Source organism: Rhodococcus sp. YH3-3, from assembly GCF_001653035.1.
Classification (GTDB): domain Bacteria; phylum Actinomycetota; class Actinomycetes; order Mycobacteriales; family Mycobacteriaceae; genus Rhodococcus_F; species Rhodococcus_F qingshengii.
In genome coordinates this window covers 2,132,940-2,173,798 of the sequence record NZ_BCWH01000001.1, presented here as the reverse complement: position 1 = coordinate 2,173,798, position 40,859 = coordinate 2,132,940, and the positions used below count along the sequence as shown (strand labels likewise).

44 protein-coding genes and 1 pseudogene are annotated in these 40,859 nt (G+C 63.0%); 10 read left to right on the top strand and 35 right to left on the bottom strand.

The features are described 5' to 3' along the window. Window positions 1-120 precede the first annotated feature (120 nt). A complete protein-coding gene (locus YH3_RS10210) occupies window positions 121-1,014 on the bottom strand; it encodes a type IV toxin-antitoxin system AbiEi family antitoxin domain-containing protein (RefSeq protein WP_050768582.1) in 894 nt (297 codons plus the stop codon). A gap of 154 nt (window positions 1,015-1,168) precedes the next feature. Here YH3_RS10210 and YH3_RS10205 point away from each other — a divergent pair, with 154 nt between their 5' ends. Both YH3_RS10205 and YH3_RS10200 read left to right on the top strand, forming a co-directional pair. Next, on the top strand, window positions 1,169-2,176 hold the full coding sequence (locus YH3_RS10205) for a daunorubicin resistance protein DrrA family ABC transporter ATP-binding protein (protein ID WP_003941960.1): 1,008 nt from the start codon (window positions 1,169-1,171) through the stop codon (window positions 2,174-2,176). Further along, window positions 2,173-3,000, top strand: coding sequence for an ABC transporter permease (locus YH3_RS10200; protein WP_003941848.1), 828 nt, complete (start codon window positions 2,173-2,175; stop codon window positions 2,998-3,000). Before YH3_RS10205 ends, YH3_RS10200 begins: the two co-directional genes overlap by 4 nt. A gap of 21 nt (window positions 3,001-3,021) precedes the next feature. On the opposite strand, the gene YH3_RS10195 is transcribed toward YH3_RS10200, so the two are convergent. After that, window positions 3,022-6,270, bottom strand: coding sequence for a BTAD domain-containing putative transcriptional regulator (locus tag YH3_RS10195; RefSeq protein ID WP_042453055.1), 3,249 nt, complete (start codon window positions 6,268-6,270; stop codon window positions 3,022-3,024). A 49-nt stretch (window positions 6,271-6,319) separates the two neighbouring features. On the opposite strand from YH3_RS10195, the gene YH3_RS10190 reads away from it, so the two are divergent. Beyond that, complete coding sequence (locus YH3_RS10190; protein WP_007728497.1) at window positions 6,320-7,189, top strand: 1,4-dihydroxy-2-naphthoate polyprenyltransferase; 870 nt, start codon at window positions 6,320-6,322, stop codon at window positions 7,187-7,189. A gap of 12 nt (window positions 7,190-7,201) precedes the next feature. Here YH3_RS10190 and YH3_RS10185 read toward each other — a convergent pair whose 3' ends face one another. Genes YH3_RS10185 through YH3_RS10170 form a run of 4 tightly spaced genes read right to left on the bottom strand, consistent with a single transcriptional unit; the run spans window position 7,202 to window position 9,247 of the window. Further along, entirely contained in the window at window positions 7,202-7,582 is a 381-nt protein-coding gene (locus tag YH3_RS10185) for a phage holin family protein (RefSeq protein WP_003941998.1), read from the bottom strand. A 49-nt stretch (window positions 7,583-7,631) separates the two neighbouring features. Continuing rightward, window positions 7,632-8,198 carry a Clp protease N-terminal domain-containing protein gene (locus YH3_RS10180; RefSeq protein WP_042453051.1) on the bottom strand — a complete coding sequence of 189 codons (567 nt, stop codon included), beginning with the start codon at window positions 8,196-8,198 and terminating at the stop codon, window positions 7,632-7,634. A 5-nt stretch (window positions 8,199-8,203) separates the two neighbouring features. Continuing rightward, window positions 8,204-8,455, bottom strand: coding sequence for an HTH domain-containing protein (locus YH3_RS10175; RefSeq protein WP_003941869.1), 252 nt, complete (start codon window positions 8,453-8,455; stop codon window positions 8,204-8,206). Between the two features lie 54 nt (window positions 8,456-8,509). Further along, window positions 8,510-9,247: a 1-acyl-sn-glycerol-3-phosphate acyltransferase gene (locus YH3_RS10170; RefSeq protein ID WP_042453048.1), complete on the bottom strand. Its 738-nt coding sequence runs from the start codon at window positions 9,245-9,247 to the stop codon at window positions 8,510-8,512. Between the two features lie 122 nt (window positions 9,248-9,369). On the opposite strand from YH3_RS10170, the gene YH3_RS34920 reads away from it, so the two are divergent. Continuing rightward, window positions 9,370-9,993 (top strand): GNAT family N-acetyltransferase, encoded by a 624-nt coding sequence (locus YH3_RS34920; protein WP_054187825.1) that lies wholly within the window; start codon window positions 9,370-9,372, stop codon window positions 9,991-9,993. Here the strand turns inward: YH3_RS34920 and YH3_RS10160 are convergent. Next, complete coding sequence (locus YH3_RS10160) at window positions 9,891-10,994, bottom strand: PLP-dependent cysteine synthase family protein (RefSeq protein WP_042453042.1); 1,104 nt, start codon at window positions 10,992-10,994, stop codon at window positions 9,891-9,893. The genes YH3_RS34920 and YH3_RS10160 overlap by 103 nt on opposite strands. Next, on the bottom strand, window positions 10,991-11,377 hold the full coding sequence (locus YH3_RS10155) for a DUF4229 domain-containing protein (protein ID WP_030535490.1): 387 nt from the start codon (window positions 11,375-11,377) through the stop codon (window positions 10,991-10,993). Before YH3_RS10155 ends, YH3_RS10160 begins: the two co-directional genes overlap by 4 nt. 291 nt (window positions 11,378-11,668) lie before the next feature. On the opposite strand from YH3_RS10155, the gene YH3_RS10150 reads away from it, so the two are divergent. Then, entirely contained in the window at window positions 11,669-11,881 is a 213-nt protein-coding gene (locus tag YH3_RS10150; RefSeq protein WP_003942029.1) for a BldC family transcriptional regulator, read from the top strand. 165 nt (window positions 11,882-12,046) lie between these two features. Then, window positions 12,047-12,253 carry a hypothetical protein gene (locus YH3_RS10145; RefSeq protein ID WP_003941996.1) on the top strand — a complete coding sequence of 69 codons (207 nt, stop codon included), beginning with the start codon at window positions 12,047-12,049 and terminating at the stop codon, window positions 12,251-12,253. 25 nt (window positions 12,254-12,278) lie between these two features. On the opposite strand, the gene YH3_RS10140 is transcribed toward YH3_RS10145, so the two are convergent. From YH3_RS10140 to YH3_RS10110, 7 genes are all read right to left on the bottom strand, one after another. Further along, window positions 12,279-13,808, bottom strand: coding sequence for a MinD/ParA family protein (locus tag YH3_RS10140; RefSeq protein WP_154100287.1), 1,530 nt, complete (start codon window positions 13,806-13,808; stop codon window positions 12,279-12,281). A gap of 143 nt (window positions 13,809-13,951) precedes the next feature. Beyond that, on the bottom strand, window positions 13,952-14,914 hold the full coding sequence (gene ccsB, locus YH3_RS10135) for a c-type cytochrome biogenesis protein CcsB (RefSeq protein ID WP_003941951.1): 963 nt from the start codon (window positions 14,912-14,914) through the stop codon (window positions 13,952-13,954). After that, window positions 14,911-16,575: a cytochrome c biogenesis protein ResB gene (locus YH3_RS10130; RefSeq protein WP_042453041.1), complete on the bottom strand. Its 1,665-nt coding sequence runs from the start codon at window positions 16,573-16,575 to the stop codon at window positions 14,911-14,913. Before YH3_RS10130 ends, ccsB begins: the two co-directional genes overlap by 4 nt. Beyond that, the gene (locus tag YH3_RS10125; protein WP_007735278.1) at window positions 16,572-17,420 is read right to left on the bottom strand and encodes a cytochrome c biogenesis CcdA family protein; all 849 of its coding nucleotides are present in this window, start codon (window positions 17,418-17,420) and stop codon (window positions 16,572-16,574) included. The genes YH3_RS10130 and YH3_RS10125 overlap by 4 nt, the downstream gene beginning before the upstream one ends. Window positions 17,421-17,422: 2 nt before the next feature. Then, window positions 17,423-18,028, bottom strand: a complete 606-nt coding sequence (locus YH3_RS10120) for a TlpA disulfide reductase family protein (protein WP_007735280.1) — start codon at window positions 18,026-18,028, stop codon at window positions 17,423-17,425. Beyond that, window positions 18,025-18,684 (bottom strand): histidine phosphatase family protein, encoded by a 660-nt coding sequence (locus tag YH3_RS10115; protein WP_003941868.1) that lies wholly within the window; start codon window positions 18,682-18,684, stop codon window positions 18,025-18,027. The genes YH3_RS10120 and YH3_RS10115 overlap by 4 nt, the downstream gene beginning before the upstream one ends. Before the next feature lie 66 nt (window positions 18,685-18,750). Further along, window positions 18,751-19,893, bottom strand: coding sequence for an aminotransferase class III-fold pyridoxal phosphate-dependent enzyme (locus YH3_RS10110; RefSeq protein ID WP_064443321.1), 1,143 nt, complete (start codon window positions 19,891-19,893; stop codon window positions 18,751-18,753). A 110-nt stretch (window positions 19,894-20,003) separates the two neighbouring features. Here YH3_RS10110 and YH3_RS10105 point away from each other — a divergent pair, with 110 nt between their 5' ends. Beyond that, on the top strand, window positions 20,004-20,351 hold the full coding sequence (locus YH3_RS10105) for a hypothetical protein (RefSeq protein ID WP_064443320.1): 348 nt from the start codon (window positions 20,004-20,006) through the stop codon (window positions 20,349-20,351). 59 nt (window positions 20,352-20,410) lie between these two features. Then, window positions 20,411-22,342, top strand: coding sequence for an acyl-CoA dehydrogenase (locus YH3_RS10100; RefSeq protein WP_024487810.1), 1,932 nt, complete (start codon window positions 20,411-20,413; stop codon window positions 22,340-22,342). A gap of 40 nt (window positions 22,343-22,382) precedes the next feature. Here YH3_RS10100 and YH3_RS10095 read toward each other — a convergent pair whose 3' ends face one another. After that, window positions 22,383-23,399, bottom strand: coding sequence for an ABC transporter permease (locus tag YH3_RS10095; RefSeq protein ID WP_007735285.1), 1,017 nt, complete (start codon window positions 23,397-23,399; stop codon window positions 22,383-22,385). 131 nt (window positions 23,400-23,530) lie between these two features. Here YH3_RS10095 and YH3_RS10090 point away from each other — a divergent pair, with 131 nt between their 5' ends. Further along, a complete protein-coding gene (locus YH3_RS10090; RefSeq protein WP_003941925.1) occupies window positions 23,531-24,091 on the top strand; it encodes a TetR family transcriptional regulator in 561 nt (186 codons plus the stop codon). Here the strand turns inward: YH3_RS10090 and YH3_RS10085 are convergent. From YH3_RS10085 to YH3_RS10045, 9 genes are all read right to left on the bottom strand, one after another. After that, a complete protein-coding gene (locus YH3_RS10085) occupies window positions 24,082-24,957 on the bottom strand; it encodes a TIGR03619 family F420-dependent LLM class oxidoreductase (protein ID WP_064113986.1) in 876 nt (291 codons plus the stop codon). The genes YH3_RS10090 and YH3_RS10085 overlap by 10 nt on opposite strands. Continuing rightward, on the bottom strand, window positions 24,954-26,612 hold the full coding sequence (locus YH3_RS10080; protein WP_064074194.1) for an ABC transporter substrate-binding protein: 1,659 nt from the start codon (window positions 26,610-26,612) through the stop codon (window positions 24,954-24,956). The genes YH3_RS10085 and YH3_RS10080 overlap by 4 nt, the downstream gene beginning before the upstream one ends. Window positions 26,613-26,636: 24 nt before the next feature. Next, entirely contained in the window at window positions 26,637-27,698 is a 1,062-nt protein-coding gene (locus tag YH3_RS10075) for a DUF1214 domain-containing protein (protein WP_003941882.1), read from the bottom strand. 88 nt (window positions 27,699-27,786) lie between these two features. Further along, the gene (locus YH3_RS10070) at window positions 27,787-28,932 is read right to left on the bottom strand and encodes a sulfotransferase (protein ID WP_064443319.1); all 1,146 of its coding nucleotides are present in this window, start codon (window positions 28,930-28,932) and stop codon (window positions 27,787-27,789) included. A gap of 22 nt (window positions 28,933-28,954) precedes the next feature. After that, window positions 28,955-29,746 carry an SDR family oxidoreductase gene (locus YH3_RS10065; protein WP_064113990.1) on the bottom strand — a complete coding sequence of 264 codons (792 nt, stop codon included), beginning with the start codon at window positions 29,744-29,746 and terminating at the stop codon, window positions 28,955-28,957. Further along, complete coding sequence (locus YH3_RS10060; RefSeq protein WP_003942015.1) at window positions 29,740-30,099, bottom strand: nuclear transport factor 2 family protein; 360 nt, start codon at window positions 30,097-30,099, stop codon at window positions 29,740-29,742. The genes YH3_RS10065 and YH3_RS10060 overlap by 7 nt, the downstream gene beginning before the upstream one ends. A gap of 24 nt (window positions 30,100-30,123) precedes the next feature. Further along, the gene (cysN, locus tag YH3_RS10055) at window positions 30,124-32,025 is read right to left on the bottom strand and encodes a sulfate adenylyltransferase subunit CysN (RefSeq protein ID WP_007735300.1); all 1,902 of its coding nucleotides are present in this window, start codon (window positions 32,023-32,025) and stop codon (window positions 30,124-30,126) included. Further along, the gene (cysD, locus tag YH3_RS10050; RefSeq protein ID WP_019744365.1) at window positions 32,025-32,930 is read right to left on the bottom strand and encodes a sulfate adenylyltransferase subunit CysD; all 906 of its coding nucleotides are present in this window, start codon (window positions 32,928-32,930) and stop codon (window positions 32,025-32,027) included. Before cysD ends, cysN begins: the two co-directional genes overlap by 1 nt. After that, entirely contained in the window at window positions 32,927-33,673 is a 747-nt protein-coding gene (locus tag YH3_RS10045; protein ID WP_042453014.1) for a 3'(2'),5'-bisphosphate nucleotidase CysQ, read from the bottom strand. The genes cysD and YH3_RS10045 overlap by 4 nt, the downstream gene beginning before the upstream one ends. A 254-nt stretch (window positions 33,674-33,927) precedes the next feature. On the opposite strand from YH3_RS10045, the gene YH3_RS10040 reads away from it, so the two are divergent. Further along, window positions 33,928-34,539 carry a TetR/AcrR family transcriptional regulator gene (locus tag YH3_RS10040; RefSeq protein WP_003942004.1) on the top strand — a complete coding sequence of 204 codons (612 nt, stop codon included), beginning with the start codon at window positions 33,928-33,930 and terminating at the stop codon, window positions 34,537-34,539. A gap of 12 nt (window positions 34,540-34,551) precedes the next feature. On the opposite strand, the gene YH3_RS10035 is transcribed toward YH3_RS10040, so the two are convergent. From YH3_RS10035 to YH3_RS36645, 10 genes and pseudogenes are all read right to left on the bottom strand, one after another. After that, window positions 34,552-34,833 carry a metal-sensitive transcriptional regulator gene (locus YH3_RS10035; RefSeq protein ID WP_003942012.1) on the bottom strand — a complete coding sequence of 94 codons (282 nt, stop codon included), beginning with the start codon at window positions 34,831-34,833 and terminating at the stop codon, window positions 34,552-34,554. 31 nt (window positions 34,834-34,864) lie between these two features. Beyond that, complete coding sequence (locus YH3_RS10030; protein WP_064443318.1) at window positions 34,865-35,137, bottom strand: hypothetical protein; 273 nt, start codon at window positions 35,135-35,137, stop codon at window positions 34,865-34,867. Then, a complete protein-coding gene (locus tag YH3_RS10025) occupies window positions 35,130-35,645 on the bottom strand; it encodes a hypothetical protein (protein ID WP_003941872.1) in 516 nt (171 codons plus the stop codon). The genes YH3_RS10030 and YH3_RS10025 overlap by 8 nt, the downstream gene beginning before the upstream one ends. Then, on the bottom strand, window positions 35,638-36,075 hold the full coding sequence (locus YH3_RS10020) for a hypothetical protein (RefSeq protein WP_003942066.1): 438 nt from the start codon (window positions 36,073-36,075) through the stop codon (window positions 35,638-35,640). The genes YH3_RS10025 and YH3_RS10020 overlap by 8 nt, the downstream gene beginning before the upstream one ends. A gap of 15 nt (window positions 36,076-36,090) precedes the next feature. Then, window positions 36,091-36,246, bottom strand: coding sequence for a hypothetical protein (locus tag YH3_RS36025; RefSeq protein WP_003941930.1), 156 nt, complete (start codon window positions 36,244-36,246; stop codon window positions 36,091-36,093). Window positions 36,247-36,303: 57 nt separating this feature from the next. Then, the gene (locus tag YH3_RS10015; RefSeq protein ID WP_007735307.1) at window positions 36,304-36,966 is read right to left on the bottom strand and encodes a hypothetical protein; all 663 of its coding nucleotides are present in this window, start codon (window positions 36,964-36,966) and stop codon (window positions 36,304-36,306) included. A gap of 49 nt (window positions 36,967-37,015) precedes the next feature. Further along, a complete protein-coding gene (hemB, locus tag YH3_RS10010) occupies window positions 37,016-37,990 on the bottom strand; it encodes a porphobilinogen synthase (RefSeq protein ID WP_007735309.1) in 975 nt (324 codons plus the stop codon). Between the two features lie 75 nt (window positions 37,991-38,065). Further along, window positions 38,066-39,628 carry a bifunctional uroporphyrinogen-III C-methyltransferase/uroporphyrinogen-III synthase gene (locus tag YH3_RS10005; RefSeq protein WP_003941969.1) on the bottom strand — a complete coding sequence of 521 codons (1,563 nt, stop codon included), beginning with the start codon at window positions 39,626-39,628 and terminating at the stop codon, window positions 38,066-38,068. Window positions 39,629-39,688: 60 nt separating this feature from the next. Further along, window positions 39,689-40,663 (bottom strand): hydroxymethylbilane synthase, encoded by a 975-nt coding sequence (gene hemC, locus YH3_RS10000; protein ID WP_007735311.1) that lies wholly within the window; start codon window positions 40,661-40,663, stop codon window positions 39,689-39,691. Next, a pseudogene (locus tag YH3_RS36645) lies at window positions 40,660-40,859 on the bottom strand (glutamyl-tRNA reductase); the annotation flags it as partial. The gene hemC and the pseudogene YH3_RS36645, both read right to left, overlap by 4 nt.

Sequence of the window (40,859 nt, the reverse complement as noted above, 5' to 3'; positions counted from 1 at the left end):
GACGCGCTCCCCCTGCGTGGACCGGGAAAGCTCGACCGCGCCGCCCTGGTGGCTCGGTTCAGCTAGCAGCCGCAGCCCGATTGTTCAGCCGCAGGCCTGATCAGCGCCGCGGCTGCACAATCAGCGCGCGGCTCCGCGGAGGCAAGCCCGCTCGAACCTTTCGCGGACACGTTCGAAGTCGCGAAGATCCGCCCATACCCACCGGAACACCTCGAACCCCGCGTCCCGGATCGCGTCCTCCCGCAGTTTCTCGCGCTCTACCGCCCTCCCCGGATTGTCGCCGCGATACTTGACCATCCCGTCGAACTCGCCCACCACACCGTGCTCTTTCCAGAAGAAATCGACTCTCCCGATGAACCGGCCACCGTGACGGATCTCGTGCTGCAGGGTCGGCATCGGCCAACCGTCGTCGCGCATGCGTACCCGGCTGATGGACTCCCCCGGACTCTCGGCACCTGGTTCGATGAACGTCGCCGCCACTCGAGCGCGACTCATTCCCAGCCGTCCGCGCGCATGATCGAGCGAAGCGTCGACGTTCTCACGCCTCATCCCACGTCGCAGGGCGCAATCACCGATCACCACGGCGGTCTCGAACGGCGTCGTCCGTGCGAGGTCGACGAACGTTCGCGCAAGCGACGTGGTTGCGACGCCGTCGATCAGCACGACCTCCTCGGCCGGGACCACTGCCGGATGAAGATGCAAGGTTTGACTCTTCCGCCCACCCGAGCACCGGTTACGCGTCATGTGCACGGTGTCCAATCGCAATCCGCCGCAATCCAATCCGTGCATGACCGCTGCCGAAGCGTGGCTCACGATTGCGCCTGGTCCACAGCTTTCGGTGGCTACCATGACAGCGCAGCGGTGGCGTGCTCTCGCATCGAGTTCGCGGAAGTGATCGGCGCGCATGTAGATCCCCGCTGCGATTCGGTGCAGCTCGCCGCGCCTGACCGCTCGCTGCAACTGCGCGTCGCTGGTGCCGTCCCGGTGAGCCTGTGCCCGCGTAAGAATCTCCATGCAGCGAGCGTGATGCCGCCGCGCCCGCACACCGACAAGCAAGATCCGTCTGGGGATTGTTTGCCGGTTGTGGAGCACCGACCTCGCGCGCTGTGCAAGTAACCGCAAGTTCCACGCAAGGTCCATGCAAGATCGGTCTGCCAAGCTTCATCCCATGAACCACACAGCTTCGCCTCTTGCCATCGAGGCCGACGGACTCGTCAAGAAGTTCGGCGAGCACCGCGCGGTCGACGGCGTCAGCCTCACCGTCCCCACCGGCTCGGTGTTCGGCGTCCTCGGGCCGAACGGCGCCGGCAAGACCACCACCGTCCGCATGCTCGCCACTCTCCTTCGCCCCGACGGCGGTGAGGCGCGCATCTTCGGCCACGACGTCAGCCGTGAACCCACCGCGGTCCGATCCCTGATCGGCGTCACCGGTCAGTACGCCTCCGTCGACGAGGATCTGACGGCGACCGAGAACCTCGTGATCTTCTCGCGGCTGCTCGGCCTGAGCCGCCGCGATGCGCGCACCAAGTCCCTCGAACTCCTCGAGGAGTTCGATCTGGTCGAGGCCGCGACCAAACCGCTGAAGAACTTCTCCGGTGGCATGCGTCGACGCCTGGATCTGGCGGCAAGCCTGATCGCGCGCCCGCCGCTGCTGTTTCTCGATGAGCCCACCACCGGCCTCGATCCGCGCACCCGCGCCCAGATGTGGGTGACCATCCGGCGACTCGTCGCCGAGGGTTCGACGGTGTTGCTCACCACGCAGTACCTCGACGAAGCCGATCAACTGGCCGATCGCATCGCGGTGATCGACCGCGGCCGCGTGATCGCCAACGGCACCGCCGACGAACTCAAGGCTTCGGTCGGGATCTCCTCCCTCCAGCTCAAGTTGGTCGATCGTGATCGCACCGAGGAGGCTCGCTCGCTCATCGCCGCTGCGCTGAGCGTCGAGGTGGGTGTCACTCCCGAGGTCGGGCGGATCACCGCACCACTGAGCGACCCGTCGATCACGGCGGACCTGTTGATCCGTCTGCGTGAGCAAGGTATCGCCGTCGACGAGATCAACGTACAGAAACCCAGCCTGGACGAAGTGTTCCTGACCATCACCGGGCACCAGCCCGAAGACGGTGGACGCAACGACGCCCAGTCCGACAACGACTCCGATCGGAGCGTCGCATGACAACCACCCTCACCAAACCCCGGTCGCCGATAGCCCAGCCGGATGCCGCACCCCGCCGCATCAGCCTGCAGCAGAGCTTCGCGAACACGTTCACGATGGCGTACCGCGGAATTCTCAAGATCAAGCACAACCCCGAGCAACTGTTCGACGTCGTCATCCAGCCGATCATCTTCACGTTGATGTTCACCTACATCTTCGGCGGCGCGATCGCCGGTGACGTGACGGCATATCTGCCGACGATCATCCCCGGCATCCTCGTCCAAACCGTCATCACCGGTTCCATCGTCACGGGCACGCAGCTTCGTGAGGACATGGACAAGGGCGTGTTCGACCGCTTCAAGTCCCTTCCCATCGCTCGTATCGCCCCGCTGTCCGGTGCATTGCTCGCCGACGTCGTGCGCTACGGCATCGCCACGACCATCACGTTCATCGTCGGTTTCGCGATGGGTTACCGCCCCGCAGGCGGCGTGGTCGGCATTCTGTCTGCCGCGATCCTGGTCATGGTGTGCGCCTTCTCCATCAGCTGGATCTTCGCTCTCATGGGCGTGCTGATGAACAAAGCGTCCACGGTGCAGGGTGTTTCGATGCTCGTGCTGTTCCCGCTGACGTTCCTGTCGAATGCGTTCGTCGATCCTGCCACCATGCCGAGTTGGCTTCAGAAGTTCGTGAACGTCAATCCGGTCTCACACCTGGTGACCGCGGTTCGCGAGCTGGCCAACGACGGCCACTTCGGTATCCACGTCGTGTGGTCGCTGGTGGGCGCCGCGGTGATCGTTGCCGTCATGGCACCTTTGACCGTGCGGATGTACATGCGCAAGACATAAGTCCCGCACCATCGTCCAGACCTAGTCCAGCACCGGTCCGCGAAGCGCAGCCAACACTGCTTCGCGGACCGCTCTGCGTGAGTAACCCGATACCTTCTCGGTTTCCACAGACCACCTGTCGGCTCCGACCAGACCAACCGCGAAGTCGGAGAGGCGCGCGTGATGGAGCGAGACGAAGTCTTGTCTCCCCGGCATTTTCAACGACAAAGCCATCAGTTCGACTCCGCGTTCGATGTTGCCCGTGACAAGATCGAACGACCCGATCGCCGACGCCAACGAACCCGCGAGCGGCAGGTCCGCGTAACCGTTGGGATCGAGCTTGAGCGCACTCGACTCCTTCATCTGCAGAACGCGGCCCGCCACCAGTTCGTGCCGGCCGTGAACTGCGTGAGCGCACACAGCCGCGGCACCGAGCAGAACGACGAAGGGATCACCGAAGATGTTCTCGATCGCAGAACCCAACAGCTCCAGCGCTTCTCGATACCGAGCCAAGCCCTCGTCGATACGGCCGTCCGCGAGATCCGCCTCGGCGATACTCGCTATGAGCGCCGCGCGCCGTTGATCGGTTTCGATGGCCCCGGTCCCACCCGAATGCGCCAATGCCGGACGTGCACGATCGAGAAGCACCCGACCACCAGCGGTGTCACCGGCCGCGATCATTGCTCCGGCTTGAAAGCAGATGAGCTGCATCGCCTCGTCACGCGCACCGAGGCGTTCCATCGACGCCGCCGCGATCGCGTAGAACTCGATGGCCTCGCCATAGCGGGCGGATTGGCTGTGAACCGACCCGACATGTTGGGCCGCCATCGCCAGACCCCACTCGTCACCGATGCTGGTGGCGTAGTCGAACAGAGTCTCCCCGTCCAGCAACGCACCGCGCAGATCTCCGATGTTCTCCCGCATGTTCGAACGCGCGGACAGCGCCGCCATTCGGGTCTCGGGATCGGAACTGCGAACGCCTTCGGCCACCAACCGCGCAAGTTTGTGGTTGGCGATCCCACTCGTGGTCAGCTTGATCAGAAATGCGAACAACGGACCGAGATCATCGCGCTCACGCAACAGCTTTCGAAGTCGGATCCGCGCACGGGCATGGTTTCGATCGGCCTCTCCGAAGAAGAGATGCATCGCCACCAGGATGAACGTAGCGCCCACCAGTTCTGCATTCACGTCGCGCAGATCGTTGTCCGCGGTCGCCCCGACGATCTTCGACGCCCAGTTCGAGATTTCCGAGTTCGATCCTCGTACGGCCCACAGAATCGCAAGGACGGGGAAGACGTTGGCTACGGTCACCGCGTCGCCGCGTTCCACGGCCCAGCGAAGTACAGCCAGAAGGTTGTCGTGCTCGGCGTCGAGGTCGGCAATCAGACGGAGCTGATCCGTCCGTGCACGCACGACGGCATCCTCGGCGATCGCAATCGCCCAGTCGTCGAGGCGCCGAATCACTTCCGGTCCCTCCCCGGACGCGGCGAGTTGCTCCTCGCCGTATTCACGGACAGTCTCGAGCATGTAGTACCGAAGATCTCCCTGCCCGTCGCTGACGGAAAGAAGTGACTGATTCACCAGCGCTTCGACGGCACTTGCCACATCGGTCAACTCGCCCCACCCGGCAACGGCCTGCGCCGAAGAAAGGGTGAAGCCGGCCGGGAATCGGCACAATCGACGCAACGCAATCTGATCCCCGCTGCCCAACAGATTCCAGCTCCAGTCGATCACCGCGTGCAGGGTGCGATGCCGATCCGGAGACGTCGGATCATCGGAGCGCAACAACGCGAACCTGTCTCGCAGTCTCGAACCGATTTCGTCGACGCTCATGGTGCGGACCCGCGCGGCAGCGAGCTCGATCGCCAGCGGGAGTCCGTCGAGCGTCGTACACAGCTTGACTACCGCGTCGACGTCCAGATGAACAGACGGCCGCACCGCACGGGCTCTCGCCGAGAAGAGTTCGACTGCCGAGCCGCTTCCGTCGTCGATCGCCAACGGCGGCAACGGGTACACCGCCTCGGCACTGATCATGAGCGGAGAACGACTGGTGGTCAGAACCGTCAGCTGACGACCGGCCGCGATCATCTCGGCCACGATCTCCGAACACGCGCCGATCACGTGCTCACAATTGTCGAGGATGAGCAACATCGGACCGGCGGACAGCGCCTCTTTGAGTCGCTCTCTCGCCGAATGCGTTCGGCCGACGGTCAATTTGCCTGGCGCCAGATCGGATTCGCTGATTCCGAGGGTGCCTCCGATGGCCGCGATGACATCTTCGCTGCTGCGCAACGACGCCAACTCCACGAGGACCACCGAGACGCCCGGCTGGTTCACGGATCCGCGCAGGCCCAATTCGTGTGCGAGACGGGTCTTTCCGGCGCCACCAGGTCCGAGAATGGTGACGACGCGCGAGCGGGCGAGCAAGGATTCGATCTGGTCGATGTCGTTGTCGCGACCGAGCAAGGTGTTGGGGGCAGCGCGCAGACCGATCGCACGCGCGGCCCGCGGTGTAGCCGCAGGTGCCCCGAGAAGTTCCGCATTGAGAGTCACCAGTGCGGGTGACGGATCAGCGCCCAGGCGATTGGCGAGGTGGTTGCGGAACTCCGCGAACACTTCGAGTGCCTCGTTGACTCGGCCTGCTCCGGCGAGCGCACGCATCAACGCCTCGGCCGCTGTGTCGTCGAATGGGCTCGCCAGATGGCGTCCGCGCACCAGGGGAATGGCTGCCGCGTACTCCCCCAATGTGAGCAACGCGTCGATCTGCGCCGTCTCCAGTTCGTCGTACACCCGGCCTGCGTCGAGCGCCAGACGATCTGCAACGTCGCCGACGACGTCACTCCCGGGGGTACCGCGCCACAGGCGCAATGACGCGGTCGTGACGGCGAGCGCTTCGGACGCGTCGGCGCCGACGGTGCGCAGACCACGGGCGGCGTCCGCTGCTCTGGCCAGGTCGACACGCTCCCGAGCGAGAGTGAGCCGGTATCCGGCCGCCGTGACTTCGAGGGCCCCGTCCGGGAGTGCAGATCGCAGGCGCGAGACCTGAGTGTGGAGGGCGTTCATCGGTGAGCGCGGCGGCTCCAGCCCCCAGACGTCGTCGATCAGGCTCTGCGCGGTACGTGGCTCACCCGGATTGCGAGCCAGCGCAACCAGCAGAGTTCGAGCTCGCGGACCCGGCAACGGAACCAGACGACCGCCCACTTTGGTCGAAACGGGTCCGAGCAAGGCAATGTCTGCCAGGTCTTCGCCCGACTGCGCGTACCTGGCGCGCTCACTCACGTCTCGAGTCATGTGCTGATCCACCGCGTTCGATCGTATTGCACAGTGCAAAGATCGTTGTATGGCAACAGCTGCTCAATGGATCGAAGGCGCGAGGCCGCGCACACTCCCGAACGCGATTGCGCCCGTGCTGGTCGGCACCGGAGCCGCGGCGTCCCTGGACCTCGCAGTGTGGTGGAAGGCGCTCCTGGCACTGATCGTCTCCTTGGCCTTGATCGTCGGGGTGAATTTCGCGAACGACTACTCCGACGGAATCCGCGGAACGGACGACGACCGCGTCGGGCCACTGCGCTTGGTCGGATCGAAGTTGGTCAGTCCCGGAGCTGTGAAGGCCGCGGCGATCAGCTGCTTCACCGTTGCCGCGGTAGCCGGGTTCGTTCTGGCGGCGACCACAGCCTGGTGGCTGGTTGCGGTCGGCGTGTTCTGCATCATCGGTGCCTGGTTCTACACCGGCGGCAAGAAGCCTTACGGATACAGCGGGTTCGGCGAGATCGCCGTGTTCATCTTCTTCGGACTGATTGCAGTGCTGGGAACTCAGTTCGTACAGGCCGAGCGGGTGGATCTGGCCGGGCTGGCCGGCGCGATCGCCATCGGCTCGTTCTCGAGCGCGGTGCTCGTTGCCAACAATCTTCGAGACATCCCGACCGACACCGAGTCCGGAAAGATCACTCTCGCAGTCCGGCTCGGCGACGCCAGGACACGCACGCTGCACGTGATCCTGCTGGCCGTCCCGTTCGTCGCGACCCTGCTGCTGATCCTGCGTACTCCGTGGGCATTGCTCGGATTGCTGGCGTTGCCACTGGCAATCCGAGCCAACGCCCCACTGCGTTCGGGCGGGCAGGGTATGGCCCTGATCCCCGCGTTGCGCGACACCGGACTCGCCATGCTCGTCTGGGGTGCCGCGACCGCAGTTGCGCTCAGTCTCGCCTGAAAGTCGACGGACTCAACGGTTGTCCGGGACGAACGCGCTGAGCAGGAAGTTCACGATCGAGATGATCAGCGCGCCCCAGACTGCCGTCCAGAAGCCGTCGACCGTCAAGCCGTAGGACGTTCCGGACGAGATCCACGCCGTCAGCATCAGCATGAGGGCGTTGATCACGAGCGTGAACAATCCGAGAGTCAGGATGAGCAGCGGTAGCGAGAGAAGCTGCACTACCGGCTTGATGAACGCGTTGACCACCGTGAAGATCAAAGCGATCACCGCGATCACGAGAACCGTGCCCCAGGTGCCGTTGTCGTGGTTGGCGATCGTGATGCCGGTGACCCACGCCGACGCCAGCCAGATGGCTATGCCGTTGATGATGAGACGTGCCAGAAATGTCATGTCTGAATGCTGGCACATCCCGCCCCGTGCATGCGGAGCCGTGCCGAATCTAGGCGGCGCGATTCATCTTCGCTTCCAAGCGCTCACGGATCACCGACATCGTGACCTGCGTTTCGAGGGCCTGACGGGTAGGCCCGTCGGCGACACGCAGGATGCCGAGCAGGATGTGTTCGGCACCGATTCGATTGTCCTTGTGCGCGAGCGCTTCACGGAGCGAGAGTTCCAACACCTTCTTGGAGTCCTTCTCGAATCGTGAACGAGGGAACCCGAATCGGCTCTTGCGAGAAGTGTCGACGCCGTCCGGCACAGGAGTCTCGTCCAGCACACCTTCGCCGAAGGACTGCTCGAGACTCTCCCGAACCGCATCGAGATCGATGCCGATCGACTTGAGTATCTCGGCGTCGTCGTCGAAATTGTTGGAGCTACCTTCGTTCGATCCGGCGCCGGCGTGGCGGATCACGTCGAGCGTGACACCAGACTCGGTGAGCACCTCGGTGGCGATGCCCCGATCAGAGGTGATCAGCGCGGTCAGAAGTTCCATCGGCGTGACAGGACCGGAGCCGGCGACAGCATCGACAACGACGCCTCGAGCCTGTGCGGAGAACCTTTCGAACATGGCAATTACCTGCCCTTCTCGCGCAGTGAACGCAGCATCGATTCCGACTGCGCGGACGCGTATTTCTTGTGGACGGCTTGACGGCTGACCTCGAGAGCTTCCGCGATCGCCTGCCAGGACCATCCGTGACGGCGCGCATTGGCGACCTGAATGGCCTCGAGTTTTTCGAGAAGACGACGCAGCGCTCGAACAGCACGCAATCCCTCGGTGGGATCCGGGCTACCGGCGGCAGCAGCGAGAGAGGTTGCTTCGGTCATGTTGTCAATTTAGGTTGACAACCGGAATTTGTCAACCAAAATTGACAGGCGCGCCTAGTACCCGGCGACGGCCCCGTCCACTGCCACCTGCAAGTCGGCCTGCACAGTTCGGGCGATATCCATCGGCTTGTCCGGAAGTTCGGTCACCGGCATTCCGACAAAGACACTCGCAGCCTTGACGTCGCCGGCCACTGGACCGTAATTGATGCCGATCGACACCAGGGCCGGTGAGCATCCCAACTTCTCGGCGCGCGCGACGATGTGGCCGATTCCGCTGTTGACGTGCTGCAGCCGCGTCGGATCTTCGGTGTTGCACGTCCCTTCCGGGAAAATCGCCAGACAGTCCCCGTTGCCCAGCCGCTCGGCCGCGACGTCCATCATCACTCGGCCGGCATCCGAAACTGCACGGAGGCCGTAGTTCTTGCTGCGAAAAACCGGGATGCTGCCCATCATGTCGACCTTCTTGCGCTGTGAAGGATCAACGAAGAGTTCGTCTTTGGCGAGGACCCGGGTCCGTCCGATCACTCGACGCAACGGAGTACGCCACGCGGTCGCGGCGAGCGTGAACTGGTCGCTCTCGGTCAGATGATTGACTGCCACGACCAACTGCGTCTTACGTTCCAGGAGAGTCTTCAGCGCAGCTTCCGCACCCGGCGCGTACCTCACTCGCGGGCGGTACTTCAGCGCCAATGCGGCATAAGCGAACTTCGCCACGAATCGGTTCTGCTGATGACTGCGGTAGTACTCGTACACAGCCTCGTAATTGTCGAGTGAAACTTCAGGATTGCCCATGATCCGCCCTCGCTGGAGAAGTGCCCCTTGACCAAACGATACACAACCTACGGTTGCGTAGGTTTGCGTTACAGAAGGCGTAGCGCTGGGAGAAACTCCACTCTCGAGGTAAAACGGTTTCTGTGATCCGCTCGGCCATATCCACCGACCTACCCGCACTGCAACAGATCGAGATCGCCGCCGGCGAACCGTTCCGAGACATCGGGATGGACGCCATCGCAGACGATCCACCGCCGACGCTCGACGAGTTGAACGATTTTCTCGCAGCCGAGCACATCTGGGTTCAGACCGACGCGAACGACGTGCCCGTTGCGTACGCACTCGTCGAGATCGTGGACGGCGGCGCGCATATCGAGCAGGTCTCCGTTCACCCCGATCATGCCCGGAAAGGCCTCGGAGCACAGCTGATCGACGCCGTCACCGAATGGGCGGCGGACCATCACCACGATCTCGTGACTCTGACGACGTTTGTCGACGTTCCGTGGAACGCGCCGTACTACGAGCGCCTCGGGTTCGTGCGCCTGGCCGAGAACACGCTCTCCCCCGGCCTGATACGCATCAGAACGGACGAGCAGTCGTCCGGGTTGGACGCCTGGCCGCGCGTGACGATGAGCCGCCCGTCACACGGTCCGGCGCCGGCGATTCAGGAACTGGCCGTCCACGCACCCGAACGGACGAACTCGTCCAGCACTGTCGTCGGGCCGAGCAGGTCGATCCCTTCCGAAGCCACCCATTCGTCGTTGTAATAGGTGCCCGAGTAACGCTCTCCGCCGTCGCACAGGAGGGTGACGACGCTGCCGCTGCGCCCGGCCGCCATCATTTCGGCAATCAACGCAAAAGCTCCCCACAGGTTCGTCCCCGTCGAGCCGCCCACTTTGCGCCCCAGGGCTGTGCTGGCGTGCCGTGCGGCCGCGATCGAGCCTGCGTCCGGCACCTTGATCATTCGGTCGACCACCTGACCGACAAACGACGGTTCGACGCGCGGACGGCCGATGCCCTCGATCCGGGAACCTCGAGTACCGACGATCGACGGATCGCTCGCTCGCCACGCGTCGAAAAACACGGAGTGCTCCGGGTCCACCACGCACAGCCCCGTGTCGAATTTCCGGTAACGAAGAAAGCGGCCGATCGTGGCACCGGTTCCGCCCGTCCCGGCTCCGACGACCACCCAGTCGGGAATCGGATGTTCCTCGTGTTCGAGCTGAGTGAAGATCGATTCGGCGATGTTGTTGTTTCCGCGCCAATCCGTCGCGCGCTCGGCGTGGGTGAACTGGTCCATGTAGTGACCGTTCAACTCACTCGCGAGCCGATGCGATTCCGAGTAGATCGACGACGGATCGCTCACGAAATGACAACGTCCCCCCTGCGCCTCGATCAACGCGATCTTGGCGGGACTCGTGCTCGCGGGCATCACCGCGACAAAATCCAGGCCCAGCAACTTCGCGAAATACGCCTCGCTGACAGCCGTCGATCCGGACGACGCTTCGATGACAGTGGTCTCTTCGGTAACCCAGCCGTTGCAGATCGCGTAGAGGAAAAGCGACCGTGCGAGTCGATGCTTGAGACTCCCCGTGATGTGGGTCGACTCGTCCTTCAGATAAAGCTGGACGGTCCAGTTACTCGGCAGCGGATAGCGCAGCAGGTGAGTGTCCGCGCTGCGTTGCGCGTCGGCTTCGATCAACCGCACCGCGTTGTCGACCCACTGGCGTGAGGTCCGACGGTCGACGTCGAGCGACCCCGTGGTCACCGCCCGTCTCCGCGCAGCTTGGAGCGAAGATCGTCACGATCGGACCGACGCTGGGCGTCGACCGCCGCAATGCCCGCATTAACACGCTTGCGCAGTTTCGCGAAGAGCAGCAACGACAGCGGCAGCGCGATCAGAACTGCGAACAGCGCCGCGACGATCAAGGGAACGTCCGTGCCGGCGAGCTTTCCGCCACCGATGATGACGGCACCGATCACGACGACAAGCAGCAGCCGAGCGACCGAGTACAGCACCACGTCGCGGGCTAGTTGACCCTTGGTCACCGGCCCGGAAGCCGACTTTGCTTGCCCAGAGTTTGCGGAAGGTTTACTGGCCTTGACCGGCTCAGAAGGAACATTTTCGGGGTTTTCAGACAACTGACTCACCCTCTCAGGTTACCCATTCCGAATACGGGTGGGACCGAGCCCGCTATATCCATTTTGTCCTTTACTTAAACATTACTTTTTCTTGAAAGATCGACTACCCGGCTATATCTGTGCAAACATTGCGCTACCACTCAGAAAACGGTCGAATGTGAGCGAAGGACTTCGAAACAAACTCGACGCAGGTTTTTGGCAACTGGTCGACACACCGGTTCGGAACCAAAGTTCGGAATCACTGCTCGGTTCGGAATCACTGTTCGTCAAACGTTCGACATCAACATGGAGGACCTCACAATGAGCGCACCAACCTTCAATACCGCCGCAGACGCACTCATGACGCCCGGACAGGTAGCGGCATTGTTTCATGTCGATCCCAAGACCGTGACCCGCTGGGCACACGCAGGACGACTGGGCTCGCTTCGCACGCCAGGAGGACATCGTCGATTCCGTGAGACCGAGGTCATGCAGCTTCTGCGCTCGCTGACCACCGAAGCAGACAACAACTGAGCAAACTCGGCTCACTTCGAAGCACTTTGCAGTACCCGACAGATCTTGCAGTACCCGACAGATACAGCACTAGCGCACTGAGCCGAAACGCTTGTCCGCACCACTTCTGGTGAAGCGGGGCGGAGACTGAGTAGGCTCGACTTCAGATCCCTGAGGAGGTGCGCCGTGTTGTATCTGTTGGCGTTGGTGGGTTTGGTGACATTGATCGTTCTGATGTGGAAGGCATTCGGGCCCGATCCGTCGACGCGCACCCCGGTGAGCGGTGTACGCGGGCCGGATGACGATCCCGAATTCCTGTGGAATGTGAACCAGCAAACACGACGCAAGCGCACGGAAGGTCCGGACGTACCGCCGACTGACGCGTCGACGTAGCGTCCGGGCTCGCCCGGCTATCCGATTACCGCCCCGTCAACGCGAACGGGGAGGCCGGAAAGTCCTGCGCAACCACCGCAGCCAACTCCAGCACCGCTTCCCGAGTACCTGGACGCAGCCGGTCCAGATCGATTTCGGCGCCCTCTTCCAAATGCGGATCGAACGGAATCAGTTTCACCGCTCGACAGCGCTGCTCGAAGTGCTCGACGACCCGCGGCAGATCAACCTTGCCCGAGCGAGGCCGTACCGCGTTGATGACAGCTACGGACGTGGCGACCAGCCTGCTGTAACCGTGAGCGTCGAGCCAATCAAGTGTTGCGGAGGCGCTACGTGCACCGTCGACGGAACCGGAACTGACGACGATCAACGAATCTGCACCTTCGAGAATGGCCTGCATCGCCGAGTGCATCAATCCGGTGCCGCAGTCGGTCAGAACTATGCTGTAGAACTTCTCGAGCATGTCGACCGTGCGCGTGTAGTCCCCACCGCTGAAGGCCTCTGAAACTGCTGGATCGCTGTCGGAGGCAAGCACTTCGAGCCGGTGTCGATTTTGCGATGTGTAGCCACGGACGTCGCTGTACTTCTCGATGCTGTTCTCGTCGCGCAGCAGGTTTCGCACTGTTGCCGGAGTTTCGAGCGGGATCTTCTGGCTCAGCGTTCCCCGGTCGGGGTTTGCATCGACAGCGACGACGCGATCGCCGCGGATCGAGCCGAACATCGACCCCAGTGTCGCTGTGGTCGTGGTCTTTCCGACGCCGCCTTTGAGACTGAGCACCGCAACCTTGTAGCAGCCCTGCAGCGGCTGGTTGATCTGGCGCGTCAACTCGACGAGGTGCTGCTCTTTTGCACCGTTTCCGAGGTTCACCGATCGGCCGGACAACGTGTACAGCGCCTTGCGCCAGCCACCCACCGGGGCAGGCCGGACAGGCCGCTTGACGAGGAGCGCAGCCGAGAGATCTTGCGCAGTCATCGGGAGAGCGGACTCGAAGCGACTGTCCGGAGCCGAGATGAGTCCGGTCTGCGGCATCGGAGCGCGAGTAGGTGGCGCCGTCGGCGGGGCCATCGGCACGGCCTGACCATTCTGGAGGGCGTGGCCGTTCTGCACCGGCGCAGCGCCGGGATGACCGAACTGCCGAATCGCGGGATTGGGCGGATGGACGCCGGGCGAAAAAGGTACCTGCGGTTGCTGGAGCGGTCTCGCGGATGAATGCGCCGTCGGGCCGGGCTGCGAATTCTGAACAGGATGCAGGTTCTGAACAGGCTGCGAGTTCCGAACAGGCTGCGAATTCTGAACAGGCTGCGGAACGCCAGTTCGTGAATCAGGAAGCGACCCTCCACGATTCGTAGGTTCGTAGGTCTGCATCGGCATCGCAGGCGAGGTCGAGAACTGGCCGTTGATCGGGCCTGGCTGCGCTGCCGGATACTGGATGACCGGAGTCTTGGGACCTGGTACCGGAGCCGCTGGGGTCGTCGTCGGCGGCTCGCGCCGCGTCGGCTCGGCAGGGCGCACCGGCTCCCACAATCCTGCTCCGGCGTCTTCAATCTTGTCGGCCATCTCGCCGCTCCCCCTCGTCGATCCCACAGCTACCAGACAGCTAGTAATTCGCCAAGCTGCATCGTAACTGTTGCCCGCCCCTGACGTACCTACCGGTAATACCTACAGACCGGTCGGCAGCCACCCACGGTACCTCGAGAGGATCAGGTGAGTCCCGCGTAGGAGTGCAAGCCGGAGACGACCATGTTGATGATGAAGAGATTGAACAGCATCGCAACAAAACCGGCGATGTTGATCCAGGCGGCCTTCGTCTCCCGCCACCCGGACGTTGCCCTCGCATGCAGGTAGGCCGCGTAGATCACCCAGGCGATGAAGGACATCGTCTCCTTCGGATCCCAACCCCAGAAGCGTCCCCACGCAGCTTCCGCCCAGATGGCACCGAGGATGACGCCGGCGCCGAACAGCGGAAACGCGATGATCGTGCTCTTGTACGCCAAGCGGTCGAGAGTCTGGGCATCCGGCAGTCGCTCTGCGATCCGGCCACCGATACTCGTGCCTTCGTCACCGGGCGGGAACTTCAGTCGCAGCAGGAACAGAAGGCTCGCGATACCGCCGATCATGAAGATTCCGGAACCGACGCTGACGATCGTCACGTGAATCGGAAGCCAGTACGAGCGCAGCGCCGGAACCACGGGAGCCGCGTCGGCGTAAAGGACCGTGCCGGCGAGGAACATCAAGATCAGAACCGGCACCAGCAAGAAGACCCACATCGGACGGTACGCCGGCTTGATCAACAGGACGTGCCCGACCAGCAACGACGCCGCACACGCCATCGCCACGAATTCGTACATGTTGCCGAGCGGGAATCGTTCCGTCGCAAATCCGCGGAGCACGATCGACGCGATGATCAGCACCGTTCCGACGACCAGGACAGCTCGGCCCATTCCGCCGAATCGTTCCGAGAGCGACTTGCTCGGAGTCTCCGCGACCCTGCCAGGCACGGATGCGTCGACACCGCCGGCGGAGACCAGTTCCTTGTCCTGAACCGCCTTTGCTCTGGCCGACGCGTACTGCACGATGAGCAGCACAAACGCCAGCACGAGCACGGTGAAGGCGGACTTGAAGGCCCAGTCGCTGTACTGCGCGAGTGTCTCGTTCGTTGTCATCGGGCGTTCTCCTGCGCGTGCGGTTGGTTCACCGCGGTGGTCGGATTGCTTTTCAGCAAGCGGTCGGCGAGGCGGTCGAACTCGTCGCCCCAGCCTGCGTGGTCGGTGCGGGCAAGCCCACCAAGTTCTACTACAGTACGTCGTTCGTCATCTGGATAGATACGTGCCCAGACGCGGCGACGCTTGATCACGAGCGAGACGAGTAGGCCCGCCATCATGGTCAACGCCGAAACCAACACCCACACCTGAGCGGGATCGTGGGAGACCTGCAGGTTCACGAAGTCGACGGCACCATCGAATCGCACCTGGGTTCCGTCGGCAAGCGTCGCGCTCTCCCCCGGAAACAGATTGACTCGATCCTGCTTGACCAGTCGGCCCTGATTGATCAGTTCGGTGTTGAGTTCGAACAGCGATTGCGGGTTACCGGTATCGAGTCCGGTGTCGCCCTTGTAGATGTCGATGGCGACTGCCGGATCGTTCATCGCCGGGTAACTCGACGACAGCAGGTTGCCGTGGAACAGCGCGGTGGGCGCGAACAATCCTTCGATGGCAATCTGATTCTTCCGACGCTCGTCCGCATCGGGATACATGCCGCCCGGCGGGTCGAAGCGCATCGCGCCACTGCTCAGGAACGTCGTGGCGTCGTCCGGACGCCACTGGAGCGTCTCGGTGCGGGTCTCACCGTTCGGGAACGTGACGGTGAATGTCGGCGCATATCCGTGTCCCTGCAGGTACACACGATCGCCGGCGATCCGCAGTGGGTGGTTCACCTGGATGGTCGTGTCCCGCCAGGTATCGGACTCGAGGTCGTCGCCTGCCTGGTACGAGATGTCCGAGGTGAACATCTCGGCCTGACCGGTCTCGAGGTAGTCGGCCTGGAAATTCTTCACACGTACACACAGCGGGGTCATGCCGGTGCCGTCGAGGCTCAGACCGGCGACGAAGGAGTCGAACACTGCCGGCGAGGTCGTGCAGAACCCGGGGCCGTCGTTGGCGATGACGATGCGATTGCCCTCGTAGCCGAACAACTTGCCCGCGGCGATCGCGATCAACAATCCGACCAGCGAGAGGTGGAACACGAGGTTGCCGAACTCGCGGAGGTATCCCTTCTCCGCCGAGATGGTGATCTCGCCTTCGCGTCGTGATTTCGAATCGCCGCGACGCGTTTCGACGCGCCACCCGCGCAGTTCTTTCGACACCCGGGCAGCAAGTTCGTCGGGAGTCTCGCCGTCCACAACGCTCGTGGTGTGGTGCGGCAGGCGAGCAAGATTGCGCGGCGCATTCACCGGACGGGTGCGCAGCGCCTTCGCGTGCTCCACGCAACGCGGCAGGATGCAGCCGACCAGCGAGATGAAGAGCAATGCGTAGATCGCGGTGAACCAGAAACTGCTGAACACGTCGAACAATTCGAGGCGGTCCATCCACGGACCGAGCGTCGGACGCGCGGCGATGTAGTCGGTGACCTTGCCCTCGTTGAGGGTTCGCTGTGGCAGCAGGGCGCCGGGGATCGCAGCGAGCGCGAGGAGGAACAGCAGTACCAGCGCGGTCCGCATCGAGGTGAGCCCGCGCCAGGTGTTGCGCCCGAGTGCAACGACTCGACCGATCACCGACTGCTTCGGCAGCACGGGTTTCGGGTGGTCGTTATTGTCGTCAGCTGTCATATCGGCAGCGTCACCTCCGAGATAAATGCGTCGCGAACCCAGCCGACGAACTGGTCCCACGCGCCGGTGACGAGGGCGATTCCCACTGCCACCAACATGATTCCGCCGAAAATTTGAATGGTGCGTGCATTACGACGCAACCAGCCGACGCCGGTCAGCGCGCGCGCGGATCCCAGCGCCAAGATGATGAACGGCAGGCCGAGTCCGATGCAGTACGCGACGATCAACGTGACACCACGCGCGGCCGTCATCCCGTCGGTTCCCGCCGCTACGGACATCACGCCTGCCAATGTCGGACCGAGGCACGGCGTCCAGCCCAGAGCGAACACTCCCCCGAGCAGCGGCGCACCCACCAGTGACGACACGCGACGCGGTTCGAAACGAACGTCCTTCTGCAGCGCCGGAATCAGCCCGATGAAGACGAGACCCATTGCGATGGTGACGACACCGCCCACTCGCATCAGGACCTCGCGGTTGACGAGCAGCGTGGAGATCACGCCGAATACCGACGCGGTCGCGAGGACGAACACAACGGTGAAGCCCGCGACGAACAGTCCGGCCGCACCGGCCACCCTCAGTCGACTGCTCCGGGTGATCGTCCGCGTCTTCGCTTCTTCGGCGGTGATCGCGGGAGCGTCGGCACCGACGACGCCGGCCAGGTAGGACAGGTAGCCGGGAACGAGCGGCACGACGCACGGTGAAGCGAACGACACCAGACCGGCGAGCACACAGGCGCCGAGGGCGAGCAGAAGCGGACCGGACGACGCCGCGTTCTGAAACGCTTCGCCCACACCGGCACTCAGTGTGTCGCTGCCGGCCAGCAGCGTAGTGGTCGTGGTTGTCATCTTTACTGCGCGTCTTCCTGAGCTACTCGCTGGACGACGGGCAGCAAATCCTCGGCGAGAAGTTCTTGGAGGAACACCGCGGCGACGCGATGCTGGCGGTCCAGGACGATCGTCGTCGGAATGACCGACGTGGGGTAGCCGTCACCGAGGGCGATCAGCGAACGCATCGACGGGTCGTAGATCGACGGGTACGAGACCTTGTTGTCGACCACGAAGTCCTGCGCTTTGTTCTTGGTGTCGTCGCGGACGTTGATGCCGAGGAACTGCACGCCCGAATCCTTGGTCTGCTCGTAGACCTGTTCCAGGTCGTCGGCTTCGGCGCGGCACGGTCCGCACCACTGACCCCAGACGTTGAGAACGACGACCTTGCCCTCGAAGTCCTCGACACCGACCTTCTGACCTTCGTTCATCAGATCGGGCCCGGAGAGCTTGCCGATGGTGCCTCGGTCGGACGGCGGATCGTAGAAGATCTTGGTTTGTCCGCCCGGTGAGACGAAGTCGAAAGTTCCGCCCTGTGCGACGGCGTCGTCGCCGGTCGCGCAGGACGAGAGAAGAAGCATCGCCGACGCAGCGGCTGCGAATGCTGCGGCGATGCGGCGCGAAATCATGCTCCTGTCACTCTCGGGTCGGAGGCGCCGGCAGGTTCGGAGTAGACGATGTCGACCAGGGTGTCGCCTTCGTAGACCAGTGAAGTCAACGAGGCCAGTCCACACTGACGGTGACGGGGGTCGTGCCAGAGACGCTCGCCCTGCAGGAATCGACGCAGTGTCCAGACCGGGAGCTGATGGCTGACGACGACGGCTTCGTGTCCGACTGCCGCGACGCGTGCGGCATTGACGGCTGCGAGCATGCGATGCGCGATCTGCAGGTAGGGCTCGCCCCAGGACGGGGTGAACGGGTCACGCAGTTTCCACCAGTGACGCGGACGCGAGAGCGCACCGTCCCCGACGGCAACCTTGAGACCCTCGAACTCGTTGCCTGCCTCGATCAGGTTTTCGTCCGTGACGATGTCGAGCTTGTGTGCCTCGGCGATCGGAGTCGCGGTCTCTTGCGCCCGCTGCAGCGGCGACGCGACCACGTGGGTGATGTCGTGATCGGCGAGCACCGACGCGACCGCACGAGCCTGAGCTTCGCCCGCCACCGACAACCGGAAGCCCGGGAGCCGTCCGTAGAGGATCCCGCGCGGGTTGTGTACTTCGCCGTGGCGCAGGACGTGGACGATGGTGCGGGTGGACGTGTGGTCGGGGTGATCGGCGTCGGTCACAGTCGAGGGTCCTCGCTGAAGATGATGGATGTCGGAAGCGTGCGGGTGTTCTGGAATGGGAACTGGTCAGGGCTTGACGGCAGCAGCCGCGGCCTTGGCTGCGTGAGGCATGGCGTCGGCGATGATCGAGAAGGCTCGATCGTCGAGGGCTGCGGAGACGAACCACGCTTCGAACGCGCTCGGCGGCGGGTACACGCCGCGGGAGAGCAGTGCGTGGAAGAAGGCGGGGAATCGCCAGGTCTGCGCGGCTTTGGCTTCGTCGTAGTTGGTCACCGTGTTCTCGGTGAAGAACACGCTCACCAAGGTGCCTGCGTACTGCACTCGGTGTTCGACGCCTTCGGCGGTGAGTGCTTGGGTCATGAGGTCGCCGAGGGCGGTCGCGTTCCGGCCGAGCTTGGCGTACACCTCGGCGTCGGCGGCGCGCAGGCTCGCGAGTCCGGCGGCGACGAATCCGGTCATCACCTCGTCCATGATCAGGAGTGCGCCGTGCTCACGGGTGAGACGACGCAGACCCTCGTTGAAACCGGGAAGCGGTGCGACGGCGCCCATGTTTCCGGCGGCAGCTTCGGTGATGACGCACGCGATGGCGCCGGGATTGGCCGCGAAGGCCGCGGCCACCGCGTCGAGATCGTTGTAGCGCACGACGATGGTGTCTTCTGCTTGAGCGCCGGTCACGCCGGGAGAGGTCGGCAGCCCGAACGTCGCGAGGCCGGATCCGGCGTCGGCGAGAAGGGCGTCGACGTGGCCGTGGTAGCAACCGGAGAACTTGACGATCTTGGTCCGCCCGGTGAATCCGCGGGCGAGGCGGACTGCGCTCATCGTGGCTTCGGTTCCGGAGTTGACCAGGCGAACCTTTTCCACGGGCGCGACGCGGGCGACGATTTCCTCGGCGAGAGCGACTTCGCCTTCGGTCGGCGCACCGAAGGAGAGACCTCCGAGGGCTGCTTCGCGAACGGCTTCGACGACTGCCGGGTGAGCGTGCCCGAGAATCATCGGACCCCAGGACGACACCAGGTCGACGTAGTTGTTTCCGTCGACGTCGGTGAGGGTGTAGCCGGATGCTTCGCGAATGAATCGCGGTGTTCCGCCGACCGAACCGAACGCGCGGACGGGCGAGTTGACGCCACCCGGAATCACGTTGCCGGCACGTTCGAAGAGCCGAGCGGAGTTCGTTGCATGCACGTCGGGATCACCGGAAGACACAGTCACGGCTTCCAGTGTCCCAGTTCTGTCGAATCTGACAACGACAGGGTGTAGGACTTCGGTGCTCGAGGCGAGTTTTCCGGTCGAACCGGGCCCCGCGTGAGACGATTCCGGGCATGAAGCGACTGTTGACGACGCTGATGGTCTCGGCTGCGATTCTTCTCACATCGTGTGGTTCGGACGCTTCGAACGACGACAAGGCGACAGTTTCGTCGCCGCCGAGTGCCACCGACTCGGCTCGAACCACCGCGGCGACGAGCACCGACCCCGCGTTTCTCGGCGGGTGTTCGGCGGTGTCCGTCTACGTTCAGCAGCGTGTTCAGAGCGGCGACACGTCGACCCAGACGGCAGGCGCCGACTTCCTGAAGATCGTCGAGAACGACCCTTCGTACCAGGCTATGTCCGAGAGCGAGAAGGAACTCTTCCGCCAAGGAATCGAAGCGGGTGCCACAGGCTCCTGCTGAATGTGAGGTTGGGATCGAACCGGGTTGCCCGCGGTGCGCTACGCGCTATCGTCGGTTCCATGGCCACCACAGCGGACCACCTCAGGACAACACTCGACGGACGCTGGCGGGAGGTGCGTGAGCGCGTTCGCGGCGAATTGAACGACGAACGTTTTGCTCCGCACTACACACCCAACACCGCCATTGCGCGCTCCAAGGCTCTCGAACAGATGCGGGTCCTCGCCGATCTCGGGTACGCCGCAAACGGTTTCGCGGTCTCTCACGGCGGAACGGGCGACGCGGGTGGCGCCGTCACCAGCATCGAGATGCTCGCGATGTCCGACCTCTCACTGATGGTCAAGGCCGGCGTCCAGTGGGGTCTGTTCGGCGGCGCCATCGAAAACCTCGGCACCGAGCGTCACCACCAGGCGTACGTCAAGCCGCTGATCGATCTGGACCTGCTCGGTTGCTTTGCGATGACCGAGACCGGTCACGGCAGCGACGTCCAGGAACTCGAAACCACGGCGACCTACGACGTCGAGACGGGCGAGTTCGTCGTCAACTCCCCCACTCCGTCCTCTCGCAAGGACTACATCGGCGGCGCTGCCCAGCACGCCACCGTCGCAGCGGTGTTCGCACAGCTGATCACCGGAGGCGAAAGTCAGGGCGTCCACTGCTTTGTCGTGCCGATTCGTGACGACGCCGGCAACGACCTCCCCGGCGTCACGACGTCCGACTGCGGGCTCAAGGGTGGACTGCCCGGAGTCGACAACGGCCGCATCGTCTTCGACCAGGTCCGCATCCCGCGTGAGAATCTACTCAACCGTTACGCCGACGTCGCCGAGGACGGCACGTACAGCTCGGCGATCGAGAACCCGAACCGTCGTTTCTTCACGATGGTCGGCACACTGGTTCGTGGACGTGTCACCGTCGGTGGTTCCGCGGCAGCGGCCGCCCGCGTCGGATTGGCCATCGCCGGTCGATACGCCCTGCAGCGCAGGCAGTTCAGTGCTCCGAAGAGTGACGACGAAGTCCTGATCATGGACTACCTCGTCCACCAGAAGCGTCTGCTGCCGTTGATCGCCCGCTCGTACGCTCTGCAGTTCGCACAGAACGAACTCGTCGCCGCGATGCACGACATCCAGAGCAGCGACGACCCGGATCCGCAGGAGCAGCGCGAACTCGAAGGTCGCGCCGCCGGACTCAAGGCCGCCAACACCTGGCATGCCACTCGGGCCATCCAGGAGGCACGCGAAGCCTGCGGCGGCGCAGGCTATCTCGCCGAGAACCGCCTCACCGCACTCAAGGCGGACACCGACGTCTTCACCACGTTCGAGGGTGACAACCACGTTCTGACGCAGTTGGTCGCAAAAGAACTCCTCACCTCCTACGCCGACGAAGTCCGCGGCATGAGCCCGGTCGACTGGATGCGCTTCGCCGCTACGACGGTCTCCGACGTGGTCAAGAAACGCACGGCAGCGCAGCAGATCCTGCAGACGATCGTCGACACTCGCCAGGACAACGAAGAGGACGGCAGCCTCTTCAATCGCGGCACCCAGATGAAGATGTTCGAAGACCGCGAAGAGTACCTACTCGCCACTGCGGCAAGGCGATTGCAGGCAGCGCAGAAGCGCGAGGAGAACCCGTTCGACGCGTTCAACTTCGTGCAGGACCACGTACTCAAAGCCGCTCAGGCGCACATCGAGCGCGTCATCCTGGAAGCATTCGTCGCCGGCATCGACTCGTGTGAGGACGAGACCGCAAAGGAACTCTTCGGCGAGGTGTGCGATCTCTACGCACTGTCCGTGATCGAAGAGGACAAGGCCTGGTTCATGGAGCACCGGCATCTGTCGGTGGAGCGTTCGAAGGCCGTGACGCGCGGAATCAACGAGCGTTGCCGCACCCTGCGCCCCCACGTCGAGACACTGATCGACGGGTTCGGCATTCCGGACATCCTGCTGGGGTCCGCGATGCTCGACGGACCGGGCACCGACGCGGTACGGCTGAAGTAAAGGGTTCGGGTGGGGTCGGCAATCGCCGGCCCCACCACACTCAGTGCGCTGCTGCCTTTTTCGACTGGCGAGAGGCGAGCAGTCCGGTCAGGCCGAGTGCCGCGACCAGCCAGATCCCCAGAACGAGCAGGTGCGGTCCGGCGCCGTTGCCACTGAAGTAGATGACGGAGCGGATGGGCTCCATGGCTGCCGATCCGAGCCAGAACGAATGGATGTGCTGCCAGAATCCGGGCAGGAACGACACCGGAATGGCACCACCCGAACTCGGGAAGTTGATGAAAACGAGCACCGTCAGCACCGCGAAGATCGCGGCTTGGCCGAGCAGTCGATTGAGCAGAATGCTCACCGCACCGACGGTGAACGTGTAAACCATCGAGATTCCCAGCAGTTGCAGGATCTGGCCGAATGACGCCCCGAAGGCGTGCATGAAGATGCTGGTGATGCCGAAGGCTATGAGCGGGGTGAGTATCGCCGCACCGGCCAGGATCGAATACTGCTCGCGCAACCGCATTCTCGGCGCAACCTGACTGAGCACCGTGATGGTCAGGTAGCCACCGAGGGTGCAGACGATCAGGAAGTAGAAGAGTCCGACAGTCGAGGAGTCGCGCGCCGTGACAGGCGCCGAGTCGATCACCGTGACCTGCTGCCCCGTCTGCTCCGCAACCGAATGCGCCAAGCTGCTCACCACGGAAACCGTCGAGGCGCCCGCGCCGGTGGCGATATGTGCGGTCACGGCGTCACCGATCTCGATGGCGCCGATCGCATCGCGGTTGTCGATCCGAGAGAGTGCGTCGGCGGCGTTGGCTGTGGCAACGATGTCGAACTTGTCACCCGACGAAGCCTGGATTCCGTCGATCAGCGGGGCCGTGACGGACGGCGACCCGACCACCACGATCGGTGCCTGATTCGGCGTCGGCGAATGGAAGGCGCTGACGTAGCACAGGCAGAACATGATGACGAAGAACAACGGAAATGCGAGTCCACTGCCCACCATCTTCCAATTGGTCGGCGGATCGACAACTTCTTCGCTGGGTACTCGGACGTCGGTATCTGTCATATTCCACGCTCTCTTCACTAACCGCATCTAGCTGTCAACACCGTTGACAGACTCAACAGTCAACACCGTTGACACGTTATAGTCAACGCCGTTGACAACGCGGTCGGCGAGCGAGCACAGAGGTCGATGTCGTGACACCCACGAGGCACACGCCAGAGCAGGAGCAACCCTCGACATCCGAGGCGATTCGCGCGGCGGCGTTCCAACTGTTCGGCGAGCACGGGTTCGGCGGCACGTCAGTTCGCGCCATCGCCAAAGTTGCCGGAATCGATCCGGCCCTGGTCATCCGGCATTTCGGGTCCAAAGAAGCACTGTTCCTGGAAACCACGCCGGTTGCGGACTACTTCGAAGGCCAGTTCGACGGCCCACTCGACACCCTCGGTGAGCGAATCGCCGCCTTCGTCCTGGGCAAGGCCGACGCCCGGATGCTGTCGGTGTACACAGCGCTCATGCGAGCATCGGACAGTCCACGCATCCGGGAGCGACTCCGAGACATGACCGGAGTATTCGCCACCAATCTCGCCGCTCGTCTAGACGGCGAAGACGCGTACACCCGCGCACTCCTGGTCTCCGCCCAGGTGTCCGGGCTGTTGAGCGTCCTCAGCGACGAAAGTATCCCCCAGTCCGCAGATCGCGACGAGTTGGCAAAACTCTACGGCCGGGCGATGCAGACGCTGATCGATCAGTACTGAGCGATGACCTCCTCGGCAAACCGCCGAACGGAGTCGAGTCGTCCCTGACGATCACCGGCGTCAACTCCGTAGTGATACCAGGGCAAAACTCTGATTTCCGTGACTCCGAGAGTCTCGAGTTCGCGATATCCGTCCAGATCACGAACATCCGTCGGCGAGACGTTGACGCCGAAAGGAACATCGGCACGACCGTACTCGACCCGCAATTCCGTGAGACGATCGATGGCGCAGGCTAATTCGGCTTTGGTCGTGTTCACCGACATCCAACCGTCAGCCAGCCTGGCTGCACGACGCAACCCCGGTTCGCTGTGCCCACCGATGTAGATCGGAACCGGAATCTCCGGAGCAGGACTGATCATCAGAGCGTCGAAATCGTAGTGCTTGCCGTGGTATTCGACCCATTCCGGCCCACGTCCCGCACACACCGCCTTGATGATCTCGATGGCTTCGTCGGTACGCGCGCCGCGGGTGCGCATCTCGGTACCGGTGAAGGTGAATTCCTCGGGAATCCAGGACAAACCGACGCCGAGAGCGACGCGGTTCCTCGACATCACGGCCATGGTCGCGACCTGCTTGGCAGTCAACAGCGGATCGCGCAGTGGAAGTTTGAACACGTTGGTGTAGAACTGAATTCGCGATGTGACGGCCGCCATCGCCGCCATGGCAATGAACGGATCAGGCATCGGCGTCTCGGGCGCCCACATCCGCTTCCCGTCAGCAGTGTACGGGTACGGCGCCGACACCTGCTCCGGATAGAACACGGAATCCGGCATCGCGATTCCGTCGAACCCCACCTCTTCGGCGACCTGCGCCAACTCGCACAGTTCCAGGGCGTCGATCATCGCACCGGCCAAGGACCACTTCATCGTTCCACCGTTTCGCCGTTGGGCGAGATCCAAGCGCCGCCCAAGAACATGATGTCGGTGATGTTGCGTACGACGCCGTGAACATTGCCGTCCCATGCGGTCAACACCGACGCCGGCCCCCAGATCACGTAAGGCACAGTCGCGTTGGCGTACTCCTGCACCTTGCTGATCGCCTCACGGACAGCATCGTCCGTCGATGCCGTCTGCACAGCTGTGATCATCGCGTCCATCTCCGGGTCCGCGAAGCCGGACGGGTTGTTCTTCGAATCACTGGCCATACTGTTGTACAAATTGAGGTACGGCGCTTCTTCTCCGACCGGAGCGCCACCTCTGGTCATGTCGAAATCGTGGTCCTTGTATACCCGTCGAACCAGATCGGTCACATCGGTCGCGTAGTCGATGGTGACGTCGAAACCGATCGCGTTCAGCGACGCCTGAACCGTCAGTGCCGTCGCCTGTTGGCTCGGCTCCGAGGTGGTGAGGTAGCGGAGTTTCCCGTCGTACCCGTCGGACTTCGCTTGATCGAGCAGCGCCTTTGCCTTCACCTGATCGAACGGAATGCCTGCTGTGTTGTTGTACCAACGTGACGTCTGCGGGACCAGTTCGGAACTGGCGGTGCCCAATCCGTTGTTCGCCCGGGTATTGACCGCCGCCGGATCCACCCCGTAGGCGATCGCCTGACGGACGCGAACATCGGCCCCGGGCTTGCCCTCACGGTTGTTGATCGTGCCAATCCCGTTCTGTCCGGTCGGACTGAGGTAACCCGAGTATCCGTCGTCGAGAGCTTGTTCGATCACGGCCTCGTCGCGGAGGATGTACGTCATGTCGATCTGGCCGCTCTTCAACGATTCGTACTGAGACTGCGCACCCGACGTGGGAACAAACCGCACTGTGTCCAGTGGAGGTTTACCGCCCTGATAATCCGTGCGTGCGGCGAGTACCAGTTCTTCGTGCGGGGCGAACTTGGCCAAGGTGAACGGACCCGCCCCGATCGGTGTGAACGCTCTCTCCCCGGTTCCTGAAACCGACCCTGCCTCTCCCCCTGAACTTCGCGCAACGATCATTCCGGGCCCGAGCGACAACAGCGCCGGGAATTGACGCCAGGGCCGCTCGAGCACGAATTCGACTGTGGTGGCGTCGGGCGTCTCGATCCGATCCACGATGTTGAGCCAGGTCTGCGATACATCACCCTTGCCTGCCACGAATCGATCGATACTCCACTTCACCGCTTCCGCGTCGAGCGGACTTCCGTCGCTGAAGGTGAGGCCGTCAGCCAAAGTGACGGTGTACGAGGTGAAGTCGCTGTTGTTCGACAGTGTCTTCGCGAGTTGTGGCACGAAGCTCCCGTTTGTGGAGTCGCTGCGTACCAGCGTGTCGTAAATCGCGGCCATTTCGGTTCCGCCGGTCGAACCGGCGGCTTGCGTTCTCGTGGGGTCCAACGAGGAAGGGAACGAATAGGACCCGAAGGTGAGAACACCGCCGTCGATCCGCTCCCCCACATCTGGGGCGCCCACAAAACCAGCTGCGCCACTACTGCTCGGTGAAGCCGATCCCGAGTTGTCCCCACTGCTCGACGCGCAGCCGGCCAACATCAATGCACCGGCAAGCCCGAGCGCGACAAAGCGAGGGCCGAACCTAATCTTCCTGGTGTACATACGTTCCCAATCTCCGTCAGCGTGTCAGATCTTGACTACCTTCGACGTCGGGATCGGGTGCGAGTCCGCCTTGATCCAGCGCAGCGCCCATGTCCCCTCGGCATGCGAATCGGTGTCGATCCAGTTGCCATAACCCGGATCCTTCGCCGCCACGACGATTGTCATGGTGCCGTCGTCGTTGAGCTTCGCGGTGTGATTGTTGATGTAGATGTTCGTGCGGTTGTAGTCGAGGGACTCGACCCAGAAGTTCTGCAGCACGAAGTTGAAGTACTCGCAGTTCGGAACCTCGGTCTCGATGACCCACGCCTCGTCTTCGGCGAGCTTCCAGTAACCGTGGAAGTAGAAGATCGTCGGATCGCCGCCGGCGTCCTGGAAGTAGTCCTGTCCCCAGTCGAAGATCTCGTTGGTGTGCGGCTGGAATTTGCGCGACCATTCCAGGAAGGTCTCCGCCATCCCCTTCACGATCCCGACGGACTTGGTGAGGCGCTCGCCGATCTCTTCCGGAGTCAACGGGACGAACTCCCCGTCCGGGTTCAGGCATTCGATGGTCAGATCACCGATGACCTCGTTGCGCCGATCCTGGTGAGTTTGCCGAACGGAGATGAGGTTGCTGTCGGGCGCCAAAGGCAGCCAAGCGCCCTCATCGGGCTTGTCGACGCTCGCGATGAACTCGAAACGGCCGTTCTCGTCGACCTCGAGGTCGTGGATATGCAGATCGCCGGTCTGCAGCATGGTGCCGTCGATGTGGTACCGATTTACGCGCGAGCCGAAGGTGATCAGCGGGACGGTGCCTCGGGTGCCGATGATCCGGTAGTTGTACTTACCGGAAATGTTGGCGCGCATGTAGACGTTGTCCGGGTTGTCGGCACCGATCTTCGTCATCATGTTCGGGTTCGGAGCCGACGAGAACTGCGGCCACCGTGGATCGGTGTACTCGACACAGTTGATCGTGCCGTACCGAAGCAACCGACTCAGGTAGCGGACGCCCTCGGCTTGAGTCAGCGGATCCTGAGGGACGATCTCGTCTTCCAGGACCTTTCCAACCTCGAGCAGATCTGCGCAGAACTTTTCCCAAACAGCATTCATGTGAATCTCCTTGTTTCGGTTGGGGCTTCGCCCTGTGCGCCTTTTTGGTAGTCGGCACTACCAAAAAGGCGCACAGGGCCGGAGGCCTTCAGGATGTGGTGGCGAACTTCGCTTCGACGTCGGCAGCGCTCACGCCGAAATCCTCGAGCGAATAGCGATGCGACGGACGACGGTGCTCGGCAAGGCTGGCCTGATGCGACGCCTCCACCGCGGCGCGGGCGTCGTCTGTGAAGGGCAGGGCGAACTGTGCATAGATCTTCTCGACGGTGCCGACCGCATCGGCGATGAAGTCCTTGTAGTCGACGTCGATGAACTGATCGGGGTTGTAACGGCTACGGGCATTGTTGAAGTTCGCATTCCCTCGCGCCCACAACTCCAGTTGCGTGCGCCCGATGGCCGGACGATCGAAGGCCCTCGACATGTCGTGTCCGCCCTGCTCTACGAGGCTGAAGGTGGACGCCATCGATGTCAACGGGTCCCGGAAGGTCCGAACGAACAGTGCATCCGGATAGACCGACATGATCTCGTCGATCGCGAAGACATGGCTCGGGCTTTTGAGCACCCACCGTCTGTCCTGGTCGTGCAGCCCGATCAACTGCAGGTTCTTCTTGTGCCGCGCATATGTTTCGGTCCAGTCCTGCTCCGCCAGCCACCGGGTGTAACTCGGCACGTACGCCACCGTCTCGAACGCGGTCGAGAGCATCGTCTGCTGCAGCAGCCGCCAGCATTCCTCGACCTCCTCCGCCCCCATGAAATGAACCTTCATCAGGTCTGCCTCATTACGCTGGCGAGCACGGTAGAAGGCGTCGGAGCGAACGTAATCTTCGTTCTCCGACCACGTGTCGCGCTCGGGGCGCGGCTGCGGCGTCTCGGCGAGCCACATCTCGGCGCCCTGATGCGCTGGGTCGGCACCGAGCAAGCGGTGCAGCGCGGTGCTGCCGGTGCGGGTCAACCCGACCACGAAGATCGGGCGTTCGATCGGAACATCTACGTGCTCTGGATATTTCGCGAATCCGGCCTCGCTGGTCAGGCGACCCGCGAGCGCTCCGACGATCATCTTGCGAGCGATCACCCTGCCGTGAGGAGTGAGGTCGGCCTCGTTCTGGAACGACTCGAGGAGAACTCGAAGTCCTTCGAGATAGCTTTCGCTGCCGAAGTTTTCGTACCCGGCCGCCTCGCGCGCAGCCTGGTGCAGGTCATCGATGGAACCGATGCCGTCGTAATCCTGTGTCATGGCTAGTCCTTGTATGAGTTGATCAGTGGTGCGTGTGACCGCAGTTGACGTCGAGACATTGCCCTGTGATGGCCCTGGCTGAATCGGACAGGAGGAAGACGACAGCGTTTGCGATGTCATCTGGCTCCGGCAATCGGCGCAGATCGGCGCCCGCTGCGATCTCGTCGTAGATCACCTTGGGGTCGACTCCTGCCTCCGCCGCCTTCTTCTCGAACATGTTCTTGACCGAGTCCGCCCAGATATAGCCGGGAGCAACCGAATTGACTCGAACGCCCTTGGGACCGAGATCGATCGACAAACTGCGTGCCATTGCCAGGAGCCCGGATTTCATGATGCGGTAGGCCCCGAACCCGGGAAGCTGGTTGCGCAACACCATGGACGTGACCATCACGACGGACCCGTGCGACTCGATCAATGCCGGAGCAAATTCTCTGGTGACGTTCAACGCCGCGAGCAAGTTGATGTCGATGCCCGACTGGATGGACGCCACGTCGGCGTCCAGGAGCGGGACCTGCGCGGGTTGAACAAATGCGTTGTTCACCAAGCAATGCGCCGCACCGAACTCAGCGACAGTTGTCTCCGCCAACGAAGCGATCGAATCGACGTCGGTGAGGTTCGTCGGTACGGCCAACGCGATTCCGCCGCGGTCTCGAATCTCCCTTGCCACCGATTCCAAGCGCTCGGGTGTGCGGGCAGCCAGAACAACCTTCGCTCCGGCCGCCGCGCTCTGCAGCGCAATCGAACGACCCAGCGCCGGGCCCACTCCCGAGACGACGACGACCTTGCCTGCCAGCAGGCCCTGATGGGTCAGCACAGCGCCTGCGGATCGAGAACAACACTCAGGGAGATGATCTTGCCGTTCTCGTCGAACTCGAACACATCGGTGGCAGCGAAGTCGGGGATACCGGCGCGCTGCACCCGAAGCTGCATGGCTGCGTACTTTCCCGTCACCGAAATCGGACCGAGCAGGCTGACTGTGAAATCGACCTGCGCGTTCGCGGTATCGAATTCGCGAATCTCGTCGATGCCGCGGTAGGTCTGGACCCCCAGCGGTTCGTGTTGAACTGCGTCGGGCGCAAACAGCGCAACCAGTCCGTCGACGTCGTGACTTCCGAGACACTTGACGTAATCTTCTACGGCAGAAACTATTTCAGCCCTGTCAGGCATGGATGCTCCTCGTGTTCAGGCGGATCAAGAAATGGTTCCGCGAGCGCGGAGATGGTCGACGATCGCGATCGCAGCGTCCTCGGTCGTCGTGACACTGGTGTCGATGTGAATGTCAGGGTTCTGCGGCGGTTCGTACGGCGAATCGATTCCGGTGAAGTTCACCAACTCGCCCCGTCGAGCCTTCTTGTACAGACCCTTGGGATCTCGCTCCTCTGCGACGGCAAGAGCGGTGTCGACGAAGATTTCGACGAACTGTTCGTCGCCGATCAATTCACGGGCGGCATGACGCTCGGCCTCGAACGGTGAAATAAAGGACGCGAGCACGATCAGACCGGCGTCCGCCATCAGTCGGGTGACCTCGGTGACGCGACGGATGTTCTCGACGCGGTCGGCTTCGGTGAATCCGAGGTCTCGATTCAGCCCGTGACGGACGTTGTCTCCGTCGAGGAGGTAGGTGTGCGCGCCGAGTGCGTGCAGTTGACGCTCGACATCGTTCGCGATGGTCGACTTTCCCGAACCGGAGAGACCGGTGAACCACAGAACTGCGGGTTGGTGTCCCTTGAGCCTGGTGTGCGCGGCCTCGTCGACGTCGACGGATTGCCAGTGAATGTTGTCCGATCGACGCAGCGAGTGCGTGATCATGCCCGCACCGACAGTGCCGTTGGTAAGGCGGTCGATGAGGATGAAGCTACCGGTGTCACGGTTGCCGACGTACGGGTCGAACGGGACCGGTCGATCGAAACTGAGGTTGCAGACACCGATTTCGTTGAGCGCGAGAGTAGTCGTTGCGGTCTTCTCGAGAGTGTTGACGTTGATCTTGTGTTTCGGTTTGGTGATGCGCGCAGTGACTGTGACGGTACCGATCTGGCACAGGAACGGCCGTTCGGGCAGCATGGGAGCCTCACCCATCCAGACGATGCAGGCCTCGAACTGATCGGCTACGGCCGGCGGATTGTCGCCGATGGACAGCACATCACCGCGACTGATGTCGATCTCGTCGGCGAGCGTGATGGTGACCGAGCGGCCCGCACCGGCAACGTCGAGGTCGCCACCCATGGTCACGATGCGCTCGACTGTGGACGTCTTTCCACTGGGGAGCACGCGGATGGGATCTCCGGGAGATACGGTGCCGGAAACGATCTGGCCGGAGAATCCGCGGAAGTCGAGGTCCGGCCGGTTGACCCACTGCACCGGCATCCGGAACGGAGCCGCGGCGGCAGCATCGTCGATGTCCACGCTTTCGAGATGCTCGATCAGGCTTGGTCCGGAGTACCACGGGGTATTCGCACTGCGCTCGGTGAGATTGTCACCCATGTATGCCGACATCGGGATGGCGACGAACCCGTCCAGACCGATCTCGTGAGCGAACTCTGCATAATCCGCGGTAATGGCATCGAAGACCTCTTGCGAGTAGTCGACGAGGTCGAGTTTGTTCACGGCAAGCACCACGTGCTTGATCCCCAGCAACGACACCAGATACGAGTGCCGGCGGGTCTGGGTCAGTATCCCCTTGCGGGAATCGACAAGGATCACAGCAAGATCGGCGGTCGACGCGCCCGTCACCATGTTTCGGGTGTACTGCTCGTGCCCCGGAGTATCGGCGACGACGAACTTGCGTCGCTCGGTCGTGAAGTAGCGATAGGCGACGTCGATCGTGATGCCCTGCTCACGTTCGGCGGCGAGACCGTCGACCAGGAGCGCGAAATCGAGCCCCTCCCCCTGGGTTCCGCTCTTGCGCGAATCGGCTTCGAGCGCCGTCAACTGGTCGTCGAAGACGAGTTTCGATTCGTAGAGCAGACGGCCGATCAAGGTGCTCTTGCCGTCGTCGACGCTGCCGCACGTGATGAATCGCAGCATGCTCTTGTTCGCATGACGTTCGAGGTACGCCTCGATGTCGTCAGCGATCAGATCCGAGGAAACAGTCATCAGAAGTACCCCTCTTGCTTCTTCTTTTCCATCGACGCGCTGGAGTCGTGGTCGATGACCCGTCCCTGGCGTTCGGAAGTGGTGGTGAGCAACATTTCCGAGATGATCTCGGTCAGGCTCGTTGCGGTCGATTCGACGGCTCCGGTCAGCGGGTAGCAGCCGAGGGTGCGGAAACGAACGCTCTTGAGTTCCGGAGTCTCTCCCGGCAGCAAGGGCATCCGGTCGTCGTCGACCATGATCAGCGCACCGTCCCGCTCGACGACGGGCCGCTTGTCGGCAAAATACAGCGGAACGATCGGAATCTCTTCCTGGCGTATGTATTCCCACACATCCAGCTCGGTCCAGTTCGAGAGAGGGAAGACGCGCAGGCTCTCGCCCGGCGCTTTGCGGACGTTGTACATCCGCCACAGTTCCGGTCGCTGCTGCTTGGGATCCCAACGGTGCGCAGCTGATCGGATCGAGAAGATGCGTTCCTTGGCGCGGGATTTTTCTTCGTCACGGCGGGCGCCGCCGAATGCAGCGTCGAACTTGTAGTGATCGAGGGCTTGTTTGAGGCCTTCGGTCTTCCACATGTCGGTATGGACAGCGCTGCCGTGAGTGAACGGGTTGATCCCCTGCTTCACGCAGTCCGGGTTGGTGTGGACGATCAGATCGAGATCGCCTGCAGCGGCGGTACTGTCACGAAGTTTGTACATTTCACGGAACTTCCACGTGGTATCGACGTGCAGAAGCGGAAACGGCAGCTTCGACGGATAGAAGGCCTTGCGCGCCAGATGCAGCATCACGGCGGAGTCCTTGCCCACCGAGTACAACATCACCGGGTTCTCGCTCTGGGCAACAGCTTCACGCATGATGTGAATGCTCTCGGCTTCGAGTCGTTCGAGGTGCGTCAGTGTCGCGGTCATCGGCCCAGTTCCTCCAGTGCTTTCGGGGCGAGTTCGGGTCGGCAGATCAGCAGATCCGGCAACCACGGGTTTTCCTGGTTGTAGCGCAGTTCGCTGCCATCGATACGCGAAACATGCAGTCCCGCAGCATGTGCGACAGCAACGGGCGCCGCCGAATCCCACTCGTACTGTCCGCCCGCATGTGCGTAGATGTCTGCCTCACCCGAGACGACCGCCATTGCTTTGGCTCCGGCGGATCCCATTTCGATCAACTCCGCGCCCATCGAGTCGGCCATGCGCATGACCGGTTCCGGACGACGCGTCCGCGATACGACGACTCGAACCGGCGTCGCGGCATCCCGTTCGGTCCGATCATCGCTGCTCGAATAGGTGACGCCAAGGGCAGGCATTGCGACCGCACCGGTTGTGAGGACACCGTTTTCGGTCAGCGCAACATGAACGGCCCAGTCCGATCGTCCGGCCTCGCCGTACTCACGGGTGCCGTCGAGAGGGTCGACGATCCACACCCGATCCGCAGCCAGCCTCGCGAGGTCGTCAGCCCCTTCCTCCGACAGCACTGCATCCGCAGGAAAGCGTCGGGCAAGTTCGGCGACGATGAATTCATGACTGAGCCGATCGGCCGCGTTCTTGAAAGTCGCGACATCACCGTCGTTTTCGCCGAGGGATTTCCGATGGTCGAGCAGAAGTTCTCCAGCCGCAGCGGCGATGTCGATCGCCGCGCGTTCATCGTTAGTGCGTGTCATAGGTACTCCACAACTGTGTAGACCTCCCGATCGATACGGGAAGAAAGGTCAGGCAGACCGCAGAGTGTCCAGCGCTTTGCACTGGCCTCGATGTGGTCTGCGCCATACCGTAACACCAGAATGAACGATGTTCATTCTATTTCGAACAATGTTCATTCTATGATCTGAGTCACATTGGTTTCTGGGTGGCGTTCGACAACGAACAGTGTTCGATGTGAATTGAGGATGCCGACCACCGCGACTACGGTGATCAAATGAGCAGTACCAGCAGCAAGTCGATCTACGGCGACGCCGAAGTGCGTCGACGCCGAACTCTCGACGCGGCGATCTCGCTTCTGGACGAAGGAGGCTACTCCGCGCTCACGATCCGCGCTGTCGCCAAACGAGCCGGCACCAGCACTGGCCTGATCTACCAGTACTTCGTCGACAAGCAGGACATCTTCGCCGCCCTCCTCAGCGAAAGTCAGCTGGAAATGGCGGACTTCGTGAACTCGCTCCCCCGCGAGCAGGGACTGAGCGCCTTACTCGAGTCCATGATTTCCGAGTTTGCTCGGCACTGGGCACGGGTGGGTCGACTCACCACCACTTGGCGCGACATCGAAGGCATGGCCGGGTCCGACCGAGAAAGCATGCGGGAACTTCACGCATCCGTAGCAGTCTACAACTCGGCATTGATTCGAGCGCTCACCGAATCTGCTGCAGCCGAAGGGAGCCGGTTGATCGACGACCCCGCGTTGATCCATCTCGTGCTCTCCGGACTCAAAGGCCTGTCGGACACCATCGTCATCAACATCGCCAAAGAAGTCACACCCGAGTACTTCGTGAGCTTCTCCGCCCGGGCGCTCGCGCGGTCCATCACGGAGTGACGGACCGACACCTTACGAACGAACGAGGCGAGCGATGGCCGCCTGAGCTTCCTTGATCTTGACGTCCGCTTCCGGACCACCCTGCTTGGCAGCTTCGACGACGCAACCCGCAAGGTGGGCGTCGAGAAGCTTCAGGGACACGGACTGCAACGCGCTCGTCGCGGCGGATACCTGGGTGAGCACGTCGATGCAGTACCGGTCGTCTGCGACCATGCGTGAAATTCCGGCTACCTGACCTTCGATACGACGAAGGCGCTTGAGCAGATCGTCCTGCTCGGGGCTGTAACTACTCATACCGCAACTATACCCCCTACCCGTATGAGGGCTACTGCGATGCGACGAAGCCCACCCGGACGCGGCGCACGACATCGATGGCCATCAGCCCCGCAATCAGAATCGACAACCCGGCGCCCGAGATCCAGAGACCGTCGTAGTGCGTGCTCTCGAACGGTGGAGCGCCCTCCAGTATCGGTCCGAAGTCGGACGTCGTCGTACCCGCTCGCCAGCACACGACCGCCAGAATCGTTGCGGCGACGATACCGAGTACACCGATCCACGTCTTCACGTCGACACGCGGGGATGGCTGTGGCTCAGTCATCGGCAGACCCGTCCGGTTCGACACCAACCACAACGACCTGACTCAACGCCTCGCGCAGTGCCTGATCGTCCTTTGCCCACGCCCGCACCAATCCCCCGGTGGTCAAACGTAAGCCGATACCGTGCCGACGCCTGGGCACTCCGGACAGCTCACCGAGCGCGCGTGCCGTTTCCCACGGTTCCATTTCGTCCTCGTAGGCAGCGTCGTCGGACTCCGGGAACACCTCGGCGATCTCGGTGATCGGCACCTCTTCGGTTCCCTGACGCAACGTGGTCGCGGTCAGAAGTACGCTCGCGTGCCGCCGTGCTGCGATCACCTGCACGTAGACCAATCCGGTGAGGATCACGGCGAACATCGCCAGACCGAACCAATGCACCACCGGGCCGGTGAACAGTTCGATGACCAAGGCGATCAGGCAGAAGATCGGACCGAACGCGATGGCCCACCACCGAGAACCCGGTTCGTAGTACAGAACGTCCGGGCCGATTTCCGGCGCGCGATCAGCCACGGGCAAACCAACTTCGGGTGGTGTCGCGGTAGATCGCGACGCAGGCACAGATCAGCATGACGGGAACAACCAGCGCGAGCACGGTACTGATCCCGGCCACGACCAGCGCGATCTGCAGCACCGCGAACACTCCGGACACGATCACCAGGATCCGTCGGCACAACGCCCTTCCGGCGCGAGTGGGACCGGCGAGGCCGCCGATCGCGAGGCCGGTCAACAGCAGAACCAGCCCTGACACCCGCACGAAGGTGACGTAGATGTCGATGTTTCCGGCCGAAACGCCTTGATCGGTGAACTGCTCACGCAACGAATACGAAGCGCTGGTGACATTGATCAGGCCGAAGAGTATGAGCAGGAACGCGCTGGCGATCCACAGCCAGAATGCTGCCTCGACAGCCGTCGGGCGCCTGACCTTCGTAGAGATACTCACGGGTTCAAGTGTGCGCTATCCGCTGACGATGCCCGGAATCATGAGCATCAGGAGTGTCACCAGAACAGAGGCTCCGAGGATCGCGAACAAGATCACTTCGGTGCGTGAACCACGTTGGCGCAGTGGCGCGTCGTGGGTGCTTTCCGTACGCAGGGCTTCCTGAGAACTCATCGCGTCCGACCTCTCCCCTACTACTTCAGTGACCCGTTTCACAGTACCCCGAGCTACCTACCGGTTCCCCGCCGGGGGGAAACGAAGAAAGTACGGATTGGACTCTTTTCGGTGCATCATCACGATCGCCCCGACAGCAGCAACTGCCTGCAGGATTTCCGCTCCGCCGAACAGCAGAGTGGCCGCGCCGCCGTCTCCGCCGAGCCCGAAGATCACCGGGATCGCGGAGACCAGCATGAAGACGCCACAGAACGTCAGCAACATTCGAGCCCAGTTCCTGCCGCGACTCATCGCGCGCACGAACAGAAGGAACACCGCGGTGACGATCACGACCAAAACCGCAGAGAACACGATGACCAGTGGGAACATGCCCTCCACGTCGGAACGCGTCAGACCGGCGTCGACAGCTGCCTGATTTCTGAGCATCTCGTCGACGAACATCGACTTCTGCCCGAGCAGCATCCAGATCATCGCGCCGCCCTGGACCAACCCGAGCGCCGTCACAGCCCACCACAACTGAATCGCAGTCACGACGTCCGTCGGCGGCTCGGGTTTCGGCGCAGGTCCCGGGTATCCGTTGTAACCGGGGCCGTATCCCGGGATCTGACCCGTCGGCATCGGTCCGAGTTCGCGGTACGGCTGATTCTCGAACGGCTGGTTCTCGTAGGGAGGTTCCCGGCGGGGCGGTTCCTGGCGCGACGGCGGCCACTGCTCGGTCATGACACCAGCGTATCGGTCGATACCGGCGCAGCCACCATGCGTGACTCCGTCACAGCCATCCGGCAACTTCCGACGCCCAGTACGTGAGGACCACGTCGGCACCGGCGCGGCGAATGCTGATGAGCGATTCGAGAATCGCCGCGTCCCGATCGATCCACCCGTTCTGCGCGGCCGCGGTGATCATCGAGTACTCCCCCGAGATCTGGTACGCAGCGACCGGAACCGGGGACCGGTCGGCGGTCTCACGCAGAATGTCCAGGTAGGACATTGCAGGCTTGACCATCACCATGTCGGCGCCCTCGGCGACGTCGAGGTCTACCTCGCGCATCGACTCGCGGCGATTGGCGCCGTCCTGCTGATACGTACGACGGTCGCCTTGCAGTGAGGATCCGACGGCTTCACGGAACGGCCCGTAGAACGCTGACGCATATTTCGCGGCATAGGCGAGCTGACCGACATCGACATACCCCGAAGCATCGAGTGCACCGCGGATCGCAGCCACCTGACCGTCCATCATGCCGCTGGGACCGAGCAGGTGCGCACCCGATTCAGCTTGTGCGAGAGCCATTTCGACGTATCGGATCAAGGTCGCGTCGTTGTCGACAGCGCCGCCGGCAGTCAACACGCCGCAATGGCCGTGATCGGTGAACTCGTCGAGGCAGGTATCGGCCATGATGACCGTCGAATCGCCGAGTTCGTCTGCCAGAGCGCGCAATCCGACGTTGAGGATTCCGTCGGGATCGGAGGCACCGGACCCCTGGGGATCCTTGTCCTCCGCCTTCGGGACACCGAACAGCATCAGGCCACCGACGCCGGCTTCCACCGCTTCCACCGCTGCGGACCGCAGCGAATCGAGAGTGTGCTGGAAAACGCCTGGCATGGAACTGATCTCACGCGGTGCGTCGATGCCGTCGGCGACGAACATCGGCAAAACGAGGTGCCGGGGTTCGAGCGAGGTCTCTGCCACGAGTCGCCGGAGCGCAGGAGTGCGCCGGAGCCGGCGAGGGCGATGAGTGGGAAACACGAGAAGTAGCCCTCCTTCGTCGGAACCTGTGAGTGGTTGAGGAGTCCACAGACTCCTCAACCACTCACGGGTGCGCTAGCGCCTTCGAGACTTCTTGCGCGGGGGCGGCAAAGCACCTTCGGCGCGCAGACGAGCAGCATGCTCGGCGAGAGCCTCCACCAGCGGTCCCACCTGCGAGGTCTCGGGCTGCACGTCGACGCGCAGACCGAACTCGATAGCGGTTTCGGCCGTCTTCGGGCCGATGCACGCGACCAACGTGCGGGCGTGCGGCTTGCCGGCGATGCCGACGAGGTTGCGCACGGTCGAGGACGAGGTGAAGCAGACGGCGTCGAATCCACCGGTCTTGATCATCTCGCGGGTCTCGGCCGGCGGCGGCGCTGCCCGGACGGTGCGGTAGGCGGTGACGTCGTCGATCTCCCAACCGCGTTCGCGCAGGCCCTCTGCGAGGGTTTCGGTCGCAATGTCCGCCCGCGGCAACAGAACCCGGTTGACCGGATCGAAAACGTCGTCGTACGGGGCGAATTCGGCCAACAGGCCTTCGCTGGACTGCTCACCGGTCGGGATCAGCTCGGGGTTGATGCCGAACGAGCGCACCTTGGCTGCGGTTGCTTCACCGATGCAGGCGATCTTCACACCGGAGAAGGCGCGAGCGTCGAGGCCGAACTCTTCGAACTTCTCCCACACTGCGCGAACAGCATTGGTGGAAGTGAAGACGACCCACTGGTAGCGACCGTCGACGAGTCCCTTGACCGAACGCTCCATCTGAGCCGGGCTGCGAGGCGGCTCGACGGCGATGGTCGGAACCTCGATCGGGATCGCTCCGTGAGTGACCAGACGGTCGCTCATCTCGCCGGCCTGATCCTTGGTGCGCGGCACGAGGACGGTCCAGCCGTACAGAGCGCGCGATTCCCACCACGACATCTTGTTGCGCTGCGCGACAACCTTGCCGACGGTGACGATGAGCGAGCCCACCAGTTCGGATCCGGCTTCGTTGAGCGTCGCGAGAGTTGCCTCGACGGTTCGCTGCTGACGAGTGGTACCGCGGACGGTGATCGCAGCAGGCGTCTGCGGGGCCAAGCCGTTCTCGACCAGCGCGCTGGCGGTCTCGGCGAGATGTCCGGACGTCGCGTGCAGGACAAGCGGTCCCGGTGCAGCGGCCAGAGCAGCCCAGTCGACTTCACCGCGAACGTCGGCCTCGGTGTGACCCGAGCCGAGCGCCATGCCGGCGTAGCTCGGCACAGCCGAACCGGAAGGCAGACCCGGGAGAACCTCGAACTGAACCTGCGTACGGGCGACTGCGGTGACCTCTGCGATCACGGAATCCGTGGTCAGCGGGTCGCCGGAGACCAGACGCACGACGTCGTGGCCGTTCTTGGCCTCGTGCACCAATGTCTTTGCAACCTCGGCAGGCTCGCCGAGTGCCGGACGCACGTCCGCGATCAGCTCGCCGGTCTCCTCGTCGCGGCCCATGTCGATGCCGACGAGTGCGACGACGCCCTTGTCGACATCCGGATCGGTGAATGCCATTGCGGCGCCGGTGAGGACGTCACGTGCGCGAACGGTGAGCAGGGCGGGGTCGCCCGGTCCCGATCCCACGAACAGGATCCGTCCGGGAGTGTTCTTTCGGACTCGGGTCATCGGTGATTCTCCAGTGCGCTGTATCGAAATGGGAACTTGGTGCAAGTGCAAAGTGGGGCGTCAAACATCGGCTGCCTCGCCTGTAGTCACGTTCATCAACTCGCGGGCGCCGAGTTCGAGTAACTCGCGCGCTACCGCTCGGCCGAGTTCCTCGGCCTTGTCCGGCGCACCCACGGCGCCGGTACGGATGACGTCCGAACCGTCGATGGCGGCTGCGCAGCCGCGTACCGACAGTTCGTCGAAGATTCTGCCGTCGTCGTCGAGGGATTCGACGATCTCCGCGATCGCTCCCACCGGAGCGGTGCAGCCGGCTTCCAACTCGGCGAGCAGGGCGCGCTCGGCAGTAACTGCCGCCCGGGTACCCGCGTCGTCGTGCTCGGCGAGGATCGCCGCCAATTCCACATTGGCAGAAAGGCATTCGACGGCCAAAGCACCCTGCGCCGGAGCAGGGAGCATCTGCACGGGCTCGATATTCTCGGTGATGAGATCGAGCAGACCGATACGAGACAGGCCGGCGCGAGCGAGGATCACGGCGTCGAGTTCACCGGATTCGACTTTGCCGAGACGGCGCTGCAGGTTGCCCCGCAACGGCACGATGTCGAGGCCGAGACCGAGTGCCTTCAGCTGCGAAACACGGCGCGGCGCCGAGGTTCCCACCTTGGAACCGGCCGGGAGCTCCCCGAGGACCAGACCGTCACGGGCGACGAGCGCGTCACGCGGATCTTCGCGTGGCGGAATCGCCGCGATGACGAAACGCGGGTCCTGCGCGGTCGGTAAGTCCTTGTAGGAATGCACCGCAACGTCGACGCGGTTGTCCAGCAAGGCTTCTCGAAGCTCTGCCGTGAACACTCCGACGCCGATCTTCTGGACGGGATCGGTGGACTGGTCACCCTTGGTCTTGATGATGACCAACTCGGCGGGATGTCCGGCCGCAATGAGGGCATCGCGCACGGTACCGGCTTGCGTGGTCGCGAGAAGACTTCCGCGAGTGCCGATCCGCAGCGGGCTCCCCGATCGAGGGGTGGTGACGCTCATGCCTGCAGGTCCCTTCCAGTGCGGTCGCCGTCCACCAGATCGGTGGGTGTGGCCACGGCCGCGGGAGATCCGGGGCTGAGTTCGAAGAGTTCGCGCAGCGCTGCTGCGTAGGAGTCGCCGCCGGGGGCCGACGCCAGTTGCTTGACGCGCACGGTCGGGGCGTGGAGCAGCTTGTCCACGACGCGTCGCACGGTGC

What these genes read in the sequence shown, in the direction of transcription:
- YH3_RS10210 (WP_050768582.1), bottom strand. Translation starts at nt 1,014, where the DNA reads ATGGAGATTCTTACGCGGGCACAGGCTCACCGGGACGGCACCAGCGAC.
- YH3_RS10205 (WP_003941960.1), top strand. Translation starts at nt 1,169, where the DNA reads ATGAACCACACAGCTTCGCCTCTTGCCATCGAGGCCGACGGACTCGTC.
- YH3_RS10200 (WP_003941848.1), top strand. Translation starts at nt 2,173, where the DNA reads ATGACAACCACCCTCACCAAACCCCGGTCGCCGATAGCCCAGCCGGAT.
- YH3_RS10195 (WP_042453055.1), bottom strand. Translation starts at nt 6,270, where the DNA reads ATGACTCGAGACGTGAGTGAGCGCGCCAGGTACGCGCAGTCGGGCGAA.
- YH3_RS10190 (WP_007728497.1), top strand. Translation starts at nt 6,320, where the DNA reads ATGGCAACAGCTGCTCAATGGATCGAAGGCGCGAGGCCGCGCACACTC.
- YH3_RS10185 (WP_003941998.1), bottom strand. Translation starts at nt 7,582, where the DNA reads ATGACATTTCTGGCACGTCTCATCATCAACGGCATAGCCATCTGGCTG.
- YH3_RS10180 (WP_042453051.1), bottom strand. Translation starts at nt 8,198, where the DNA reads ATGTTCGAAAGGTTCTCCGCACAGGCTCGAGGCGTCGTTGTCGATGCT.
- YH3_RS10175 (WP_003941869.1), bottom strand. Translation starts at nt 8,455, where the DNA reads ATGACCGAAGCAACCTCTCTCGCTGCTGCCGCCGGTAGCCCGGATCCC.
- YH3_RS10170 (WP_042453048.1), bottom strand. Translation starts at nt 9,247, where the DNA reads ATGGGCAATCCTGAAGTTTCACTCGACAATTACGAGGCTGTGTACGAG.
- YH3_RS10150 (WP_003942029.1), top strand. Translation starts at nt 11,669, where the DNA reads ATGAGCGCACCAACCTTCAATACCGCCGCAGACGCACTCATGACGCCC.
- YH3_RS10140 (WP_154100287.1), bottom strand. Translation starts at nt 13,808, where the DNA reads ATGGCCGACAAGATTGAAGACGCCGGAGCAGGATTGTGGGAGCCGGTG.
- ccsB (WP_003941951.1), bottom strand. Translation starts at nt 14,914, where the DNA reads ATGACAACGAACGAGACACTCGCGCAGTACAGCGACTGGGCCTTCAAG.
- YH3_RS10130 (WP_042453041.1), bottom strand. Translation starts at nt 16,575, where the DNA reads ATGACAGCTGACGACAATAACGACCACCCGAAACCCGTGCTGCCGAAG.
- YH3_RS10125 (WP_007735278.1), bottom strand. Translation starts at nt 17,420, where the DNA reads ATGACAACCACGACCACTACGCTGCTGGCCGGCAGCGACACACTGAGT.
- YH3_RS10120 (WP_007735280.1), bottom strand. Translation starts at nt 18,028, where the DNA reads ATGATTTCGCGCCGCATCGCCGCAGCATTCGCAGCCGCTGCGTCGGCG.
- YH3_RS10105 (WP_064443320.1), top strand. Translation starts at nt 20,004, where the DNA reads ATGAAGCGACTGTTGACGACGCTGATGGTCTCGGCTGCGATTCTTCTC.
- YH3_RS10100 (WP_024487810.1), top strand. Translation starts at nt 20,411, where the DNA reads ATGGCCACCACAGCGGACCACCTCAGGACAACACTCGACGGACGCTGG.
- YH3_RS10095 (WP_007735285.1), bottom strand. Translation starts at nt 23,399, where the DNA reads ATGACAGATACCGACGTCCGAGTACCCAGCGAAGAAGTTGTCGATCCG.
- YH3_RS10085 (WP_064113986.1), bottom strand. Translation starts at nt 24,957, where the DNA reads ATGAAGTGGTCCTTGGCCGGTGCGATGATCGACGCCCTGGAACTGTGC.
- YH3_RS10080 (WP_064074194.1), bottom strand. Translation starts at nt 26,612, where the DNA reads ATGTACACCAGGAAGATTAGGTTCGGCCCTCGCTTTGTCGCGCTCGGG.
- YH3_RS10075 (WP_003941882.1), bottom strand. Translation starts at nt 27,698, where the DNA reads ATGAATGCTGTTTGGGAAAAGTTCTGCGCAGATCTGCTCGAGGTTGGA.
- YH3_RS10070 (WP_064443319.1), bottom strand. Translation starts at nt 28,932, where the DNA reads ATGACACAGGATTACGACGGCATCGGTTCCATCGATGACCTGCACCAG.
- YH3_RS10060 (WP_003942015.1), bottom strand. Translation starts at nt 30,099, where the DNA reads ATGCCTGACAGGGCTGAAATAGTTTCTGCCGTAGAAGATTACGTCAAG.
- cysN (WP_007735300.1), bottom strand. Translation starts at nt 32,025, where the DNA reads ATGACTGTTTCCTCGGATCTGATCGCTGACGACATCGAGGCGTACCTC.
- cysD (WP_019744365.1), bottom strand. Translation starts at nt 32,930, where the DNA reads ATGACCGCGACACTGACGCACCTCGAACGACTCGAAGCCGAGAGCATT.
- YH3_RS10045 (WP_042453014.1), bottom strand. Translation starts at nt 33,673, where the DNA reads ATGACACGCACTAACGATGAACGCGCGGCGATCGACATCGCCGCTGCG.
- YH3_RS10040 (WP_003942004.1), top strand. Translation starts at nt 33,928, where the DNA reads ATGAGCAGTACCAGCAGCAAGTCGATCTACGGCGACGCCGAAGTGCGT.
- YH3_RS10035 (WP_003942012.1), bottom strand. Translation starts at nt 34,833, where the DNA reads ATGAGTAGTTACAGCCCCGAGCAGGACGATCTGCTCAAGCGCCTTCGT.
- YH3_RS10030 (WP_064443318.1), bottom strand. Translation starts at nt 35,137, where the DNA reads ATGACTGAGCCACAGCCATCCCCGCGTGTCGACGTGAAGACGTGGATC.
- YH3_RS36025 (WP_003941930.1), bottom strand. Translation starts at nt 36,246, where the DNA reads ATGAGTTCTCAGGAAGCCCTGCGTACGGAAAGCACCCACGACGCGCCA.
- YH3_RS10015 (WP_007735307.1), bottom strand. Translation starts at nt 36,966, where the DNA reads ATGACCGAGCAGTGGCCGCCGTCGCGCCAGGAACCGCCCCGCCGGGAA.
- YH3_RS10005 (WP_003941969.1), bottom strand. Translation starts at nt 39,628, where the DNA reads ATGACCCGAGTCCGAAAGAACACTCCCGGACGGATCCTGTTCGTGGGA.
- hemC (WP_007735311.1), bottom strand. Translation starts at nt 40,663, where the DNA reads ATGAGCGTCACCACCCCTCGATCGGGGAGCCCGCTGCGGATCGGCACT.